The organism is Dyadobacter koreensis (genome assembly GCF_900108855.1).
GTDB classification, from domain to species: domain Bacteria; phylum Bacteroidota; class Bacteroidia; order Cytophagales; family Spirosomataceae; genus Dyadobacter; species Dyadobacter koreensis.
This window is the reverse complement of record NZ_FNXY01000005.1, coordinates 99,261-142,036: the sequence shown is the minus strand read 5'-3', so window position 1 is coordinate 142,036 and position 42,776 is coordinate 99,261. Positions and strand designations below refer to the sequence as shown.

Below are 42,776 nucleotides of genomic sequence, written 5' to 3'. Positions count from 1 at the left end.
CGTGATGGTGATTCCCGCGGTTTTAAACCCAGAGGTGAATTTGCGCCCGGTCAGGACAGACCAAGAGAAAGATCAGAAGGAAGAAGTTTTGATAAACCAGGTTTCGGTAAACCTCGTTCAGAAAGAAGCAGCGATGCGCCGCGTTCTTTCAAACCTACTCCTTCAAATGGAAGACACGAAAAACCCGCTTTTAAAAAAAAAAGCGATTTTAAAGAGGTAGTTGCGAAAGATCCCGAAACTGAAAAACGGCTTGCAGAAGAAGCCGCGAACCGTCGTGTTGGAAGATTTGAAACTGCTCCTCGTTATGATTTAAGTGGTTACGATAAAAAACCAGGCGCAAAAAGAAAGCAGGAAAGTTCTGAAATGCGCTTGAACCGATACATTGCCAACGCCGGTATTTGTTCCCGTCGCGAAGCAGATGACTTGATCGCATCGGGACAAATTTCTGTAAATGGAAAAGTTGTTACGGAGATGGGTCATAAAGTTGAAACATCTGACGTAGTTAAGTTTGGCAAGAAAGCATTAAGCCGTGAAAAACTGGTTTATGTATTGATTAACAAACCAAAAGATTATATCACCACAACTGACGATCCTGAGGAACGTAAAACAGTTTTGGATTTAATCAAAGGAGCTTGTTTTGAGCGTATTTATCCGGTAGGTCGTTTGGACAGAAACACAACCGGATTACTTTTGATGACAAACGATGGAGAACTGGCTGAAAAGCTGACGCACCCTTCAAACGGAATCAAGAAGATCTATCAGGCTGAACTTGACAAACCAATAACAACAGAAGATTTCGAATTGCTTCAGGCTGGTTTGGAATTGGAAGATGGTTTTGTAAAACCTGACGAACTAGGAATTGTTACGCCAGATGCCATGGTTGTTGGACTAGAAATTCACAGCGGAAAAAATCGGATTGTCCGTCGTATGTTCGAACATCTGGGTTATGAAGTACAAAAACTCGATCGTACTGTTTTCGCCGGGTTAGATAAAAAAGATTTACCGAGAGGTAAATGGCGTTTCCTGAGTGAAAAAGAAGTTGTGAGATTGAAATTTATGCTTTAATAATTTTCAAATACCCATACAAAAAAGGTCTTGGAATTGATTCCAAGACCTTTTTTGTGTCGTATTTATCCAGCTGAGGCTATCAGCTGAATTTTATTACATCCTGAATCCGAACGAATAAACATCATACGGTGCATCTGCATACAAACCTTCAAATTGAACCATTGATTCCGATTTTCCGGCAAGCGAAGCTTCAAGTTCTTTAACTGATTTAACTGGTTTGCCATTCACTTTGGTAATGATGAAACCTTCTTCCACACCCGTTCTGGCTAGTTTTCCTCCGTCAATCGAAAGAACTTTTACACCACCGTCTACTTTATAACGCGTAAGGCGTTGTTTCTCCTGATCTGTAAGATTACCAAACTGTGCACCCAACGTCGTCATAACAGCAGCCGATTCGTCGCGTTTGATCACATCAGACCCACCCGTGCGGTTTCGCAAAGTCACATTAAGATCTTTTTCAGTACCATTACGGTTTACAGTCACAACAACTTTATCACCAGGCTTATGAAGACCAATTGATTGCTGCAGTTCAGGAATTGAATGTGTGTTCAATCCATCCACTTTTACAATCACATCACCTTTTGTAATACCACCTGCTTTCGCTGCACTGTTTTCAGTAAAGTCACGTACGTAAACACCGTCGTTCACCTTTACACCATATTCTTCTGCCTTACGGCTATCCAGCTCATCCAATGATATACCAAGATATCCTCGCTGAACGTTTCCAAACTTTACTAAATCTCCGGAAACCTTCTTCACAATACTGGAAGGAACTGCAAAGGCATATCCTGCAAAACTTCCTGTCGGACTGGCAATCGCCGTGTTAATCCCGATTAGTTCTCCTTTCAGGTTTACCAAAGCACCACCACTATTACCAGGGTTCACCACAGCATCTGTTTGAATAAATGATTCAAGAGGCGAGTCTCCGGCTGTTGCGGCTGTTGGTCTGGCATTTCCGTAACGACGATTCTGCGACTGGCCGATAATTCCTAAACCGCGTCCCTTTGCGCTAATTATACCGGCAGTAACAGTTGATTCCAGATTAAAAGGATTACCAACCGCAACTACCCATTCTCCAACTTTTACAGCATCCGAATTCCCAAAAGTAACCGCTGGCAGATTTTTTGACTCTACCTTAATCACAGCGATATCTGTCGATGGATCGGTACCTATAACTTTTGCACGAAGTTTGCTTTTATTTGAAAGCGTAACTTCCAGTTCCTGAGCTCCCTCAACTACGTGGTTGTTTGTTACTATGTATCCGTCAGGAGAAATAATAACACCTGAACCCGATGCTTCGGAAGATTGAGGTCCGCGAGAACCGCCACCGAAATCATCTCCAAAGAAGTCGCGGAAAATATCCGGAATATCACCCTGACCTCCACGCGAAGTTCTTGTCATGGTTGATTTGATATGCACAACGGTCGGCGTGGTCGCTTCCGCAGCATAAACAAAATCACCAGGAGACCCGGCAGGTGCACCACTCGACGTAAAACGTGCCAGCGATTCCGCAGGAGATTCTTTGAAGATTACATCTCTCTCACTATCTGAACTTAAAAGTTTGAAGCCTGCAAGGGTTGTTGCGCTCGAAAGCAGCCCAACCAAAACCAGAGCTTTCCAGTTTGTTTTCATATCCATCTGTTGGGGTTATAATTTTATTGATTGAATAACGTAAACTAACTTATAATTTATTCCCTCCGTATGACCATTTAACATATTTTAACAAAGGTATGAATCTGAAAATTCACTAAAACATCTTTGTCGGGAATAATTATGCACAACCCGATAAAAAAGGCGTTATTCATGATAAATAACGCCTTTTCCAAAATTAAATTTTAAGCAATTTCGATTTCACGTAATGGCTTTTCCTTTGCCTCCTCGCGTTTAGGAAGTTCGATATTAAGAATACCATCTGCATAAGTTGCAGCGATCTTTTCACCATTTACCGAATTTGGTAAATTAAAAGTCCTCTGGAAAGAACCATATCTGAATTCTCTGCGGGAATACTTTTCAGTTGTTTCTTCTTCTTTTTGTTCTTTCTGAGCCGAAATTGTCAACTGATTCTTTTCAAGATTTAATTTGAAATCTGATTTTTGCAAACCAGGCGCAGCAACTTCAATCCTGAATCCTTCCTTGCTTTCAACAACGTTGACCGCAGGAATACTTCCGGCATAAGCAGGAGCGAAAAATTCATTCAATGCTTCTTTGCCAAAAAATCCATTATACAATTTAGGATTTGCGAAGTGGGTTTTTACTAATGTGCTCATTTTTATAAGGTTTTAATTTTGTGATTTTAAATTTAGAACCGTTGCGATATGACGGATAATTTAAAATATCTGTACCGACTCAAAAACACAAATAAAAACAAGACATAATGGCACTAAATATTCCAAAATCAAAAAATACATGTCATTTTGTCCTAATTCAATGGCTAGGAAGCTTCAAAATGTCATCAGGCGATAAAAGTGCCTTTTGATTTCAATGAAATATATCACCAAACTCAATTTGAGGCGCTGGAAAGTTTTAAGCAGACAACATGAATACTACGCTAATTTGAAATATTTTTCAACTAGCATTTGACAAAAGCAAACTTGGAAATAAGAAGTGTTTTATTTGAGCTCTAATTGTTCACAAGCTCTTTCTGACGCAGATTGTTCGGCCTTTTTCTTGGTAAAGCCATTACCAACAGCGAACGGCTCGTCGTTTACTAAAATCTGAGAGATAAATTCACGGTGATGACGTGTACCGCGTTCTTCCAAAATTTCGAAGCGGATTTCCTTGCCTTCCCGTTGCGCCCATTCGATGATAAGGCTTTTGAAGTTAATATTGTTCTGGATAATATCATCCAGATCGTAATGCGTCAGCAACTTGCTGATAATAAATTTACGGGTAAAACGAAACCCCTTATCCAGATAAATCGCTCCGACAAAGGCTTCCAGCGCATCGCCATACATAGAGGATCTTGGCGACATACCGCGACGGTTTCCATCGTATTCGATAAGTCTGTCTAAACCTAATTTACGGGAAATCTGGTTTAGCGATTCACGATTAACGATCCGGGAACGGATTTCAGTAAGAAATCCTTCGTCTTTGTAGGGATATTTGGTAAATAAAAATTCGGCAACAACCATCCCCAGCACCGCGTCGCCCAGATATTCAAGTCTTTCGTTTGATTCACGAAAACCCTTGATCGCTGTTTCACGAGAGGCAGATGTATGACGAAATGCTAGTTGGTATACACCCAAATTTGATGGGCGGTCACCAATAACATGCGCAATAGATTCCTTAAATTTCTTATCCTCAGGACTTCCGGTTCTAAATAAAGCGAGGATCGGTAAAAGAATTCGTTTTGCCAAAATCAATAAGTTAATTATTCCTCGAACCTCTTGAAAATAACAGAAGCATTATGACCGCCAAAACCAAAAGTATTACTTAGGGCTATATCGACCTTGCGTTTTTGTGCTGTGTTGAAAGTAAGGTTCAACCGTGGGTTAATCTCCGGATCATCCGTAAAGTGGTTGATCGTCGGTGGAATAATTTGATCCTGAATTGCCATGATACATGCTGCTGCTTCAATTGCTCCAGCTCCTCCAAGCAAATGCCCGGTCATGGATTTGGTAGAACTGATGTTCATGTTATAAGCATGCTCACCGAAGAATTTCTCAATGGCTTTGATTTCCTGTGGATCACCGATTGGTGTTGAAGTACCGTGCGTGTTGATATAGTCAATATCTTCAGGCTTTAATCCGGCATTTTCAAGTGTATTTTTCATTACCATGTAAGCACCACGTCCTTCAGGATGTGGGGCAGTAATGTGGTATGCATCAGAAGACATACCTCCGCCGATCATTTCGGCGTAAATTTTAGCGCCGCGAGCTTTGGCATGCTCGTACTCTTCAAGAATCAACGCTGCACCACCTTCTCCCAAAACAAATCCATCTCTGTCTTTATCGTAAGGACGTGACGCTGTTTCAGGCGACTCATTATTTTCTGACAATGCTTTCAAAGCATTAAAACCACCCACACCCGCATTAGTAATCGCCGCCTCGGAACCTCCTGAAATACATACATTCATCATACCCAAACGGATATAATTGTAGGCATCGATCAGCGCGTTGGTTGCAGAAGCACATGCAGAAACAGTAATGAAAGTTGGTCCGCGAAAGCCGTAACGAATGGAAAGAACTCCCGATGCGCTATCAGCAATCATTTTCGGAATAAAGAATGGGTTGAAACGTGGATTTCTTCCACCATCTGAGAAGTTCAGAACTTCATCCTCAAATGTTTTCAAACCACCGATTCCCGAACCCCAAATTACACCGGCTTTGTCGAGATCAAGTGTATCTGCGTCAAAGCCGGCGTCCTTCATTGCTTCGTCAGTTGCAATTACGGCATACTGGGTAAATGGATCCATTTTACGAGCTTCCTGACGCGGAATGTAATCATGTATGTCCAGCCCTTTTACCTCGCAGGCAAAACGGGTTCGAAACCGTTCGGCATCAAACCTTGTTATAGGCGCAGCACCGCTGACGCCCGCAACTAAATTTTTCCAATAGGTGGCAACATCATTTCCAATAGGCGTCAATGCGCCCATACCGGTAATTACAACTCGCTTAAAACTCATAAAATAGGGACAGAAAAAGAAGATGATACTGGAAAGCGTAAACTATTTTACGTTTTCTTCCAGATATGCAACAGCCTGACCAACTGTACCAATGTTCTCGGCTTGATCATCAGGAATAGAAAGGTTGAATTCTTTCTCAAATTCCATAATCAACTCAACGGTATCTAGAGAGTCCGCTCCCAAGTCGTTCTGGAAGTTTGCTTCTGGCGTTACCTCCGACTCTTCTACGCCGAGTTTCTCGACGATAATTTGCTTAACTCTTTCTGCAATTGCTGACATTTTGTAAACACTTTTTGGTTAAAATCGCAACAAAGAAAGATATTCTACTTCACTTTGTCAACATTTTTTTAATACGTGCAATAATACTGTCCACAAAGACGGGGAAATAAAAGAAACAGAATATCAAATGCTTAACCATATAAGTTCCACGAATACAACGAATCACATAGAGAAGATTGCAGATAACCTTACCTTTACAGAACTTTATTAATTTTTGATTATTAGTATTATGTTGTCAATTCCAAAACTAAAAAACACTGATTCTCCCCAGTTTTTCCTGATGGCTGGCCCTTGTGCAATAGAGGGAAGAGATATGGCATTGCGTATTGCGGAACATATTGTGACTCTGACAGACAGACTTAAAATCCCTTATATTTTCAAAGGCTCATATCGTAAAGCCAATCGTACAAAAGTGGATTCTTTTACCGGAATCGGTGATGAGAAAGCATTGAAGATCTTGCAGGAAATCAGCCAGACTTTTGGCGTCCCGACGGTTACCGATATTCATGAATCGCATGAAGCAGCTTTCGCTGCGGAATACGTGGACGTTTTGCAGATCCCCGCTTTTTTATGCCGTCAAACGGAATTAATTGCGGCAGCTGCGCGTACCGGAAAAGCGGTGAATGTTAAAAAAGGACAATTTCTTTCCGGTGCCTCAATGAAATTTGCAGTTGAAAAAATAAATGACACGAATCCTGATTGCCAGGTTCTGCTAACCGATCGTGGTAACAGTTTTGGTTATGGTGAATTAATTGTGGATTATCGCAATTTACCTGCCATGCGTGCTTTTGATGTTCCGGTAATTATGGATTGCACCCATTCGTTACAACAGCCAAATCAGGAATCCGGTGTCACAGGCGGAAAACCAAAATTGATTGAAACAATTGCAAAAGCGGCAATCGCTGTTGGCGCTGACGGTCTTTTTATTGAAACCCACTTCAATCCCGCAGAAGCAAAATCGGATGGCGCCAATATGCTGCCGTTGGATCAGCTTGAAGGATTATTGGAGAAATTAGTGCGGGTGAGGGAGTCGATTTTGTAACCAACCCTTAAAATTAAGATTGCGGTGCTGGCCGCAATCTCATTTTTCAGAACTCTATTATGAAGAAACAGTTTACACGTTACATTTGTCTTGTAATTTTTATCTGTCAGGGCCTGTTTTCAAATTATGCTTCGGCACAGGCTGTTGATTCAGTTTATCAGGATTCTCTGGTTCAGAAACATGATTCTTTGAGTCCAAAGAAGGAAGAGAAACTGTGGCAGGTTCGCCCGATAGAAGCTGTGGCTCCTGTCTCTCTCGCGCTGGCCGCTTTCGTTACGCAGGGATCGATCAGCAGACATCTTCAGTCGCATGTCGTTAGCAGATATCCCGATTTCAGCACCAGAAATTTCGATAACTATCTTCATTATTTGCCTGCCGTTGTAAGTTTAAGCCTTGGCGCTTCCGGTGTGAAGGGAAAACATTCCTTTGGTGATCAGCTTATTCTTGCCCTTCTTTCCAACCTTGTGGCCCAGGGAGTGACGGGAAGCTTGAAAATGATATCACAATATCCACGTCCAAACGGCGAAGACAATCATTCCTTTCCTTCAGGCCATACCAGTAATGCATTTACCAGCGCGACTATACTTCATGAAGAATATGGACACAGGAGCGTCTGGTACAGTGTAGGAGGTTATACTGCGGCGACAAGCGTGGGAGCGATGCGAATTATGAAAAACAAACACTGGCTTGCAGACGTTTTAATGGGTGCGGGAATTGGGATTGCTGCAACCAAAGTAGTTTATATCAGTTATCCGTGGCTGAAACAAACGGTTCGCCGAATCCGAAAAAAGTAAAAAGCATTAAAAAATTTCTCTTTTCTGAATTTCCACTGACATAGGGTTGTCAGTAGAGGCCGTTTATTTTGCGGAACAACTAACAAAATAAACGCTTATGGAATTGAAGAAGGTGCACCCGATGCAGGTTTTGTGTTTTGAAACAAAAACACAACTTTCGGAAATTGGAGATTATGTCCGCGTTGTCGCTCATAAAATGTACCAGGCTGCCGTTCAAAACGATTTGGAGATAACGGGTCCTGTTTACTGGATTTATGATGGGATGGATGGAAATCCTGAAACTGTTTTTTCTTTGACCATTGCGCTGCCGATATCTTTTAAGGATAACTATCTGGAAAATTCCGATTTTAAGTTGAAAAGTCTTATGCCATTTCAATGCGTTTCAGAACAGCATCTGGGCAATTGGAGTAAATTAGGAGAAACATATGGATCACTGATCCCAACAATACTTTCCGGCGGTTTGACTATGAGTGGCGAAAATCGTGAAATTTATTTAAATATGGATTTCCAAAACCCCGAAGCCAATATAACAGAAATTCAAATTGGCATTACCGAGCACTGATATTCTATGTCTTATTGCGACTACGTAAACAACAATCCTTCCGATCTTCCGGATTATTTATTGCATAAACATTATCACGATCATCAATATGGTTTTCGAATCGATGATGATGATGAGCTTTTTGGGCGATTGCTTCTGGAAATTAATCAGGCAGGTCTGAGCTGGACTTTGATGCTAAGAAAGCAGGATAGTTTTCGAAAAGCTTACAGCGATTTTTCTATCGAGAAAGTCGCTGTATATACCGAAGAAGACAGGGAAAGATTATTGCAGAACCCGGGAATCATACGAAACCGATTAAAAATAAATGCTGCTATCGTCAATGCACAAAAAATTGTAGAGCTAAAAAAAGAATATGGTTCTTTCAAAAATTGGCTTGACGCACATCATCCGCTGACGATAACTGACTGGCTGAAATTATTCAAAAAGAATTTTAAATTCGTAGGCGGTGAGATCGTGAATGAATTTCTAATGAGCACCGGTTATTTGCCTGGTGCTCACAGTGTTGAATGTCCGGTATTTAAGAAAATCGAGAGAAATTAATTTCCTCTCTCCTCTTCCAAAATTGCCAGAGCAAGTTTTATCTGTCCGTAATCATATTTTTCATTCAGCAATTCAAAAAGAGGCTTCAAAGGCTCGTCACGGCGAATGCTTAATTCCTCAGCAGCTTTAACGATGATGTTGTAAACATTTCGGTCAATCAAAGCTTTCAAATTGATCTCGTGACCATCTTCCTTCAATTTTACCAAATGGGAAATAATCCTCACCGGATTAAGGTCGCGTTTCTCAGCAATTACCTTCAATGAATAACCGGCTTTAAACAAATCCCAGGTTTCTATATAAGTCATTCCCTTCGCAATCCGAGTTCCGGGTTGTGTATTTTCTTTGGCAAAAGCTACAATTTCTTTAATGAAAGTATCTCCATAATTTCGATAGCGCTCAGTTCCAATTCCGGAAATAGCTTTCATCTGGGCCTCGGAAATTGGGCGTTTTTGTGCCATTTCAGATAATGTAGAATCCGTGAATACCACATAAGGAGGAACACCCATCCGATCTGCAATTTGCTTCCGAAGCACACGCAAACGTTCAAACAGCGCGTCTCTGATAATTTCCTGTTTTGGCTTTTCTTTGGGAAGCTTCGCTTCTTCCCTGGATTTTCTTTCAGATAATGGAATAAATTTAACCAGCTCGACTCTTCTTTTTCCATATAACACCTGATTACTCGCAGGATTTAATTTAAAAGAATGTGCCTCATCGTAAGCGATATCCATCACACCGGAATTCAACAACTGACTGATATATTCAGCCCATTCCTCGCCGCGCAGATCATGCCCAACACCGAACGTTGGAAGTTTATCATAACCATGCTGTAAAATATTTCGGTTTTTACTTCCCCGTAAAATATCAATCAGCATTCCCATCGCCACTTTTTCTTTCGTCCGGGCAATGCCTGAAAGTGCTTTTTGTGCAATAACTGTTGCATCAAAACGCGACCTTGGATTGCGGCATACATCACAATTTCCGCAGTCCTGATCAACTGCTTCGTTGAAATAACTTAACAAAATCCTTCTCCGGCAAATATCCGCTTCCGCGTATTGCTTCATCCGGTTCAGTTTAGCATTCAATAATTCTTTCTGTTCCTCCGACTGATCCGAATTCGTAATCATTTCCTGGCGGGTAATGATATCCATATAACTGTAAAAAAGCACAGTATCCGAAGGCGATCCATCGCGACCGGCGCGACCAATTTCCTGATAAAAGCTTTCTACGTTTGACGGAAGATTATAATGGATAACCCAGCGGACATTGGATTTATCAATCCCCATTCCGAAAGCAATCGTCGCCACAATAATCTGAATATCATCTTTCAGAAACTGCTCCTGCACTTTTGATCTTTTTTCTGACGGAAGACCTGCGTGATAATATTCAGCCTGAAAACCAGCTTTTTGCAGACTCGCCGTCACCGTTTCAGTACCTTTTCGGCTTAAACAATAAATGATTCCGGGCTGTCCGTTATGCTTGTTCAAAAAACTCTGAATCTGCTGTATTCTGCCTCTTCCCGGTAAAACATTCAAACTTAAATTGGGCCGGTCAAAACTGGCGACAAATGTTTGCGCGTCTTCAATTCCAATTTGTTTTAATATGTCTTTCCGCGTTACACGATCCGCTGTGGCTGTCAGAGCAATAACCGGAACATGAGGGAAATATTTTTTCAAAGCATTTAACTGCCTGTATTCCGGACGAAAATCATGTCCCCAGGAGGAAATACAATGTGACTCATCAATGGCAAAAAGGGAAACATTCCAATCTCTTAAAAACTCAAAAGTATTGCCCGAAAAAAGACGCTCCGGGGCGATGTAAAGTAATTTTAATTCTCCGATTTTCAGCTGCCACATGACCTTATCCTGTTCGGCTGACGAAAGCGAAGAATTCAGATAAGCTGCATTGATGCCATTTCCCCGAAGTGCTTCTACCTGATCTTTCATCAATGCGATCAATGGAGAAATTACAACGGTCAGACCGTCACGTAAAATTGCCGGGATTTGAAAGCAGACTGATTTCCCTCCACCTGTGGGCATCAAAACCAGGCAGTCATTTCCGGCCATAACCGTATCAATTATCTCTGCCTGCTGCGGGCGGAAAGAATCGTAACCATAAAATTGTTTTAAAGCCTGTTCCTTAGTTATAGACATGATGAAGTGATTGCGAAGCGGTCAGCGATTGCGGTTTTACAAGATTTTTTCCTGTTTCGAACCTGAACATTGTAATGATAAAACGAAAATATCTGCAAAAGTAACGATTCAAAACTGATACATGAGCTGCGCTTTCAATTCACTGCGCTTTTTCCCCTGTATCTCATTAAGACCTGAGCTTATTTCTTCCAGTTTGACATACCTTGTCTGAGACCAGCGAATCCATAGTTTCATTTTCTGAAAAAGCGGATAACGAAGCATCAGATAGTGCCGCGTTCCCTGGTCATAGTAGGCCGGAAGTGAAAATGCATACAACATGTCTTTCTCATAAACATATTGCCGGCTATCGTAATTATCAGTTTTGAAAAAAGCAATCCGCGCACTGATTTCTATTTTTGAGAGACGGTAATTCAAATCCTGAACAATGGTAAAACCGGAAGATTTTGATTTTCCTTCATACCAGAAATCGCCGCCCTGCAAGCGCGTGCGAACTGAGAATTTTAACGGAACTTCATACTCAAAATTAATCATTACGGTTCTGCGAACTGTTGTCAACACCTGCGGTATCGGAAAAGGTGAATCCGGCTCATTATGCGCTTTATGTTTTTCATGAAAAACAGCATACATATTTAACCTCTTATTCGGTTTCCAAAGTGCGTGAAGAAAATAATCCTGACCGTCAGACGGCGCATTGATTTGATATTTCAGCCATGGGAAATGAAAACGATCGTAAAATCCGCTGAATTGCCAGCGCCGGTTCGGAGCATAACGAAGTCCCCAGTAGACGCCGGTTTCATTAACAGGCCTCGTTGCTTCACTGATCGATCCTCCATATAGGGAATGAAAATCGCGATCATAATGTCGTAACAGCAAAGTGAAATCAACCGTTTTTCCGAGTCCGGTGATAAAACCAGCAAGGCCACCTACTCCACCACTTTTCGACCGCGCACCTTCTCCGAAAAAGTGCATATTCTGCCAGCGGTAATCTCCATGAATTCCGAAAACGATATTCTGATTTCCCTGAAATTCAAAATTGTTGTATAGCTCATCTTTCTTGTGTAAAGTGGCATTGTAAAATGTATTCAAAACCGAAATCCCAATTTGTCCACGCTGCGAACGCAACTTGTAAAGCGTATGAAATCCAATATTTTGTTCTCCAACAGCCCCATGATTGGCGCGTTCGGTTATCGTCCGATGATAGCCAGATATCTGTAATGTTGAAACAGTTAACTCATCCTGAACCGTCGCATTATTTTCAACGCTGCCATCTCTTCTTGTATATGAATAAAACAAAGTCACATCCAAATTCTTTCGAGCCGCATAGGTAGCAGCAATTCCACGAAAGAAGCCCGCTTCCAAAACAGAGGTGAAAGGACGCAAACCAATTGTACTTCTGTATGTTGTCCTGATCACTTCCGAGCCTTTTCCCAGTGAGAAACCTCCTGACATGATCAAGCCTTGTCCGGCTTGCATTTGAAAATCACCAACAACGAGATTTTTGATTTTTCCACGATTTATGATCTGGGCGTGAAAGGATGTAAAATCGGCACCGAAAATTTGTCTTCCGGGTTTCCAGGTCAACGCTTCGCCAGCATCATTTTCCATCGTAAAGCCAAAACTATATTGTCCCGCACGGGCATATCGATAACGGATACTTCCATACAGAGGCTTCCCGGCATAACGGGAAGTGGAACGCCCCGAGGTATCAATTTCCGAAAATCCCTTTTGCTGTTCTAAAATCCGCCCGGAACGAACCAATAGAAAATGTTGGGTTGGGTTTTTGAAAGATTCTCTCAATGGCAACGGTTTGGGCCGAAGAATCACAAAAGGCAATAGTTTTTTTATCGTGATTAAATCAAAATCAGGTACGGCCTGCAATTCGTAAAGCGAAATAAACGGACCTAACTTTTGACGATATTCAAAAAAGGAATTAATCTGGATTTCAGACAACAGCATTGTTGAGGCCAGATCGTCAGTTGTTACGACATTCAGATCGAGGGGATTGGTATAAAGTTGAAATAATATTTCAAACAATCCTTCATTAATATTATCCTCCGAAGCGATGGGGATCAGATCCTGAATAAACTGATTGATATCAATTTCGGGACGTGGCGGTTCTTGTGCAACCAGTTTCCGGAGAGGAATAAATATGCATAAAACTGTTAAAACATATAACCGAAAAATCGCACATGAATGCCTGATCTCAGGTTTCACGTGCGATTTCCGGTTATCTTTCCTCATCGCTAATGGATTTGAGTTAAGGTCAAAAAGCTTTTAAACTTAAATCCAGACTTTGTATCTGGTGAGTTAATGCGCCGCTTGAAATGGAATCAATTCCCGTTTCTGCGACTGCGCGCAATGTTTTTTCGGTAATATTTCCGGAAGCTTCCGTTTCAAAACGTCCGTTAATCCGTTTCACCGCTTCGCGCATATCAGCGAGTGAAAAATTATCCAGCATGATAATATCTACCTGGCCGACGCGTAAAACTTCATCCACCTCCGCCAGGTTGCGTGTCTCTATTTCAATCCTTAAATTCTTACCGTTTTCTTTAAGATAATTTCTTGCGTTCGTAATCGCGGCTTCAATTCCTCCTGCATAATCGACATGATTATCTTTCAGCATAATCATATCGTAAAGCCCCATCCGGTGGTTAACCGCGCCCCCAATTTTAGTTGCCATTTTCTCAAAAAGACGAAAATTAGGTGTCGTTTTACGCGTATCCAGCAATTTTACGGGCAAGTCACCAATAATATCAACCATTTCTCGCGCATAAGTTGCAATACCGCTCATTCGCTGCATGATGTTCAACAAAAGCCGCTCCGCTTTTAGAATTAACTGGGCGCTTGCTTCGATCGTCAAAACAATATCTCCAACTTTGATACGCGCACCATCCTGGATAAATACCTCCACTTTAGCTTTTGGATGATTGTATAACTCCGCTGTTTCTTCCAAAATAACGAGGGCAACTTCAACACCTGCCAAAATTCCATCCTGTTTTACCAGCAAACGTGCCTTTTTCATGGCGGTCGCCGGCACGCTGGATAATGATGAGTGATCTCCGTCTCCTATATCTTCAATTAACGCCAGGTGAATTAAATCGCGTAATACATGCGGGTTGGTTTCCATATTTAAGAATGATCTGTATTCAGGATTTAAATAAAATCAAAACTGAAAATATTTATTTCCTTCAATACTTTATAGATACGTTTTTTTAATGATGAAGTCACAAAATCAGAAAGTCTGATTTCGGTATGCCATGTTATAACGGATGGCAAATGAAAAAACATTTGTTTTTTGAGCTACGTTCACATCCGCGGATTTTGTGTTTCGGATTAAACAGCGGCCGTCAAGAAATAAATTATGAGCCAGCGAATATGTCAAACGTAGGTCTGTAAAGGAAGTTTTTGCAGAAATTCCCTGTCCGATTTTGTGCCCATAATCATTATCTGCGGGATTTACGCCCGTTCTCGTATCATAATCCAGAAGGATATTCGCGCCATAATTTGTAAAAGCGCCGGTTGGATCCAATCCTTGATCTGTAAAGGTTTGTGTTCCGTAAATCGAAAGTCGCGGCGTCGCCTTATACCTCAGGATACCAATGTATTCTTTAAAATTTGCACCGAGTGGATGCGCAAGCGATTGATTATAATGCACATAATTCCTTCCACCATCTTTATGAGAATAGGTATAAGGCCTCACGATATTGGTTTCCAACTGCAAATCCAGATTAGGAATTCCAAAGGCGTCAACCACTTTCCCCCCCAACTGAAAACTATATTTATTTGTCCAGGATCCGTCGCCGTTGAACATATGTTTTGTTAAAAACTCATCTAAAACAAACTGGCTGTAAATAGAAGCTTTCTTACCGACGAGCCATTTAAAGTCAAAACCAAGCAGCGCATTATCCTCGCTTCCGATATAGGATTCAACATAACGGTAAAAAATAATCGGGTTAAGATAATTCAGATCATAACCTCCGCTGGTTGAATCACGGCTGAAAACTTCCGCTTCAAAAACGCCGACGTTTATTTTATCAGTAAGGTTGATACTCAAATGATGAACAGCTGCGAATTTTTTTGACCGCAGAAGGCCTTTGCTTTCCTGCTCGTTAACCATGCTGGTCCACAAGTTGGTATATTTAAAACGGCCAAGCTGAGTGTCAATCCGAAGAAATAAATAGGGACTGCTGTTATCAGAAAGAAGCAACGAGCGGTAACCGCTTCCAAAAACATTGACATCCTGGCCAAATTTTACATTAATACTTTTTAGTGGACGAAAAGTGATATACCCACGAGCAGACAAAAAATCAACTCCTCGTTCATTCTGTATTTTCTTGGCAAGACCTTCACCGGGGAAATTATATCTCCTGGTATAATCCGTTACATACTTTGGAAATACACCCTGATTGTCTCCAACAAAAGTATAAAACCCAAGTTTTTCATTGATCATCCCACGGATTTCGATGCCCCGGCCCGTCAGCCAAAGCGGCGAACTCACATTGTTATCGCTGCCGATAAAATTATTGGTTGTAAAATTTAAATGCAGGTCAAAATCTTTGTCGTGATAACTGTAAAAATCCGCAGTGTGCTGCCAGAATTTTCGTTGTCCGTTCGCTTTTCTTCCCTTAAATACTTTAAATTTATTTCCCGGATCCAGACGGGAAAGTCTGGCGTACCGTGCGGAATCCGTTGCGGCAAATCCGTTTGTAAATTCCCAGCTGTCTTCTCGTAAATAGTCAATTGTTTCCCAATCGCGCTCCGTCAGAGAAACATTTCCTTCTTTTAATATAGAATCCGTCAGCTGAACGATTGCCTTTCTCTCAAATGGTTTTACATTTGAATGAAATCCCTCGGAAAACTTACCCCGCTTGATTTCTAACCGGTCGATAAGGTGATAATAATCGTCGTTTATTGGAACAAAACTACTCTGCGCCTGAGCATAGGATGACGTAATTAGTATAAAAAAAGCATATATAAAGAACTTGTCGAAGCGTTGGTTCATAGATAATAGATTCTATTATGCAGGTAAAGATTGGCAATTCCGCCAAGTAATTGGATCGAAAGTGTCAAATTTCGTCAATCAAATTGTAATATCTTATATCGAATAGGTTAAAATACAATCAAAGTTATGTTTTTACTGTCCCAGAAGCCTTCTATCGTTGATCATTTCATTGCAGAATTACGCGACGTTGACTGTCAGAAAGACCGGATGAGGTTCCGCCGCAACATTGAACGTGTTGGAGAAGTACTTGCTTATGAAATTTCAAAAACTCTTACTTACCGGTCAGAATCCGTAGAAACTCCGTTGGGTAAAGCACCTTCCCGCTCACTGCTCCAGCCGATTGTGCTTGCCACGATTCTGCGTGCCGGACTGCCGCTTCACCAGGGATTTCTTAACATATTTGATCAGGCTGATAATGCATTTGTTGGCGCATACCGCGGACATAATCTTAAAGATGATGAATTTGAAGTAGAAATGGACTATATCACCAGTCCGGACCTGAGTGGTAAAACATTGATACTTATCGATCCGATGTTAGCAACAGGACGCTCGCTGGAAAAAGTTTATCATGCACTTTTACGTTTCGGAATACCTGCTCAAACGCATATTGCATCGGTAATTGCAAGTCCGGAAGGCGTTGATTTTCTGCAAAAACGTGTTCCGCAATGCAGATTGTGGGTTGGTGCAGTAGACGAAAGATTGAACGAACAATATTATATCGTTCCAGGCCTGGGAGATGCAGGCGATCTGGCTTACGGTTCTAAATAAAATTACCTCAGCTATAGGCGGTGATCGGTCAGACACCGAACTGAATAAATTTGTCAGCCATCGACATTTTACCGAATGCCGATAGCTGACTGCCGATATCCAATTAATCAATTTAAAAGTTCATCAAAAGTAATTGAAACATAATACATCGCTCCGACGGAGGGATTCGCCCAACCGGTTGTGTAAAGTCTTCCGGTAAGATTAGTTCCACCCAGTTTCACGATCGATTTAATGGAAGAAATTTTTCTGCTGATCTGTGCATCCAAAGTTGAATAAGCTGGAATAACCGTCTTTCTTTGGACATTTGCTGCAATACTCGCCACGGTCGCCTGCCAAACCATACTTGTCTGATGACGAAAAGTAATTCCAAATCCCCAGCCGCTTTTTTTGATATCTCGGTTTGAAAAACCAAGATTAAAGCGGTATTTCGGAGAATTAAAAAATGTAACAAATGAAGGGTCATTTCTTTCCAGCTCGGCATTGTTATTTAAAATATTGCTGGTAAGATTTCCATTAAAAGTATAACCCTTGCCTAAAACATAATCCAGCCCGACTCCCCACCCTGAGTTTTTTACGGTTTGTGCTGAGTTAACAGGCATACTGTACGTATTTCTTTTGGAAGGATCTAACAGATCTGGGATCGGACCATTCGGATCTTTTCTCTGCAAAAGCACCGTAACCCCGTCGAAAGTGATGAATCGGTTAAAATAGTAAAAGGCATCAATGTAAAGTTTATTACCAAAAACACCTTTATAGCCCACTTCATACGTCTCCACCCGCTCCGGCTGCCATTCCCGAAACTGGTAAGGCTTCAAACTTCCGTCGGTCAAAGACTGCTGCGTGATAGCCGTTTGCTCAAAAACTGCGTTGGTTTCCATATTGTATTTTTGACGGAAAAGCGGCAAGCCCCCAACCAGACGAACACTCGGAGTTAATAGATTTATATATTGGTTTTGAGTGGTAGGAATTCTGAAGCCGCGCTGAAAAGAGGCCCGGAAATTGTGATCCTTCGCAACCGTATAAACTCCGGAAATCCGAGGACTGAATTGCCCCTTGAAATTCATATTCTTATCATAACGAACAGATGCGGTGAGTTTAAATACATCCGCAAATGTTTTTGATGCCTGCGCATAAGCACCATATTCTCTGATATTAAATTCCTTTCCCGTCGGTGTTCCGTCCTGGGTCTCGAATAATGTCCCTTCCGAGTTCAGGTCATAGATTCGATAATTCGCTCCTGCAATCAGTTCAACCGTCTTAGGATTAATCAGTTTTGTGAAATTATACATGAATTCACCATGATATAAATTCGACTTATCAAGAAATTTTGCTCCGCCTGGAATTGGTTTCGTCTTGATATCGTCCAGTGTCGACTGGAATTTTGTACCACCAGGCAAATACATCTCGTTGGCTGTATTGATTCCCGGTGCAAGTGCATTATTCATCCATTGCGTGCTGTTTGCGCCTGCATAAGTATTTGCCGCCGCGGCCGCCGACTGAATTGCCTGCGCAGGAGCCAACCCTCCAGCCAGTCCGGCTTGATATGCCTGAAGCAAAGCTCCTCCATATTGTGTCAGTGCAGTTCCCAAAAATGACGGAAGCCCGATTCCCAATGCCGTTTGCAGATAAGTCTGACTTGCTAATCCTCCTAAAACACCCAATGCGTGCGCATCACCTGAATTTTCTCGGGTCATGTAAGCCCGCACGAAGAAATTGCTGCCCTTAATTTCTGCTTTGTACTGACCAATCGTGAAGTTTTGAATATTATAACGGTCAGCGGCAGTATACACAGCTGAACCTCGTCCCCAATTGGCCTGTAAAATAGCTTCAACGTTATCGTTTAGCCTGTAATGAAGAGAGGCATTTAATTTCAGACTTTTAGCTGGATAATTGGTCAAAGAATTCTCAGCATAACCAGGCGCACTTAAATAATATTGAGGAACCACTTGTCCAAAAATCGACCGGGCTACTTCCAATTGCTGCTGAGGAGTTTGAGCGCCCAAAAGCTGGGGAAGTGTAAGATTACCGGCCTGAGGAATTTGCGTTGAATAAATTGCACCCAGAGCAGCGGAAGTACCATTCGATCCGTCTCCAGGTATACCATTGGCATACAAAACGTTATAAACATTGGCGCCCACATCTCCGAACCAGTTTACACCGTCATAGGTCGGGTTGTTCAGAATATTATCTGTATTGTTTTCTAAGGTCGTATTGTTTGTCAAACTTTGGTCACGATAATCCGTTGCCTGCCAATCTTTTGCTGTCAGATATGAGGCATTTACTTTAAAAGCAAGCCGGTTATTAAACGCTTTTGCATAACGTATCCCAAAATCATAAAAAGGTGTGTTTTCCTTCGCGCGATTGGAAGCACTCATAATCCCCGTTTTTCCATAAGCGCTCAGCCCTTGAAAAGTAAAGGGTGATTTACTGTTCATTAAAATAATCCCGTTAATCGCATTCGGACCATACAGTGCAGAAGCAGCACCCGGTAAAATCTCCACACTTTCGACGTCCAGCTCCGGAATACCGGCCACATTTCCGACTGCAAAATTGAGACCCGGTGCCTGATTATCCATTCCATCAATCAGCTGAACGACACGGGTATTTCCATTGGCGCCGAATCCGCGAGTGCTCACCGACTTAAAAGTCAGCGATTGTGTACTCATTTCGATACCCTTTAAATTTTGTAAAGCATCATAAAAGGAAGCCTGAGGAGTTTCACGAATGGTCCGGATGTCGATTTTTTCAATAGAAACAGGAGACTTCATGACACTTTCCTCGACACGCGACGCCGAGACAATGAGTTCTTTACCAAGAACAGCTTGCTCAACCAGTTGAATGTCAATATGAGACAGACCTCCGGTAATGCCGATTTCCTGCGTTTCGAAACCTACGGAAGAAACTACGAGCGTAAAAGGCGGAGCAGAGGCTACAGACAGGTTAAAGTTTCCATTTGCATCAGTGATTGTCCCGATCACTTTTCCTTTAACCTGAATGCTAACACCGATCAGTGCATTGTTCGTCGAAGCTTCTACTACTTTTCCACCAATATCGGTTTGCGAAAAAGCTTGTGTACAGCAGAACAGCCACATCATGACAAAGCATGATGCTTTTTGGGTAGATATACTATTCATCTTTATAAGTGGGTTATTAGTTTGTTGTTATAGCAAGTTATATGAATAATTAATATTTCAATAACTTTTATTCTATTTATTCTACGATTATCAATAAAATTTTCTTTTCTTTATGATGGTTACTGAGAAAAATGCAAGATTTAGTTTCACGATATGAATAAACTTATAAGTAAGCTCTGCATTGATATTAAAATAATCAGATCCTGATACGGGGAGAGCGTGCGAAAAGGGAGTCGATACGATAAAACTGATTTCAAAATCAATTCTTAATACGTAACGGTTGGAGAGATGAATGGTTTATACTTAGCTTTACCGTACGTTAAAAACTATTAATTTACACTTCTACAATGCACAATACATTTGTTATAATAATGGCAGGAGGAGTTGGAACGCGTTTCTGGCCGTTTAGTCGTACTGATTTTCCGAAACAATTTCACGATGTACTTGGTACCGGAAAAACGCTCCTCCAACAGACAGTAGAAAGATTTGAGGGCGTTTGTCCTCCCGAAAATATATATATCGTAAGTAGTCAGGAATATAAAGGAATCATCAGGGAGCAAGTACCGATGTTATCTGATGATCAGATTCTGCTTGAACCTCACCGCAGAAATACTGCTCCGTGTATCGCTTACGCGTGTTATAAAATTGCATCTCAAAATCCTGACGCAAATATCGTTGTCGCCCCCGCTGACCACATAATTTTAAAAGAAGATGTATTCAAAGACACGATCCGTATTGCCTTAGGTGCCACCAGAAATGAAGATATACTGGTGACACTGGGAATTCAGCCGACACGGCCGGATACAGGATATGGATACATTCAATACATTCCTGATAAACTGACCGTCAAGAAAGTTAAGTCATTTACAGAAAAGCCTCATCTGGAACTGGCAGAACAATTTTTGGACAGTGGAGATTTTGTTTGGAATGCCGGCATTTTCGTATGGAACGCGCGAGCTTTCAAACGTGCAATAACCGAATACCAGCCTGATATTGCAGAAATCTTTGAACGCGGAACACCGCATTATTACCGCGAATCAGAGGAATCATTTATACAAGTAGCATATTCGCAGTGCGGAAGTATTTCCATTGACAATGGAATTATGGAAAAAGCAGACAACGTACATGTTGTTTTAAGCAGTTTTGGCTGGTCAGATCTCGGGACGTGGAAATCTTTATACGACGTATCGCCAAAAGACGAATTCCAGAATGTGACGGAGGGAAATTTAATTTTACACAACACCACAGATTGCATTATTAAGACGCCTCAGGAAAAACTTGTGGTTGTCAATGGTCTTGATGGCTTTATTGTCGCTGAATATGACGGCGTCTTATTGATTTGCAGAAAGGAAGAAGAACAAAAGGTGAAAGAGTTTGTCGCGCAGGCTAAAGAGCTACATGTAAAGTACGTATAGAAATTTCAGATATTGAAAAAAGGTGATCTCCCGGTCACCTTTTTTGTTTTTAAATTCAGATATGTTGTTTCGTAATATATTTTGCAAAGTTAAAATGATATTATTTTAAGATTTTACTAGCTTCGTTGAAAATTCCCTAATCTTCACAACGAACTTTTTCATGATCAGATCAAGAATTGGCATTTTATTGCTTTGCCTGACCAGTACTTTTATTTTAAATAACTGTGCAAAAAAAGTGCTTTCTGAGGAACGACTGGCAGATCAGGTTTCTGATTCGGAAAGTATTACAGGTAAAAGTAATTATATCAATTCACCCTTTCTTACAGCTGGCGACCGCGTGTATATGGTTGGTCATCAAAACGGGACCTTTCCGGATCTCGGCTGGCATGTGGCTGGTGAAATGGGCGGAATCTGGGATCATCCCATTAAGCTGCTTGACGGATTTACTGCTTCAATAACCATTGATAATCAATCTATTTGCCTAAATCAGGCAGATACTTTTGTTAATTATCCTTATGCCAACAAACATATTTTCACTTCTGGCCTGAAAGATATCAAGGCGGAACGTTTTCAATTTGTTCCTGACGGAAAAGAGGCTGTCGTCATCGAATATTCATTTACAAATACCGGCAGCGAAAACAAGTTACTGACCTTTGATTTTAATGCATATACAGATTTACGTCCGGTTTGGCTTGGCGAAAAAACCAACATGGTGGATGCCGCCGACTTTGCTTCCTGGAACGAAAATTCTAAAAGCTGGATGGCCAAAGATAGTCTGAATGAATGGTACGTCACATTTGGTTCTGAAACTGAGGCACAGAAACATCAGCAAAATAAAAAATCATGTGACTACAAACCCCAGGGGAAAGGTTGCCAGGCCTCGTTGATTTATGAAATTTCCCTTGAACCAAATACAAGCAAAAGCATATCCATCGTCATCGCTGGCTCGTATAAATCGGAATCCAATGCGAAGGAGACTTTTGCTGCTGTCAAACAAAATGCTTCAAAGTTATTAGAAGAGAAAAAGAAGCGATATGCCGGGTTGGCAGAAAAGACAAAACTTACAATTCCTGATAAAGATCTGGAGCAAGCCTTTCGCTGGGTTAAGTACAATACGGATTGGCTGGTCAGGGACGTGCCCGAAGTGGGTCGCGGATTATCCGCAGGAGCGCCGGATTATCCCTGGTGGTTTGGTGTGGACAGTGAGTATTCTTTACAAGGATTGATTACCACCGGCCGAAAAGATCTGGTATATCAATCGATCGATAACATTTTCAAGTTGTCAGAAAAAGCGAATGGAAATGGCCGGATCGTACATGAAGTTTCTACGAATGGCGTTGTTTTTAATCCTGGAAATGTCAACGAAACACCACAGTTTGCTATCCTGATATGGACTGTATATCGCTGGACAGGCGATAAGGAATTTCTGAAAAAATACTATCCGACCATCAAAAAAGGACTTGAATGGTTGTTAAAAGAAAATGACAAAGATGGAAATCTGCTGCCTGACGGATTTGGTATGATGGAAATTCACGGCATGAACAGTGAGATGATCGATGTTGCCGCCTATACCCAAAAAGCTTTTTCGGTTGCTTCTGAAATGGCAAAAGAAATGGGTGAAAATCAGTTGGCCGAAAAATATAAAAATATCTCCGGGCAAATTCGACAAAAAGTTAATCAGGATTTTTGGGTAGCGGACAATAACTCATTTGCCGATTTCATTGGCACAACAAAACAAGCCATTCACCTGATCGATGATGCCATCATCAGGGCAGATACTTTGAAAAAACCATGGGCTGTTGAAGAACTTCGAGCGAGTAAAAACCGATTATCAAAATTACCCGGAGATAAAAAACAGGGTTTTGTAGTACATCATAACTGGGTTGTGAATACGCCGATGGAAATGGGTATAGCTGATTCTGCAAAAGCGATCTCAGCATTAAATACAGCTACTAAATTCATTAATCCTTTTGGAGTGTTTGTCACCGGCATTGACCGCGACGAATCCGCTGGAAAAGATGAAAGTTCGGCTGCTGTGAACAAAAAAGTTTTCAACTATACCGGTGCGGTAATGACATTGCCAACGGGCGTTTTAGCAATTTCAGAAAATAATTACGGCAGACCGGACGAAGCTTTAAACTATTTGAAACGTATGACAAAATCTTTCAGTTATGCGCTTCCGGGATCTATTTATGAAGTTTCCCCTGATTATGGCATGATGTCTCAGGCGTGGAATATTTACAGTTACGCAGTTCCTATTGTGACTCAGTTTTTCGGTATCAATCCAATTGCTTCAACGAAAACAATTTTCATCAGCCCACAAATGCCTTCTACGTGGAATGAGGCAAATTTGGAAAACATCTTAGTTGGTGATAATGAAATTGACATAAAATACACTAAAACCAAGTCCTCAATTAATCTTGATCTGACGCAAACAAAGGAAAATTGGAAACTAAAAATTGCTTTTCCTCAAAATAAATACACAAACTGGATTGTAAACGGAAAAGAGATTAAGCCAAAATCAGTTGGAAAATCCGACTTCATAGAAGTTACCGGAAAAGCAATTTCACTAAAACTAAACAAGACGCTGTGAAACTCCGTGTCAAACTCCCCTACCTCTGCGTTTAACCCTACCGATTTATTTCGAAGAAGCGGACATCTGCTTTTACTTTTTCCAGAATCTTCTGAGATCTTTCAGGCCTTGCGTCCGTTATAAAAACCTGGCCCAGAAAACCGTCATCGATTAACTCGATCAGTTTATTAATTCTTCGGTCATCCAGTTTGTCAAAAATATCGTCCAGCAGCAGAATCGGTGTTTTTTCCTTTTCTATTTTAAGTAATTCAAATTGCGCCAGTTTCAAGGCAATAACGAAAGATTTCTGCTGTCCTTGCGATCCGAATTTTTTCAACGTTATTCCATCAATTTCGAAAACATATTCATCCTTATGCACACCTTTTCCTGTTCGTTGTGCATGAAGATCTCTTGAACGGTTCCTGCGAAACTCGGATGGAAAATCTGATGAAGAGACCTCACTTTCGTATAACACATCGACCTGCTCTTTTCCACTGCTTAAAAACTGGTAATATTTTCTAAATAAGGGAAGAAACCGATCCATGAACGCACGCCGGTGTTCATAAATTCTGATGGCAAGGACTATTAACGGCTCGTTATAGGTATCCAGCAAATCTTCGTCAAGATAATTTCGTTCTGCGAAAAGTTTGAGTAAACCGTTCCGCTGGGTTAATATTTTATTGTACTGTAAAAAATCATTCAAATATTCCGGCGTTGCCTGCGCGAGTACACCATCAAAAAATCTTCTTCGTTCCTCACTTCCGTCACGGATCAGATCGGTATCGTTTGGGGCAATTAATACCAGAGGGAAAAGTCCGATATGATCACTTAATCTGTCGTAGTTTTTCTTGTCTGCCATAAAAACCTTCCGCTGACCACGCTGAAAACTGCAGGTGATCTGAATATTTTTATCAGAATCATTAAAAAATCCGTCCAGTAAAAAAAAATCCTGCGCATGCCGAATGCCTAATGCATCCTGATTATGGAAGGCACTTTTTGTAAGTGTCAGGAAGTAAATAGCGTCCAAAAGGTTTGTTTTACCACTTCCGTTTTCTCCAACAAGACAATTTACACGCATACCAAACATAAAACCTCTCTCTTCATAGCTCTTAAAGTACGTAAGGTGGAGCTTTTCTAGCCACATGAACTTCTTTGTTATATAGTTTATGCTTATTTTCGCAAATCATTTGCGTCGTTACCGGCAAAAACAGATCTTGTTCAAACCACTAACTTTAAGACAAAGTTCTGTCTTTATAAACGAGAACCAAATACATGGCCACCGTTACTGAAAAAAAGAAAGCATCAGCTCCCAAATTACAGCATTCGAAAGAACGCTATATGTTCTGGTTCGAGAACATGTTATTACAACGCCGGTTTGAAGAAAAAGCTGGCCAGCTTTACGGACAGCAGAAAATCCGCGGTTTTTGTCACCTTTATATCGGTCAGGAAGCATGCTCTTCGGGAGCTGCGACTGCACTGACGAAAGGAGATAAGTATATCACTGCTTATCGTGACCATGGTATTCCGTTGGCTCTGGGAACAGATCCAAAAGCGATTATGGCTGAACTTTACGGCAAGAAAACAGGAACAACCAAAGGAAAAGGTGGTTCTATGCACATTTTCGATAAAGAGAATGGCTTTGTTGGAGGGCACGGTATCGTTGGTGCACAAATTCCATTAGGAGCGGGTATTGCCTTTGCTGAGAAGTATAACAAAACAGGCAAACTTTGTATCTGCTACTTTGGGGACGGAGCAATTCGTCAGGGTGCATTCCATGAAGCGCTAAACATGGCGATGACCTGGAAACTGCCTGTTATTTTCGTTGTTGAAAACAATGGTTACGCGATGGGAACTTCCGTTGCGCGTTCATCTAACGTTACTGAATTGTACACATTGGGTGAGGCTTATGACATTCCTTCTGAACCTGTTGACGGAATGAGTGTGGAAGCGATCCACGAAGCTGTTTCTCGTGCCGCAGAACGTGCGCGTAAAGGCGACGGGCCAACTTTCCTTGAATTCCGTACCTACCGTTACCGTGGACATTCCATGTCTGATCCTCAGAAATACCGTTCGAAAGAAGAGGTTGAGGAATACAAACACCGTGACCCGATCGAGCAGATCAGAGCGGTAATTTTGGATAACAAACTTGCCACAGCGGAAGAACTTGAAGCGATTGATAAAAAAGTAAAAGAGATCGTAGCAGAATCTGTTCAGTTTGCAGAAGACTCCGATTTCCCGGATGCATCAGAAGCTTACACAGATGTTTACGCTGAAAATGATTATCCATTCATCATGGATTAATTTTTGATTATAACGTTATGAAAAGAAACCCGTCGACATGATCCGACGGGTTTTTTGAGTAATTTCGACTTTTAGTTAACAAAAAAGATCGCAATAGCCATTTTCCCCGTATATAGTGATCAATCCCTAAAAATTGTATGCCCTTAGATCAAGATTTTGAGCAAGAAGAAGAAGGAACAGGCCAGGAGATGTCGTTTATCGGCCACCTCGAAGAATTAAGATGGCATGTTATCCGTGCAGTAGGATCCATATTAGTTTTCGCCATTGTTGCCTATATATACATTAAAGAAATTTACCGTTACGTAATTCTTGCCCCTGCGAAGCCCGATTTCTGGACTTACAAAATGATGTGTAAGTTATCTGAGGTTGTAGGTTATGACGATTTATGTATCAAAGCCCTTGATTTCAAAATTCAGAGTATCGGCGTTGGAGATCAATTTACAATGGGGCTGACATCCTCCATTATCGTAGGTTTGATCTTCGCCTTTCCTTATGCCTTCTGGGAAATATGGAGATTTATCAAACCAGGTCTCAAAGCATCCGAAAGAAGATCAGCACGCGGGGCAGTTTTCTATGTCACAATATTATTTTTCTCAGGGGTATTTTTCGGGTATTTTGTTGTGACGCCACTGGCGATTAACTTTTTAGCAAATTACAAGCTGGATGAATCAATCGCCAACGAGTTTAACATTTCCTCTTATATCTCAACCGTAGCAACCTTAACATTGGCTTGCGGAATTGCTTTCCAGTTGCCAATTGTCGTGTTTGTTCTTTCAAGAGTAGGTGTGCTGACACCAGGTTTTATGCGTGAGTATCGCAAACATGCGATGATCGTTATCCTGATCGTTGCTGCGATCATTACTCCATCACCTGATATTTACAGCCAGATTTTGGTCGCAATTCCTCTATTGATGCTTTATGAAATCAGTATTTTCGTATCGGCTAAAATCGAAAGAGAAAAGTTACGTGAAGAAAAAGCGCTCCAGGGACCATTATAATAGTCTGAAGCATTAATTAAAAAGAAGAAATATTAAAATGTCATACAGACCTCGGCCAATCGGTCGAGGTCTTCTTTTTGATGGATTGCATTGATCACCAATCTCGTAACCGGCGGATCTGTTGGCTGCGGGTAAGAAAAACAAGACGCTAGAATTCCGTTCGCTTCCAGGAAATCAAAAAGTTTGCTATCCAGACTGCAAAAGACCGGATAATCATTTTTAAAGATGAAAAGATTAGTATCAGCTAAACGAGCCGCAGTGTGGTGAATATTCTCCTGTAACTTCTGATGCGCAGGCGCATATGCATTCGTATCAAGTAGGTTCTTAAAAGCATACATATAAGCTGGCGGAGCAGGAGAAGCACCGGCAAAAAACGGACTTTTTCGAATAGTCGAAATGATGCGTTCATCACCTAGAATCACGCCCGCAGGAATTCCCAAAGCTTTATTCAGAGACGAAGTAACTATTAGCTTTACCTGCTGGATCGAGGATAAGTTGCGATAAATTCCGGTCCCGTTTGATCCCAAGACTCCCAGACCATGAGAATCATCAACAATTAAAATTATTTGACGGTAAAAAGGGAGAGCATTAAAAATTGAAAAGTCGAAATTTTCAACAAAAGGCGAGCCAACAGAATCCGATAAGATAATATGAATCTCATCATGATTGCTTTCCTGTACGTTCACGACCACGTTTTTGGCCCAATCTCCCCAACTTGAATTATTTACTTCATAAGATTCGCCCCACAGTGCCGGATGAATTCTTGGAGCATAGTGATAATGCACCTTTGGTAAGTGTACATTTTCAGATGTAAATCCTGCTTTGATAATTTCTGGCAATTCTTTTACGAGCAGCTGCCCTGCCCACATGCCTGATGAGGTTGTTATCGCCGTAGGAGCGCCTGAAAATTTTGCGAGTGCTGTTTCGGCTTCTTCGTAAATATTAAGTTTCAGGCTATTATTTCTGGAACTTCCATAATGTGTTCCATAGATTGAAATTCCTTGGCGGAGATAATTCAGGAACCCTTCGTCCTGCCCCATTCCCAGATAATCCGTCCCGCTAAACCAGAAATATTCTTTACCATTATTCAGTAAAACTTTCCTGCCGGGGAGGTGACTGGTTGGGTATATGCTCATTTTAAAACAGCTCCTGTTCCATTTTCCGCAGCATAAATTACCTTACCATAATCAAAAGTTACACCTGTTGCAGGATCATTTTTAATTAAAAGTGAGCCGTCCATATCCACATAATCCAGCAGAGGCAATAAGTGCCCGATGGCTGAAATTCCCACACTGGATTCTGTCATACAGCCAACCATAGTTTTCATACCAAGACTTTTCGCTTCCGCAATCATACGTTTTGCAGAGGTTAATCCGCCGCATTTGGTAAGTTTTATATTGACACCGTGAAAAAGTCCATGACATTTAGTGACATCGTTTTCCAGAATACAGCTTTCATCGGCGATAACGGGCAACGCACTTTCTGCGAAGACTTTTCTCATTCCTTCAATATCATCAGCGGCCAGAGGTTGCTCAATGAATTCAACGCCAAGCTTTTTTAATTCGCCTGAAAAACGAATGGTCTGCTCTGCCGTCCAGGCGCAATTTGCATCCACCCGAAAAGTTGCCGTAGTATGCGATCGCAATTCTCTTACAATCCTGAGATCATTATCTGTCCCCAGTTTTATTTTATAAATCGGCCAGGGTAGTTCCTGCATTTTTGATACCATTTTTTCAACAGTATCAATACCAATCGTAAAATTTGTCAGCGGATTATGATCAACTGACAACCCCCAGCTTTCATAAAGTTTTTCACCTTTTTTCTTAGCAAAAAGATCATGAGCGGCTTCATCCAATGCACACTGTGCAAAAGAATTATTCGTCAGATAAGGATTTACTTTTGCCCACAAAGATTCAGGAGAACTCAATTCATCTGCCTCAATAGCAGCTCGGATACTTTCAAGCGAAGCGATCATTTTTTCAATCGTTGCGCCATAATAAGGATTTGAAGTCGCTTCGCCGAATCCTCGAAAATCGCCATCCCTTAGTTCCACGATAAGCGTAGGCTGAATATCCCTCGAATCGTGAGCAATGGTAAAAGTATGTTTCAGTTCAAGGTCGAAGGGATGAAAAAGAAGCTGCATGCTGTATTTTTAAAAGAAGATTATAATCTGTTTCTCATATCAAGACCCCATGACAATTTGCTGCGCAAAGTATCCAGAAAACTGTCATCTCTCATCTTGATCAAACGTGCTGTAAAATCCGCTTTGCTCACCGTTAATTCCGTAACTTCATCAACCACGCGGGAACGCGAATCCATCGAAACCAGAAAATTGTTGCTGCGGCTTTTAACTTCCAGCCTAATGACAGAAGAGTCTTCCACGACAAGTGGACGTACATTTAAATTATGCGGACTAACCGGCGTAATAATAAAATTCTGGGAATGAGGAACGAGGACCGGTCCCCCACAACTTAACGAATAACCTGTCGAACCGGTTGGCGTAGAAATAATAAGTCCATCTGCCCAGTAAGAATTCAGAAATTCGTCATTCAAATAAGTATGGACTGTAATCATGGAAGCAGTATCCGTTTTCGTGATTGTAAAATCATTCAGGCCGAAATTTCTTCCTTCAAATAAATCAATATTTGATTCGACTTTTACGAGCGTTCTTTCGTCAATCTTATACTGATTGTTTTCAAGCGCTTCGATCATATCCGAAATCCGCTCGGGAGAAACCGTCGCCAGGAAACCTAAACGCCCTACATTGATACCAATTACCGGGATTCTTCTTTTTCCGACGTGGGAAATCGTTTCTAACAGCGTTCCGTCTCCACCCATACTCACAACGAGACGCGCGTCGCATAGCTCATCGGGGCAGCCGTAAACCATATGCGAACGATGCTGAATATTCTGCTCGTCCAGAAAAGATCTGAATGCTGCGGAAAGCTGCACGTCAATCTTCCGACGAGCCAACTCACCGAACATAGACTCTATATACGGGCGGGCAGATTCATTAAAGTTGCGTCCGTGAATTGCTATTTTCATGAAAGAAAAAGTATGTGATCCGTTTTGCCCGAAAGATACGGGACAAAATTCCGATTGGCAATGTACTATTCAGGGAAAATTATGTAGCCAGATAGCGAAGCAGCATATCAAGCCGCTCCTGATCAACGCTTTCGATCGGATCGTTGGCATGCGCCTCTTCTATATCATACCCAAAACGCTCCAATGTGGCAATTACCGGTGTGATGTTTGTACGGTTTAGTTTTAAGGTAAGAAGGGACTGATCTGCCGGATGTAACGACTCGCTTGAAGAATAATAACTGCTTAAAACTTTCGTCCCATTCGATTCAATCAACCGGCTTATTTCAGATAAAGAATAATCTCGTTCGGCAATTTTCAGCACAAGCACAGCTCCCTTTTCCTGAATCCCTAATTCGCTGACGAAGCGTTCGACCAGGTCTCTGACCAAAATACTTCCTGAAACGGCCTTGCCTTCATGAACAACGGGAATGACGTCCAACGCAAATTCGTTGACGAGCCTTAATAACTCATACGGATGATGATCTTCGGTTGCGAATACATCTTCGTGCTGAATAATAATTCTCGAAATTGGCTGCGTAGAATCCGTGATATCGAAAAGGATATCTTCTGACACAATCCCCTTATATATTCCGGCATCGGCCACCACAAGCTGCCCGATCCGAAATTCATCCATCCAATCCAAAGCTGTACCCACCGTGTCGGTAAGTTTCAGTATGGGAATCATGGGATTAATTAACGTTGCAGCTAGCATAACTGAAAAGGGTGTTTTTACCGAATCTATGAAAAAACTAAATACCTGTCAACTTTCATGTAAAAAGAATATTTTATAAAACAAAAAAGAGCCGTTAAAGGCTCTTTAAAAAATGACTATTCCACCGGAACTGACACATGTTTTTCTAAAAAGCGTTCTACTATGACATTAAATCTGTCTGGCTGCTCCATCATCGGAGCATGACAGCATTTATCTATAAAGTGCAATTCTGAACCTGCAATAAGACGATTGAATTCATAACCTACATGAGGCGGTGTAATCGTATCATTCAGTCCCCAGACCAATAACGTTGGAACTTTGATTTTATATAAATCCTTTGCAAGATTATGACGCTGCGCCGACTTTGCAATACCTACGATACTCATGCACTTAGGGATGCTTGAAGTCGTTTCAAAAACTTCGTCGATCAAATCTTTCGTAGCTACTTCAGGATCATAAAAAGTGTATGCCACACGTTCCCTGATGTATTCATAACTTCCTCTTTTCGGAAAAGACCCTCCCATTGAATTCTCGAAAAGTCCTGAACTTCCTGTTAAAACAAGTCGCTGAACATTTTCCTGATTCTTTAAAGTATAAAGCAAACCAATATGTCCTCCAAGGGAATTACCCAGAACTGTCACATTTGTAAGATTCTTAAAAACCACAAAACCTTCTAAAAAATCAAGCAAAGCATCCAGACCAGCCTCCCGCGGAGGAAGTTCGTAGATTGGCAACAGAGGGATAATTACGCGATAGCGATCCGAAAAGCACTCAATTATTCCATCCCAGTTACTCAAAGCACCGAAAAGCCCATGCAATAGCAGCAACGTTTCGCCCTTTCCTTCGTCGATGAATTGAAACTTGCCTTCAGCATGTACCTTATATTTCATTCTGTTACCAAGAGTTATTTTTATTCAGAATTTTTTTAAAAGCGAAAGAGTTCAATTATTTCCAATAAAAATATAGCAAAATAATAAAACTACTTTTTTGATAGTATACAAAACTAGTTCTTTTTTTTAGATTGTCCGATGCTGCCAGACAATTAAAATCATTTTATTTTCTTGTAAATATTATATTATTATATCATTATCAATACATTTTACATAGAAAGGTGCAATTTGACAGATTAGTTCCCGGGAACCGTTGTCTTATTAAACTGACCAAATTTTCTCATGGGTATATTTTCTATGCAGCCGACTTCATAGATTATCGGATCTGCCGGGAAAAGAAATTTTGGTCTAGAAGCTGATGTCAGGGGCTATCAGACTTCAATTTAACATTAACGCGACAAAACCGGAAATTTCGCATCAAGTAATTTCTAGCTGCCTTAATGCCAAGCTTAATTAAATAATCACCTATCGACATTCAACATGAGCCGTTTCGTCCTTATCATTCTATTTTTATCTTTTCTGCAAACATCGGTTACCAGCTATGCGCAAAAGGAAATTCCTTTATTTCAGGAAAAAATTCCTAATGCGAAATCGGTCCCGAACGAAGAAACAATTGTGAATGGTGTCGCCAGAAATGTAACAATTCCGACGCTTTCTGTGTTTCTTCCGGAAAATGGGACTAGCAATGGGACCTCTGTTATCATCTGTCCCGGTGGTGGCTACGGTGTTTTAGTAATTGACCGGGAAGGCTATCAAGTAGCAAAAGCTTTAAATAAAAAAGGAATAACAGCATTCGTTTTAAAATACAGGCTTCCTGATGATAAATCCTCCGAAGATAAGTCTATCGTCTCTCTGCAAGATGCACAACAAGCAATAAAGACAGTTCGCGAGCGAGCAAATGAATGGAAAATTGATACCAAAAAGATTGGAATTATGGGTTTTTCAGCCGGCGGACATCTCGCATCCACAGCGGGAACACATTTCGAGGATTCTTTTATCGATAACAAAACCGGCACGGATCTCCGCCCGGATTTCATGATACTGGTATATCCTGTAATCAGTTTTCTGGAAGCGCAGGGACATAAGGGCTCACGGGCAAACCTGATTGGAACATCGCCGGCCACAGAAAAGATAAGATATTTTTCCAGTGAACTGCAAGTCAGGCCAAACACGCCGCCAGCTTTTCTGACGCATGCCGGCGACGATACTGTGGTTCCGGTTTCAAACAGTATTCTATTTTACGAAGCACTGAACAAAAATAAGATACCCGCAGACCTTCATATTTATTCCAAGGGAGAACATGGATATTCAAAAACACCAGCCTTCGATGTCTGGTTTGGCGAATGTTTAAACTGGATGAAAACTAATAATTTCGTTCCGTGATCATTCTATGTCTGATTTGTTTTCCGGGATAACATATCCAGTTTTTCAAATTCCGAATTGTGGCTGATATATTCGGGAATTGCGTTTTTAAGAATCAATACCATTTCGTTATCTTCTCCTGAATCAAGAGCACTTTCGAGCTGTCTGATCGTGTCGGCCATGAAACGACTGTCAACCGAATTGCCGTTAGAAACAGTTATACTGGAATTTCGCGAAGGATTATTTTCTTCACGCTCACTCAGCCTTTCTTCTAAAAGCTTTTCACCTGGACGCAGACCTATGTAGATAATTTCGATATCTTCCCCTACACGGAAGCCGGATAAACGAATCATTTTTTGGACTAGATCTTTTAACAAAATTCTGTCGCCCATTTCCAAAATAAAAACTTCCCCGCTTTGACCAGTTGCGCCGGCTTCGAGTAACAGCTGACAGGCTTCCTGCATCGTAATAAAATAACGCATCACGTCCGGATGTGTAATTTCTACGGGCCCGCCCTGATCAATTTGTTTAGCGAAGCGCGGGATTACCGAACCATTTGTGCCCAAAACATTGCCAAATCTTGTAATCACGAATTGGGTTGTAATACCCATTTCACCTGCCAGACTTTGCAGATACATTTCACTGCAACGCTTCGAAGCACCCATGATCCCGGTTGGATTTACGGCTTTATCAGTGGAAATAAAGATAAACTTTTCCACCCAATATTCGTTGGAAAGATCAGCCAGGATCTTCGTTCCAAGTATGTTTGTTTTAATTGCTTCATAAGGATTTTTCTCCATGATCGGAACGTGCTTATTTGCGGCTGCATGGAATACGATCTGTGGTTGATATTGTTGAAAAATATGTTTCATCCGTTTAGGATCGGTAATGTTGGCCGGAATTGTAATAATCTCAATGTCCTCCGAAATATTTTTCAATTCTTCGTCCAACTCATAGATTCCCGCTTCTGAACTATCAATGAGGAGCAGCCGCTTAGGTTTAAACAGAATAAGCTGTTTAAACAGATGTCTCCCTATCGAGCCCGCCGCTCCGGTGATCATAATCCTTTTATTCCGGACAAAACTTTTGATGTTAACAGTATCTACCTGAATCGGATTTCTATCGAGCAGCTCTTCCAGATCAAAATGTTTCCGTTGTCTCTGGTACGGATTGTTACTGAAATCTTCTTTAAACTGACTTACTTCTTTAGCAGAGGAATCAATCATAGCAACTATAATTACAGATGAATTATGGACGAATGAAGATTATTCCTAACGTTATGTTTTTTTATTCTTACGCAGTTTTTATAAAAAGTAACAAAAAAAGAGCTACACCAAAGGTGTAACTCTTTCTACGATATATTGTAATGTAAAATTTTAGGTCTAAAAAAGTCCTTCAAGCAAGCCCGGCGCAAGTCCAAACAGGATGGTCAGGAGGGTAGCAAGTACCAAAACAAACTGGTAAAAAGGTGCTACGCGGATTTTAGCAATATCGCCTTCTTTCAGGTAAGATGCGATAATTACACGGAAATAATAATAAATACCAACGGTTGACATTAAAACAGCAATTGCCGGAATCCAGATAATTCCTCTTTCGGCAGCACTGCTGAACACCATAAATTTCCCCCAGAAACCTGCGGTCAAAGGAATTCCGGCAAGCGACAACATCGCAACGGTCAATACAAAAGCAAGGAAAGGATTTTCTTTTGCCAAGCCATTGAAAGCATCATAGCGCTCGTCAGGCTGGCCTTCAAATGATCTTTGTTTAGAAACAAGCATCAAAATACCAAATGCAGCAATTGTTGAAAGAGAGTATGCCAATGAGTAAAAAACAATCGCGTTTTGTGTTGGTTTGGAAAGCGCTGTTAATGCGATCAGCAAATAACCGGCATGAGAAATACCGGAATATGCCATCATCCGTTTGAAGCTATTTTGCGTTGTTGCTCCAATATTTCCAACCATCAGCGTAAGTATTGCAATAATCGCTACAACCAACCACCAGAAATCATAAATTCCTGTGAAAGAATGTGACAACAGCCGATATAATGCGGCAAAACCAGCTGTCTTCACAATTGTTGACATGAAAGTTGTAAAAATCGTTGGTGCGCCTTCGTAAACATCGGGTGTCCAAAAGTGAAAAGGAGCGGCAGAAACTTTAAACAGCATACCAATCATCAGTAACAATAGACCGGCATATAATAAGTAAGACGGAACCGCCTGTTGCGTTGTGGAAACATAAGCCTGGATTGCACTCAGATTGAATGAACCAGTTGCTCCGTAAAGCAAAGTCATGCCAAAAAGCATGATGCCGGTTGCAAAAGCACCCATCAAAAAGTATTTCAGAGCGGCTTCATTTGAACGCAGATTACGTTTGTTGCTACCTGTCAGCACGTACATCGCCACAGAAAGAATTTCCACGCCGATAAAAAGCATGATCAAGTGTTCAAAGCCGACCATCATGATAGCGCCAACCAGAGAAAAAAGCATCAATGAATAATATTCTGCCGGTTCCGCTTCTGCATTATCCTGAAAACCCCCTGAGATTGCAACGATCATAAACGCTGAAATCAGAACAATGCCATTAAAAGCTAATGTCAGGTTATCAACCCGGAACATATCGTAGAAATATAACAGCGGCCCTTTGTTCCACTCAAAAAAATTACCGGCTAGAGCTACGGCAAGGAAAAGCAAAACAGCTGGCAATAAAATATTCTTCGACTTCGAGAACCCGATGAAGAGCGTTACGATTCCAAGAACTGACAACAAAACAATGGGATACATAATTATTTATTATCGTTTGTCATTAATAGAGAGCGGTCGGCGGTCAGCTTTCGGCTTTCGGACTATATCAATTAATTATTTTTCGCTTCGGAAATTACTTTGCAACCAGTTGTAAAAGCTGGTTTACAGCCGGTTCGGAAATGCTTAAAAAAGTATTGGGGTATATCCCTATCCATAAAACCATGATAACCAAAGGCAACAATACTGCTTTTTCATTGAACGTAAGGTCCTGAAACCCTTCAACCCATTTAGACCTTGGGCCAAACATTGACATTTGAAACAGGCGTAACATATATACCGACCCAAGAATGATGGTCAGACCAGCGATTGCGCCGAGCCAGCTGTTGAATGCAAAGACGCTGGAAAGTAATAGAAATTCACCTACAAAACCGTTCGTCAGAGGTAAGGCAACACTTCCCAACAGGATAATTAAAAAGTATACGCTTAGCTGAGGCGCCACCTGCGTAATTCCTCCCAGTTGATCCAGGCTCCGTGTTTTAGTACGGGAAAGGATGATGTCGATTACGAAGAATAAACCGACAACATTGATACCGTGAGCCAGCATTTGAATAATTGCTCCCTGTAAACCATTTGGCGAAGCAGCAAAAACACCCGCCGCCATCAGTCCAACGTGAGCAAATGAAGAGTAAGCAATAAGCCGCTTCATATCGTGCTGCTGAATCGCGATGATCGAACCGTAGATAATTCCTATCACAGATAATATCACTGCCAGCATTCCCCACGATTCCAGTCCAAGCGGAACGATCGGAAGTAGTAATCGGATTAAACCGTAAACCCCCATTTTAAGCATGATACCTGAAAGAAGCATCGTAGCCGGTGTAGGCGATTCTGTATACGTATCAGGCTGCCAGGTATGGAAAGGAAACAATGGCATTTTAATGGCAAAAGCAACGAAAAACGCCCAGAATACAAATCCCTGAGACTTGGCCGAAAGTTGTAAATTATAAAATGCGGTGATTTCAGATGTATGTGTTCCCGGAGTTTGGTAATAAAGATAAATTAATGCCACAAGCATGAACAAACTACCAAACATCGTGTAAATGAAAAACTTCAGGGTAACTTTCAAACGATTTTCTCCCCCCCAAACGGCTGCAAGGAAATAGACCGGTATAAGTGCCGCCTCGAAGAAAAGATAAAATACGAAAGCATCGGTTGCCATGAATACCCCAACCAGCGCTGCCGACATGAATAATATCAGAGAATAAAAAGCTGCACTGTTTTTATAAGTATGGCTAAATGTTGACAGGATAATCAGCGGTGTTAAAAAAGCAGTTAATAAAACCAGTACCAAACTGATTCCGTCTATCCCCGCAGCAAAGGAAATCCCGGCAGATGCAAGCCAGTTATATTTAAAACCAAACTGCACACCAGCAGCCGGGTCAAATTGAGACCAGACAAAAATTGCGAGTCCCAACTCTGCAAGAGCACCGACTAAGGCTACCTGTTTCGCCAGATTTGCTCCAACCAAGAGGGTAATAACGCCAGCCACAAGGGGCAAAAGTATTAAAAGAAGAGTAAGCATATTTTCAAGTCAACGGTCAGCAATAAATGGTGAACGGTATTATTATTTAATATGTCGGTTTCAGCAAATGCTTATAATAACAGCTTCCAGAACAAAATAACCACGATTCCTAAAACCATCGCGAATACATAGTCTCCTGTCGAGCCTGTCTGTGTTTTACGTAATAAACCGCCAAGGAAAGCGATCAGCCTTGCCGCTCCGTTCACAAACAGATCGATAACAAACTCACCCGCGTTATAAAGTACAGTTGAAAGAATTTTAGTCGGCTTTACAAAAACAGCATTATACAGTTCATCTACATAATATTTGTTGTAAACAAGATTTTGAATGGCTGATTTTTCCTCCGAATCTGGCGCCGGGACGTTTTCCTTCTGGACGTACATCACATAAGCGACGATCAGAGAAATCAAAGCAACACCCACCGAAACAGCCATCAGAATATATTCTTCTGAATGAGATAGAGTTGTAGGCAAGAAAGCTTCAGGATTTACCTGACGTGAGCCTTCATATAAAGGACTCATAAATTCGGCCAGATGATGCGTTCCGTGCAAAGCCTCCGGTACTCCGATGAACCCGCCCAGAGCCGAAAGAACGGCAAGGATAACCAGAGGAATTGTCATCGAAGCAGGCGATTCATGCAAATGATGTTCCTGATCATGTGTACCGCGGAATTTCCCAAAGAAAGTAAGGAAAAGAAGACGGAACATATAGAAGGATGTCATCAACGAACCCAATACACCAACTATCCAAAGTAATTTGTTATGCTCAAAAACATGCGCTAAAATTTCATCTTTTGAGAAGAACCCTGCAAATGGAGGAATACCCGAAATCGCTATCGTTGCAATAAGAAATGTGAGAAATGTAACCGGAAGTTTTTTACGCAAACCTCCCATCGAACGAATATCCTGTTCATCTGACATGGCGTGGATAACACTACCAGCGCCCAAGAATAATAATGCTTTAAAGAATGCGTGGGTAATTACATGGAACATCGAAGCTGAATAAGCCATCGCACCTAAACCCATGAACATATAACCCAACTGACTTACAGTAGAATAAGCCAATACTTTTTTGATATCGTTTTGCAAAAGACCGATTGAAGCGGCAAAAAGAGCCGTTGCGCCACCGATAATTCCAACCAGTTCGAGTGTCGAAGGCGCAAGAGAATAGAGGACATTTGAACGGATCACCATATAAATCCCAGCCGTAACCATCGTCGCTGCGTGAATGAGCGCCGAAACCGGCGTTGGGCCAGCCATTGCGTCAGGTAACCAGGTATATAATGGAATTTGCGCTGATTTTCCCATTGCTCCAATAAACAGGAACAGGGTGATCGCAATAATAACAGGATCACCAACCTGAAAACCTGTGGCTTTACTAAATACTTCAAGATATTCTACCGAACCGAAAGTGGCGATGATTGTAAAGATTCCTAAAAGAAAACCCAAATCCCCTACACGGTTCATAATGAATGCCTTACGCGCAGCGTTATTATAGTTTGTATTTTTATTCCAGAACCCGATCAACAAGTAGGAACAAAGTCCTACACCCTCCCAACCGATGAACATGATCACATAATTAGATCCAAGAACAAGCAGCAACATGAAGAAAAGAAAGAGATTCAGATAGGCAAAAAACTTACCAAAACCTTCGTCATGTTTCATATAGCCGATGGAATAAATGTGAATCAGAGATCCGACACCGGTAATAATCATCAGCATCAATAAAGAAAGCTGATCGATCTGGAAAGAAAATGGAATATTGAGATCGCCAACAGTTATCCAGTCAAAAAGGGGCAAAACAAACGGGGTGCTTCCGCTGGCAACGAATGCATTGAAGGCATTCAGGGAAAGAGCAAAACTACCGATAACAGCTAATGACCCGATTATTCCAACTGCACCTTTTGGTATTGTCCGGAAACCGATACCATTGATCAGGAAGCCGAGAAAAGGTAATAATGGAATCAGAACTAGTAATGAAGCAGACATATTCTATATTTTGTATATTAACCAATAAGGCTTACCATTTCAATTTATTAAGGAAACCGATATCCGTATTTCGCGTATTCCGGTAAATCATAACGATAATCGCCAAACCAACGGCTACTTCTGCTGCGGCCACTGCCATGATAAAAAACACGAAAACCTGACCGGACGGATCTGACCGAAAAGATGAAAAAGCGATCAGCAATAAATTGGCAGCATTTAACATCAACTCAACAGACATAAAAATGATAATGGCGTTGCGACGTGTAAGTACGCCAATAATACCAATCACAAAAAGTAATGTGCTGAGGATTAGATAATATTGAAGCGGGACATTCTGAATAACCTCTGGTATATTCGGGTTCGGGATCATAGCAGATTTACCTTAATGGGTATTCGATTAAAAATTGTCAATAATTTAATTTTCAGGATATCAGATTCATTTCCCAAATCGCTGAGTTCTCTTTCTACACTGGCAAAAATAGACATAAATCCCGCTTACTCAAGTGGGATGCGAATCTATTATACTATCTCTGTGTCAAAGCACGTAATTTTATTTCGGTCAGCTTACGTTTTGTATCCAAAGGAAATTCCGATTTCATAAGCCAATCGTAAAAAGATGGCTCGTTTTTCAGAACATCAGCAACGCGTTTCCCGTTGTGCTTTCCGAAGTTGAAAACTTCCTCTCCTTTCTCATTATAAACCATTCTTCCTGCGAAATCTATAAGCTTTGATGCTGTCAGTGCATGCAAGGCAGCAACGTCATTTTCTACCGTTCCAAGCTCTTTTCCGTGAGAATCAATTACTTTCATCCCCTGATAACGAGCTATTTGTCCTTGCAGAACTTCGAAAGTAGCAATCGTATCGGCTTCCGCGCTGTGCGCATCCGTCAATGATTTATCACAGTAAAATTTATATGCTGCCGAAAGATTTCTCGGCTCCATCATATGGTATATCCGTTGTGCATCTACGGTACGGCGGTTTTTGATATCAAACTCGACACCAACACGCAAAAACTCTTCCACCAGCATGGGGATATCAAAACGATTACTGTTAAAACCCGCTAAATCGCATCCCTCCAGAAACGTTGCAAGGTTTTTTGCAAACATTTTGAAGGTCGGTGCATCCTTTACATCCTCGTCGTAAATTCCATGTATAAGGCTGCTTTCCAGCGGAATAGGCATTTCCGGATTAACCCTTCTCGTACGAATTTCAATTTCTCCATTGGGCAGAGCCTTCACCACCGATATTTCTACGATCCGATCCCGGGTAATGTTTACTCCGGTAGTTTCAAGATCAAAAAAAGCGAGCGGCTTTTTAAGATGAAGGGTATGCATAAGGCTACTTTAATTAGGTTTTCGCGCCGCGAAGTTAAGCTTTAAGTGGACATAGGCCAAGAAAAGAAAATAGTTTATACAGATTATAAAATAGTATTATCGAAGTACTACCCGATAATTAATCCATCCATGCATATGATTTCGTTACTGCTTTTTGCCAGCCTCTGTATAAGGCGTCTCTTTTTTCACCTTCCATATCCGGATTCCAGGTATGCGCAATTGCCCAGTTACTCTTCAATTCATCAGTATTTTTCCAATAACCAACCGCTAATCCAGCTGCATAAGCGGCACCTAATGCGGTGGTTTCTGCAACCGCTGGAGAAACGACCTGGGTATTCAGCATATCCGCCTGGAATTTCATTAAAAGTTGATTCAAAACCATTCCCCCGTCGACACGCAAAGATGATAATTTGATCCCGGAATCCTGCTCCATCGCATTCACAACATCAAGTGTCTGATATGCTGTTGCTTCCAAAACGGCCCGCGCAATGTGCCCTTTTGTGACATAACGTGTCAAACCGGCAATGACGCCACGCGCATCATTCCGCCAATAGGGTGCATACAATCCTGAAAAAGCAGGAACAAAATATGCCCCACCGTTATCTTCAACCGTTTTTGCCAGACTTTCAATATCACTGCTTTTTTTGATCAGCCCCAGATTGTCACGTACCCACTGTACGAGTGCTCCTGTGACCGCAACACTACCTTCCAGTGCATATTGAACAGGCTCATTACCAAACTTATACGCAATCGTAGTCAGCAGCCCATTTTCAGACATTTTTAATTCCGTTCCGGTATTCATTACTAAGAAACACCCGGTTCCGTATGTATTTTTCGCCATACCGGGCTCAAAACAAGTTTGTCCAACCAGGGCGGCGTGCTGATCACCCAGAATTCCAGCCACAGGAACGCCAGGTAAAACTTCATTGCTCACAGTTCCATAGACCTCACTGCTGCTTTTGATTTCTGGCAACATTAAGGAAGGAATATTGTAAGCATCCAACATTTCCTGATCCCATTGTAAAGTGCGAAGATTCATCAATTGCGTTCGGCTGGCATTGGTAACATCCGTCACATGAATTCCGCCATGACCTCCGCCTGTCAGGTTCCATATTAAAAATGTGTCGATATTTCCAAAAAGCGCTTCGCCCTTTTCCGCATCTCCACGCAGGCCTTCAACATTTTCTAGAAGCCATTTCAGTTTTAAACCGCTGAAATAAGTCGAAACGGGCAGTCCGGTTTTATCTCTAAACTGGTTTAATCCTCCTTCTTTTTCATATTTTGATACAAGATCAGTCGTCCTTGTATCTTGCCAGACCAGTGCATTATAGTATGGTTTTCCCGTCCGCCGATTCCAGACAACTGTTGTTTCTCTTTGATTTGTAATGCCAATTGCTGCAATATCCGCAGCCGTAGCGGAAGCTTTTATTCGGGAAATAGCAATCACTTCAAGCGTATTTTTCCAGATTTCTTCCGGATTATGCTCCACCCAGCCCGGCTGCGGATATATTTGTTCGTGCTCCTTTTGCCCGACGGAAACAATGTTTCCCTGATGATTAAATAGTATGCAACGTGTACTCGTTGTTCCCTGGTCGATGGCCGCAATATATTTTGACATAATGGTATTATGATTGTCTTTATTTGTAATATGTCAGTAAATAAGGAAATTTTGGCGGGATGGACAAATGTTAGCAAATGTGTGACGGACAAATATTATTATTTGGAAAATACTTAAATTCCTAGATTTTTCTCTAAGTACATTATGTTGGTTGAAAGCCTAAAATATTTATCACAAAGCGTTCCGATAGAACGCCTAATAAAACGGATTTCGGAT

Annotated in this window: 34 protein-coding genes; 11 read left to right on the top strand and 23 right to left on the bottom strand. The window is 41.3% G+C overall.

From position 1 onward, the window contains the following. Window positions 1-1,065, top strand: a 1,065-nt coding sequence (locus tag BMY70_RS16175; protein ID WP_229209645.1) for a pseudouridine synthase, incomplete at its 5' end; no start/stop codon positions are given. A gap of 96 nt (window positions 1,066-1,161) precedes the next feature. Here BMY70_RS16175 and BMY70_RS16170 read toward each other — a convergent pair. From BMY70_RS16170 to BMY70_RS16150, 5 genes are all read right to left on the bottom strand, one after another. Then, window positions 1,162-2,700: a Do family serine endopeptidase gene (locus tag BMY70_RS16170; RefSeq protein ID WP_090337818.1), complete on the bottom strand. Its 1,539-nt coding sequence runs from the start codon at window positions 2,698-2,700 to the stop codon at window positions 1,162-1,164. Window positions 2,701-2,903: 203 nt separating this feature from the next. Then, the gene (locus BMY70_RS16165; RefSeq protein ID WP_090336877.1) at window positions 2,904-3,335 is read right to left on the bottom strand and encodes an Hsp20/alpha crystallin family protein; all 432 of its coding nucleotides are present in this window, start codon (window positions 3,333-3,335) and stop codon (window positions 2,904-2,906) included. 342 nt (window positions 3,336-3,677) lie between these two features. Next, window positions 3,678-4,424, bottom strand: a complete 747-nt coding sequence (gene rnc, locus BMY70_RS16160) for a ribonuclease III (protein WP_090337817.1) — start codon at window positions 4,422-4,424, stop codon at window positions 3,678-3,680. A 14-nt stretch (window positions 4,425-4,438) separates the two neighbouring features. Further along, window positions 4,439-5,692, bottom strand: coding sequence for a beta-ketoacyl-ACP synthase II (gene fabF / locus BMY70_RS16155; RefSeq protein ID WP_090336875.1), 1,254 nt, complete (start codon window positions 5,690-5,692; stop codon window positions 4,439-4,441). A 42-nt stretch (window positions 5,693-5,734) separates the two neighbouring features. Then, window positions 5,735-5,971, bottom strand: a complete 237-nt coding sequence (locus BMY70_RS16150) for an acyl carrier protein (RefSeq protein WP_015813362.1) — start codon at window positions 5,969-5,971, stop codon at window positions 5,735-5,737. Window positions 5,972-6,200: 229 nt separating this feature from the next. On the opposite strand from BMY70_RS16150, the gene kdsA reads away from it, so the two are divergent. The 4 genes from kdsA to BMY70_RS16130 all read left to right on the top strand — a co-directional run bounded on the left by kdsA (window position 6,201) and on the right by BMY70_RS16130 (window position 8,909). Beyond that, window positions 6,201-7,013 carry a 3-deoxy-8-phosphooctulonate synthase gene (gene kdsA, locus BMY70_RS16145; RefSeq protein WP_090336873.1) on the top strand — a complete coding sequence of 271 codons (813 nt, stop codon included), beginning with the start codon at window positions 6,201-6,203 and terminating at the stop codon, window positions 7,011-7,013. 59 nt (window positions 7,014-7,072) lie between these two features. Further along, window positions 7,073-7,807 (top strand): phosphatase PAP2 family protein, encoded by a 735-nt coding sequence (locus BMY70_RS16140; protein ID WP_090336870.1) that lies wholly within the window; start codon window positions 7,073-7,075, stop codon window positions 7,805-7,807. Window positions 7,808-7,904: 97 nt separating this feature from the next. Beyond that, complete coding sequence (locus BMY70_RS16135; RefSeq protein WP_090336868.1) at window positions 7,905-8,369, top strand: GyrI-like domain-containing protein; 465 nt, start codon at window positions 7,905-7,907, stop codon at window positions 8,367-8,369. A gap of 6 nt (window positions 8,370-8,375) precedes the next feature. After that, window positions 8,376-8,909 (top strand): DNA-3-methyladenine glycosylase I, encoded by a 534-nt coding sequence (locus BMY70_RS16130; RefSeq protein ID WP_090336866.1) that lies wholly within the window; start codon window positions 8,376-8,378, stop codon window positions 8,907-8,909. Here the strand turns inward: BMY70_RS16130 and recQ are convergent. From recQ to BMY70_RS16110, 4 genes are all read right to left on the bottom strand, one after another. Beyond that, complete coding sequence (recQ, locus tag BMY70_RS16125; RefSeq protein ID WP_090336864.1) at window positions 8,906-11,059, bottom strand: DNA helicase RecQ; 2,154 nt, start codon at window positions 11,057-11,059, stop codon at window positions 8,906-8,908. The genes BMY70_RS16130 and recQ overlap by 4 nt on opposite strands. A 108-nt stretch (window positions 11,060-11,167) precedes the next feature. Then, window positions 11,168-13,300: a ComEA family DNA-binding protein gene (locus BMY70_RS16120; RefSeq protein WP_090336863.1), complete on the bottom strand. Its 2,133-nt coding sequence runs from the start codon at window positions 13,298-13,300 to the stop codon at window positions 11,168-11,170. 22 nt (window positions 13,301-13,322) lie between these two features. After that, window positions 13,323-14,186, bottom strand: coding sequence for a carboxylating nicotinate-nucleotide diphosphorylase (gene nadC / locus BMY70_RS16115; protein ID WP_090336860.1), 864 nt, complete (start codon window positions 14,184-14,186; stop codon window positions 13,323-13,325). A gap of 105 nt (window positions 14,187-14,291) precedes the next feature. Then, window positions 14,292-16,061 (bottom strand): hypothetical protein, encoded by a 1,770-nt coding sequence (locus BMY70_RS16110; RefSeq protein WP_090336857.1) that lies wholly within the window; start codon window positions 16,059-16,061, stop codon window positions 14,292-14,294. Window positions 16,062-16,187: 126 nt separating this feature from the next. On the opposite strand from BMY70_RS16110, the gene upp reads away from it, so the two are divergent. Beyond that, the gene (upp, locus tag BMY70_RS16105; RefSeq protein WP_090336854.1) at window positions 16,188-16,829 is read left to right on the top strand and encodes a uracil phosphoribosyltransferase; all 642 of its coding nucleotides are present in this window, start codon (window positions 16,188-16,190) and stop codon (window positions 16,827-16,829) included. A gap of 107 nt (window positions 16,830-16,936) precedes the next feature. On the opposite strand, the gene BMY70_RS16100 is transcribed toward upp, so the two are convergent. After that, window positions 16,937-19,963, bottom strand: a complete 3,027-nt coding sequence (locus BMY70_RS16100) for a TonB-dependent receptor (RefSeq protein ID WP_090336852.1) — start codon at window positions 19,961-19,963, stop codon at window positions 16,937-16,939. 347 nt (window positions 19,964-20,310) lie between these two features. On the opposite strand from BMY70_RS16100, the gene BMY70_RS16095 reads away from it, so the two are divergent. Both BMY70_RS16095 and BMY70_RS16090 read left to right on the top strand, forming a co-directional pair. Then, the gene (locus BMY70_RS16095) at window positions 20,311-21,378 is read left to right on the top strand and encodes a mannose-1-phosphate guanylyltransferase (protein WP_090336850.1); all 1,068 of its coding nucleotides are present in this window, start codon (window positions 20,311-20,313) and stop codon (window positions 21,376-21,378) included. Window positions 21,379-21,538: 160 nt separating this feature from the next. After that, window positions 21,539-23,971 carry an alpha-L-rhamnosidase-related protein gene (locus tag BMY70_RS16090; RefSeq protein ID WP_090336847.1) on the top strand — a complete coding sequence of 811 codons (2,433 nt, stop codon included), beginning with the start codon at window positions 21,539-21,541 and terminating at the stop codon, window positions 23,969-23,971. 37 nt (window positions 23,972-24,008) lie between these two features. Here the strand turns inward: BMY70_RS16090 and recF are convergent, their stop codons facing one another. After that, complete coding sequence (gene recF, locus BMY70_RS16085; protein ID WP_090336845.1) at window positions 24,009-25,094, bottom strand: DNA replication/repair protein RecF; 1,086 nt, start codon at window positions 25,092-25,094, stop codon at window positions 24,009-24,011. A 128-nt stretch (window positions 25,095-25,222) separates the two neighbouring features. On the opposite strand from recF, the gene pdhA reads away from it, so the two are divergent. Next, the gene (pdhA, locus tag BMY70_RS16080; RefSeq protein WP_090336843.1) at window positions 25,223-26,251 is read left to right on the top strand and encodes a pyruvate dehydrogenase (acetyl-transferring) E1 component subunit alpha; all 1,029 of its coding nucleotides are present in this window, start codon (window positions 25,223-25,225) and stop codon (window positions 26,249-26,251) included. Window positions 26,252-26,388: 137 nt separating this feature from the next. Next, entirely contained in the window at window positions 26,389-27,249 is an 861-nt protein-coding gene (gene tatC, locus BMY70_RS16075; RefSeq protein ID WP_090336840.1) for a twin-arginine translocase subunit TatC, read from the top strand. A gap of 32 nt (window positions 27,250-27,281) precedes the next feature. Here tatC and BMY70_RS16070 read toward each other — a convergent pair whose 3' ends face one another. The 5 genes from BMY70_RS16070 to BMY70_RS16050 form a co-directional block, all read right to left on the bottom strand. Beyond that, window positions 27,282-28,385: an aminotransferase class I/II-fold pyridoxal phosphate-dependent enzyme gene (locus tag BMY70_RS16070; RefSeq protein WP_090336838.1), complete on the bottom strand. Its 1,104-nt coding sequence runs from the start codon at window positions 28,383-28,385 to the stop codon at window positions 27,282-27,284. Beyond that, a complete protein-coding gene (locus BMY70_RS16065; RefSeq protein WP_090336836.1) occupies window positions 28,382-29,392 on the bottom strand; it encodes a dipeptide epimerase in 1,011 nt (336 codons plus the stop codon). Before BMY70_RS16065 ends, BMY70_RS16070 begins: the two co-directional genes overlap by 4 nt. 20 nt (window positions 29,393-29,412) lie before the next feature. Beyond that, a complete protein-coding gene (locus BMY70_RS16060) occupies window positions 29,413-30,294 on the bottom strand; it encodes an NAD kinase (protein ID WP_090336833.1) in 882 nt (293 codons plus the stop codon). Window positions 30,295-30,373: 79 nt separating this feature from the next. Continuing rightward, entirely contained in the window at window positions 30,374-31,045 is a 672-nt protein-coding gene (locus BMY70_RS16055; RefSeq protein ID WP_090336831.1) for a CBS domain-containing protein, read from the bottom strand. A 116-nt stretch (window positions 31,046-31,161) separates the two neighbouring features. Further along, the gene (locus tag BMY70_RS16050) at window positions 31,162-31,935 is read right to left on the bottom strand and encodes an alpha/beta fold hydrolase (RefSeq protein ID WP_090336829.1); all 774 of its coding nucleotides are present in this window, start codon (window positions 31,933-31,935) and stop codon (window positions 31,162-31,164) included. Window positions 31,936-32,415: 480 nt separating this feature from the next. Here BMY70_RS16050 and BMY70_RS16045 point away from each other — a divergent pair, with 480 nt between their 5' ends. Then, complete coding sequence (locus tag BMY70_RS16045) at window positions 32,416-33,318, top strand: alpha/beta hydrolase (protein WP_090336827.1); 903 nt, start codon at window positions 32,416-32,418, stop codon at window positions 33,316-33,318. A 5-nt stretch (window positions 33,319-33,323) separates the two neighbouring features. Here BMY70_RS16045 and BMY70_RS16040 read toward each other — a convergent pair whose 3' ends face one another. The 7 genes from BMY70_RS16040 to glpK all read right to left on the bottom strand — a co-directional run bounded on the left by BMY70_RS16040 (window position 33,324) and on the right by glpK (window position 42,560). Next, window positions 33,324-34,523 (bottom strand): polysaccharide biosynthesis protein, encoded by a 1,200-nt coding sequence (locus tag BMY70_RS16040; RefSeq protein ID WP_090336823.1) that lies wholly within the window; start codon window positions 34,521-34,523, stop codon window positions 33,324-33,326. A 156-nt stretch (window positions 34,524-34,679) separates the two neighbouring features. Beyond that, a complete protein-coding gene (locus BMY70_RS16035) occupies window positions 34,680-36,077 on the bottom strand; it encodes an NADH-quinone oxidoreductase subunit N (RefSeq protein WP_090336821.1) in 1,398 nt (465 codons plus the stop codon). 94 nt (window positions 36,078-36,171) lie between these two features. Continuing rightward, window positions 36,172-37,620 (bottom strand): complex I subunit 4 family protein, encoded by a 1,449-nt coding sequence (locus BMY70_RS16030; protein ID WP_090336818.1) that lies wholly within the window; start codon window positions 37,618-37,620, stop codon window positions 36,172-36,174. A gap of 71 nt (window positions 37,621-37,691) precedes the next feature. Beyond that, window positions 37,692-39,608 (bottom strand): NADH-quinone oxidoreductase subunit L, encoded by a 1,917-nt coding sequence (gene nuoL, locus BMY70_RS16025; protein ID WP_090336816.1) that lies wholly within the window; start codon window positions 39,606-39,608, stop codon window positions 37,692-37,694. 31 nt (window positions 39,609-39,639) lie between these two features. After that, window positions 39,640-39,978: an NADH-quinone oxidoreductase subunit NuoK gene (gene nuoK, locus BMY70_RS16020; protein WP_090336813.1), complete on the bottom strand. Its 339-nt coding sequence runs from the start codon at window positions 39,976-39,978 to the stop codon at window positions 39,640-39,642. Window positions 39,979-40,132: 154 nt separating this feature from the next. Continuing rightward, window positions 40,133-40,942, bottom strand: coding sequence for a 3'-5' exonuclease (locus BMY70_RS16015; protein WP_090336812.1), 810 nt, complete (start codon window positions 40,940-40,942; stop codon window positions 40,133-40,135). Window positions 40,943-41,060: 118 nt separating this feature from the next. Next, window positions 41,061-42,560 (bottom strand): glycerol kinase GlpK, encoded by a 1,500-nt coding sequence (gene glpK, locus BMY70_RS16010; protein ID WP_090336810.1) that lies wholly within the window; start codon window positions 42,558-42,560, stop codon window positions 41,061-41,063. Between the last annotated feature and the right edge of the window lie 216 nt (window positions 42,561-42,776).

What these genes read in the sequence shown, in the direction of transcription:
- BMY70_RS16015 (WP_090336812.1), bottom strand. Translation starts at nt 40,942, where the DNA reads ATGCATACCCTTCATCTTAAAAAGCCGCTCGCTTTTTTTGATCTTGAA.
- BMY70_RS16100 (WP_090336852.1), bottom strand. Translation starts at nt 19,963, where the DNA reads ATGAATAGTATATCTACCCAAAAAGCATCATGCTTTGTCATGATGTGG.
- BMY70_RS16035 (WP_090336821.1), bottom strand. Translation starts at nt 36,077, where the DNA reads ATGTATCCCATTGTTTTGTTGTCAGTTCTTGGAATCGTAACGCTCTTC.
- tatC (WP_090336840.1), top strand. Translation starts at nt 26,389, where the DNA reads ATGCCCTTAGATCAAGATTTTGAGCAAGAAGAAGAAGGAACAGGCCAG.
- BMY70_RS16110 (WP_090336857.1), bottom strand. Translation starts at nt 16,061, where the DNA reads ATGAACCAACGCTTCGACAAGTTCTTTATATATGCTTTTTTTATACTA.
- BMY70_RS16120 (WP_090336863.1), bottom strand. Translation starts at nt 13,300, where the DNA reads ATGAGGAAAGATAACCGGAAATCGCACGTGAAACCTGAGATCAGGCAT.
- BMY70_RS16060 (WP_090336833.1), bottom strand. Translation starts at nt 30,294, where the DNA reads ATGAAAATAGCAATTCACGGACGCAACTTTAATGAATCTGCCCGCCCG.
- BMY70_RS16050 (WP_090336829.1), bottom strand. Translation starts at nt 31,935, where the DNA reads ATGAAATATAAGGTACATGCTGAAGGCAAGTTTCAATTCATCGACGAA.
- BMY70_RS16165 (WP_090336877.1), bottom strand. Translation starts at nt 3,335, where the DNA reads ATGAGCACATTAGTAAAAACCCACTTCGCAAATCCTAAATTGTATAAT.
- BMY70_RS16095 (WP_090336850.1), top strand. Translation starts at nt 20,311, where the DNA reads ATGCACAATACATTTGTTATAATAATGGCAGGAGGAGTTGGAACGCGT.
- kdsA (WP_090336873.1), top strand. Translation starts at nt 6,201, where the DNA reads ATGTTGTCAATTCCAAAACTAAAAAACACTGATTCTCCCCAGTTTTTC.
- BMY70_RS16140 (WP_090336870.1), top strand. Translation starts at nt 7,073, where the DNA reads ATGAAGAAACAGTTTACACGTTACATTTGTCTTGTAATTTTTATCTGT.
- BMY70_RS16065 (WP_090336836.1), bottom strand. Translation starts at nt 29,392, where the DNA reads ATGCAGCTTCTTTTTCATCCCTTCGACCTTGAACTGAAACATACTTTT.
- BMY70_RS16150 (WP_015813362.1), bottom strand. Translation starts at nt 5,971, where the DNA reads ATGTCAGCAATTGCAGAAAGAGTTAAGCAAATTATCGTCGAGAAACTC.
- recQ (WP_090336864.1), bottom strand. Translation starts at nt 11,059, where the DNA reads ATGTCTATAACTAAGGAACAGGCTTTAAAACAATTTTATGGTTACGAT.
- upp (WP_090336854.1), top strand. Translation starts at nt 16,188, where the DNA reads ATGTTTTTACTGTCCCAGAAGCCTTCTATCGTTGATCATTTCATTGCA.
- BMY70_RS16090 (WP_090336847.1), top strand. Translation starts at nt 21,539, where the DNA reads ATGATCAGATCAAGAATTGGCATTTTATTGCTTTGCCTGACCAGTACT.
- BMY70_RS16045 (WP_090336827.1), top strand. Translation starts at nt 32,416, where the DNA reads ATGAGCCGTTTCGTCCTTATCATTCTATTTTTATCTTTTCTGCAAACA.
- BMY70_RS16130 (WP_090336866.1), top strand. Translation starts at nt 8,376, where the DNA reads ATGTCTTATTGCGACTACGTAAACAACAATCCTTCCGATCTTCCGGAT.
- recF (WP_090336845.1), bottom strand. Translation starts at nt 25,094, where the DNA reads ATGTGGCTAGAAAAGCTCCACCTTACGTACTTTAAGAGCTATGAAGAG.
- pdhA (WP_090336843.1), top strand. Translation starts at nt 25,223, where the DNA reads ATGGCCACCGTTACTGAAAAAAAGAAAGCATCAGCTCCCAAATTACAG.
- glpK (WP_090336810.1), bottom strand. Translation starts at nt 42,560, where the DNA reads ATGTCAAAATATATTGCGGCCATCGACCAGGGAACAACGAGTACACGT.
- BMY70_RS16070 (WP_090336838.1), bottom strand. Translation starts at nt 28,385, where the DNA reads ATGAGCATATACCCAACCAGTCACCTCCCCGGCAGGAAAGTTTTACTG.
- nadC (WP_090336860.1), bottom strand. Translation starts at nt 14,186, where the DNA reads ATGGAAACCAACCCGCATGTATTACGCGATTTAATTCACCTGGCGTTA.
- BMY70_RS16040 (WP_090336823.1), bottom strand. Translation starts at nt 34,523, where the DNA reads ATGATTGATTCCTCTGCTAAAGAAGTAAGTCAGTTTAAAGAAGATTTC.
- BMY70_RS16055 (WP_090336831.1), bottom strand. Translation starts at nt 31,045, where the DNA reads ATGCTAGCTGCAACGTTAATTAATCCCATGATTCCCATACTGAAACTT.
- nuoK (WP_090336813.1), bottom strand. Translation starts at nt 39,978, where the DNA reads ATGATCCCGAACCCGAATATACCAGAGGTTATTCAGAATGTCCCGCTT.
- BMY70_RS16170 (WP_090337818.1), bottom strand. Translation starts at nt 2,700, where the DNA reads ATGAAAACAAACTGGAAAGCTCTGGTTTTGGTTGGGCTGCTTTCGAGC.
- BMY70_RS16135 (WP_090336868.1), top strand. Translation starts at nt 7,905, where the DNA reads ATGGAATTGAAGAAGGTGCACCCGATGCAGGTTTTGTGTTTTGAAACA.
- BMY70_RS16030 (WP_090336818.1), bottom strand. Translation starts at nt 37,620, where the DNA reads ATGCTTACTCTTCTTTTAATACTTTTGCCCCTTGTGGCTGGCGTTATT.
- nuoL (WP_090336816.1), bottom strand. Translation starts at nt 39,608, where the DNA reads ATGTCTGCTTCATTACTAGTTCTGATTCCATTATTACCTTTTCTCGGC.
- fabF (WP_090336875.1), bottom strand. Translation starts at nt 5,692, where the DNA reads ATGAGTTTTAAGCGAGTTGTAATTACCGGTATGGGCGCATTGACGCCT.